The organism is Streptomyces sp. 11x1 (assembly GCF_032598905.1).
GTDB lineage: Bacteria > Actinomycetota > Actinomycetes > Streptomycetales > Streptomycetaceae > Streptomyces.
This window is the reverse complement of sequence record NZ_CP122458.1, coordinates 622,675-678,263: the sequence shown is the minus strand read 5'-3', so window position 1 is coordinate 678,263 and position 55,589 is coordinate 622,675. Positions and strand designations below refer to the sequence as shown.

Below are 55,589 nucleotides of genomic sequence, written 5' to 3'. Positions count from 1 at the left end.
GCTGTGGGGGAGGTCGGCATGAGTCCATCGGGAAGCAGGGGCACGTGCGTCCACCAGTATCCCCGCCGCACCCACCCGCAGCTCACGCGGGGGGTCCCGCCGCGGCCTCGGCCTGCCGGAGCTCCGCTGTCCCGGGGCGCCAGCGCAGTGCTTCTGTACCGCTGCGAACGGAAAACACGTTGGTCTGTCGTCGCTGTACTGCGACGATGCCGTTCTGAATTTCCCAGCGGAGGACGGTTGTTCGTTTTTGAGTGTGTGGGGTGCGGTGCCGCGCTGACCGCCCCACTGTCCCGGGTCACCCTGCCGGTTCACGCCCATCAGAAGTACGGGAACGGGATTCAGTTGCCGGTGCTCATGGAGTCGGGGACCTTCGCCGTGGAGGTGGAGCCCAGCGGCCCACCGTGGCGGTTGTGGGAGGAGGTCGACCCGGAGGAGGCGGCGGCCCGAGGCGTCCACGCGCCGGTCCCCGCCCTCTCCGACGGCCCGCCCGGCGCGGTCGTCATCGCCCCCGGAGACGCCCGCGGCACCCGGCTGATCCCAGAGAAGGCCGGCGGCTACTGCTGCGGTCTGGACGGGGCCGACGGGCCCAACATGGCCTGCGAGGCGTGCGGTCTGCCCGTGGCGAGCCGGATCGACGACTGCTCGCTCTGGCAGGCGGTGTGGCTCTCCCCGAACGCCGTGCGCCGCCGCCGCGTGGGCGACGCCCCGCCGCTGTCCTGGTCGGAGCTGATGGAGACGGCGCAGATCACGCGGCCGTTCGAGCCGATCGCCGCATGGGGTTCGATCTCGGGCACGCACCACTGGTGGTCGTGGAGCCCGGAGTGGGAGGCGGCGGCCGGCCGGGCGCTCGCACACCTGCTGGCGGCCTCGGAGGGCCGGCCCGTGACCGTCCCGGACGGCCTGACGGCGGAGGTCTTCCGACGCGCCCTCGACGCGTTCCTGCCGGCCGGCCCGATGCGGCCGCCCGCCGACCCGCCGACGCTGCGAGCCGTCCTCGCAGGGCCGGAGTGCCCCGCCCCCGACTCCGGCGCCGACTTCCTCCTCGTACCGGTCCATCCGCAGACGGGGGAGCTGTGGACACCCCCCGGCGGCCGGTGGGGCGCGGCCACGGCGGCACCCACCCAGTCATCCCCCCAGGCACCCACCCCGGTGACCCCGGCCGCCCGCCCGGTGCCGCTGCCGTTCGGGGTGTGGCGGTGGCTGGTCTTCCCTGAACCATCGCCGCCCCTCCTCCTATCGGGCGGAAAGCATGCCGACATCCTCGGCGACGATCCGCCCCCACCGCGTCCCAGCCATCCGTTCCGCATGGACCCGGGCGCCTTTCGGCACACCCTGGCCCGGTTGCCGGCCGCCCGCAGCCCGTGGCTCCGCGAGATCCTGGCCGACCTCGTACGCCACATGCAGGCCGGCATCTTCTAGCCGGTCGGCGGAGGCAGGGGCGGCATCCGGGTCTCAGCGCCGCGCCAGTGCCAGTACGCTCAAGCCGAACATCAGGACTCCCAGGGGCAGATGGACCGCCGGGACATGGGCGATGCCGACCACGACCTGCACCGAGGCGAGGGCGAGGAAGCCGGTCGCGTGCAGGACGGGCCGGGGCGACCCGCCGCCCGGCTTCCACGCCAGCACCGCCGCGAGCACGTAGAGCATCGACGCCCCGTACATCACCCGCGCGCCGACACTGTGCAGCGTCGCGCCGTACGTCGAGGTCAGCAGCAGTCCGGCGGAGATCGCCTGGAGGAAGATCGTCAGGGTCTGCAGCGCGATCGCGGTCCGCAGGAATGAGGAAGTGCGCTGGGTGTTCGCCGTCGCCGTCACCTGGGTGGCCATGTCGCGGTCTCCTTCACGCCCTCGGGCAGTGGATCGATAAGGTCTCATCAGTCCGACGACGTGGGCCGGCGATAGGTAAGGCGAGTTGGGCGAGGGGGCGGCGGTGGACGGATCGACGGGCGTGCGGGCGGTGGACGGGGAGCGGCGTCAACTACTCAATGTCGCCTACCGGTTGCTCGGTTCGGCGACGGAGGCCGAGGACGCCGTACAGGATGCCTACGCGCGCTGGTACGGGCTGCCGAGCCGCAGGCGTCAGGAGATCGAGTCACCCGGCGCGTGGCTGACGACCGTCACCGGCCGTATCTGCCTGGACCTGTTGCGCTCGGCGCGAGCCCGCCGTGAGCGCTACGTCGGCGTGTGGTTGCCCGAGCCGCTGCCGGACCGCACCGAGTGGGAGCACGCGGCCGGTGGCGTCCACGCCGCGGGCCCCGCCGACCCCGTCGGCCCCGCGCGGCCCGCTGATCCGGCCGACCAGATCGTGCTGGACGAATCGGTGGGCATGGCCTTCCTCGTCGTCCTGGAGTCCATGACGCCGGCCGAGCGGGTCGCGTTCGTGCTGCACGACGTCTTCCGGTATCCGTTCGCCGAGATCGCCGACGTTCTCGGGCGGAGCTCCGGGGCCTGCAAGCAACTGGCCGCCTCCGCCCGGCGACGGGCGGGCGCCGCACGTGCTCCGGAGCCGACGGCCGAGCGCGCGGAGGTCGTCAGACACGTCAAGCAGGCGTGGGAGAGCAAGGACATCGCCGCCCTCGTCGGCCTCCTCGACCCGGGCGCCGTGATGACCGCCGACGGCGGCGGCGTGGTCGGTGCCTTGCTGCACCCCGCCGAGGGCGGCGCGCGGATCGCCCAGTACATGGTCGCCATCGCCGACAGGGCGCCCGGACTCGAACTCCTGGAGCGGTCGGTCAACGGTGCGCCGGGCCTGGTGGCCCGGCGCGACGGCGTCGTCATGACCGTGGCCGCGTTCGACGTCACCGACGGCCACGTCACCCGCATCTGGGCGATCCGAAACCCCGAGAAGCTGCGCCCGTGGGCGACAACGAGCTAAAGCGTGTTTCGGAAGTCCCTTCTGCTCTGCGACGCCCGGCACGCTCCCCCAGTCTCGGCTTCGCTCGACCGGGAGGTACCCCCCACCGCCGCACCGGACGAAAGGCCGAGTACGCCCAGTACGAGGCCTTTCGCCCGGCACGCCGAGAGCACGCACCCGACGCCGCAGAGCCGTCCTTCGGGCGACGAAGGGACTTCCGAAACACGCTTTAGGGGCGCCGCTCGACCGGACCCGCCAAGCTCAGTCGAGGCAGAACTCGTTGCCCTCGATGTCCTGCATCACCAGGCAGGACTCGTTGTACTCGTCGGCGCGCAGAAGGTGAACACGTACCGCGCCGAGCGCGACCAGCCGTGCGCACTCGGCCTCGAGCGCGGCCACCCGCTCGTCCCCCACGAGCCCGGTGCCCACCCGCACATCGAGGTGCACCCGGTTCTTGACGACCTTTCCCTCGGGAACGCGCTGGAAGTACATCCGGGGCCCGACCCCGGAGGGATCCATGCACACGAACCCCGCACCCTGACGCTCGGGCGGCAGGGAACGGTCGTACTCGTCCCAGGAGGTGAACCCCTCCGGCGCCGGCGGTACGACGTACCCCAGCACCTCGCACCAGAAGCGAGCGACACGCTCGGGTTCCGCACAGTCGAAGGTGACCTGGACCGTCTTGATCGATGACATCGGCGCACCATAGCAAGGGCGTCGGACCGGCTGCCCGGGAAATATCGGCGGGCCCGGCGAAGTTGATCAGAGCATGACTCAAGGACCGGCCCCGCGCCCGCTGTCCGACGAGGCCCTCTCCGGTCTCCTCGGCACGCACCGGTTCGGCACGCTCGCCACCGTCAAGCGCGATGGCCGACCCCACCTGACCACCATGGTGTACAGCTGGGATCCCGAGGCCCGCCTCCTGCGGTTCTCGACGACCGTCGACCGGGTCAAGGCCAAGCACCTGCGGCACAATCCGCGCGCGACCCTGCACGTCCAGGGCGGCGACGTGTGGTCGTTCGCCGTGGCCGAGGGCGAGGCCGAGGTCTCGGAGGCCACCGCGGCTCCGGGTGACGCCGTGGGGAGGGAACTCCTCGGGCTCATCCCGAAGGAGGCGAAGCCCGAGGACGAGGACGCCTTCCTGGAACAGCTGGTCGCCGAACGCCGCGTGGTCGTCCGGCTGCGGGTGGACCGGCTCTACGGAACCGCGCTCGACATCCCCGGCCAGTAGCGGCCGCGCGTGCTCTCCGGCCGACGGCGGTCGTGTGCCGCTCACAGGCTCGTCCCATAACCTCGTGCAGGGACAAGCAGGTTGCCACCGGAATCCACCCAGGGAGGCGATGGTGTTCGGGAAGGGAACGCGGTTGCTCACCGGCGCCGTCGCCGTGGTCTGTGTGGTGATACTGGGCTCCAGCTCGCCCGGCGACGGCCTCTTCGCCCCATCGCAGCCCCTCGACCCCGTCAAGGACGTCGTACCGAACCGGGTGATGACCTGGAACATGTGCAACCCCTGCAAGGAGAGCAACGTCGACCGGGCGGCGGAGATCGCCAAGTACGCGCCGCAGGTCATCGGGCTGCAGGAAGCGTGCGCGCGTGACGTCGAGCGGATCCGGGAGTACCTGGAGAGCCTGCACGGGCTGGTCTACCACGTCGAGTACGGGACCGTGCTGCGGAACTGGAACCGTTGCGGGGGAGTGCCGTGGAGCCCGGGCGGCTACGGCCAGGCGATCCTCTCGGCGGCACCGATGACGGACCGCGTCGACGTGGAGTACCCCGACGGCGGATCCGAGGACCGGGGCTACATGGCGGTCACCACGAAGATCGACGGCCGGTCCGTCCGGGTCTTCAACACGCACCTCGCCCAACGGCAGCAGCCGGAGGTCCGGGCGCGGCAGGTCCGCGTGCTCGCCCCGGTCGTGGCCCGGTACGACCGTGCCGTTGTCGTCGGCGACTTCAACGCGGTGCCGGACACCCCCGAGCTCGCCCCGCTGTGGAAGCTGGCCACGGACACCGATCCCGAGTGCCGTCCCGCACTGGTCGGCGACTGCGAGGTGACCACCGACTGGCAGAGCAAGTTCGACTACGTCTTCCTGCGCGGCATCACCGCGCTCCGGCACGAGGTACGGCTCTCGGAGATCTCGGACCACCACCTGTTGCACACCGACCTGGACATCGGCTGAAGCCGCCGCCCCGACACCCTGCCCAGCCTCACGCTAGGGCGTCTGCCACGCGCGGGCGCGAAGGCGGCGCAGCATGCGGGCGTCCTCGAAACCGACCGAGCGGGCGGCCGCGTCGACCGTCGCACCGTGGCTGATGAGGTGCTCGGCGCGCTCCAGACGCAGGGTCTGCTGGTAGCGCAGCGGGGTGAGACCGGTGGCGCGGCCGAAGAGCCGGGTCAGGGTGCGTTCGCTGACGCCGACCGCCGTGGCCAGACCGGTCAGCGGGAGAGGCCGGTCGAAGCGGGTGTCGATGAGGTCCTGGACGCGGTGCACGGTGTCGTCGAGGTGGGACCGGTGCCGGAACATCGCGCTGGACTGCGGCTCGTTGCCGTTGCGGCGGGCGTAGACGACCATGTCGCGTGCGACCTGGGCGGCGACGGCGGGTCCGTGCCGTCCGGCGACGAGGTGCAGGGCCAGATCGATGCCGCTGGCGATGCCGGCCGAGGTGATCACCCGGTCGTCGGCGGTGAACAGGACGTCGCGGACGACGACCGCCCCGGGATGGCGCAGAGCCAACTCGTCCTGCACGTCGTGATGGGTGGTGCAGCGGCGGCCCTGGAGCAGACCGGCCCGGCCGAGCGCCTCCGCGCCGGCACAGACGCTGGCCACCGTGCCGCCGCGCGCGTGGTGGTCGGCCAGCGCCCTGAGGGAGGCGTCGGTGACGGCGGGCGAGTCGGCCAGGGTCACGGTCCGCCAGCCGGGCACGACGATCAGGTCCTCGGGTGCGAGGTCGGGCCAGTCGGTCCGGGCCGTGAGGGGCAGCCCCTGGGCCGAGGGGACCTGCGGCCGTTCGGCGACGTAGGTGAGGGTGTAGGGGTGCCCGAAGTCGGCCGCGGTGGAGAAGACCTGCGCGGGGCCGGCCAGGTCCAGCAGATGGACTCCGGGCACCAGGAAGAAGACGATCCGGCTCACGATGCGGTCATCATGCCGGAAGGTCCGCCGCGGCCTCCAGCTCGTCGACCGTCGCGATGGTGGCGAAGCGGCCGGCGAGGGCGTACTCCGTGCGGCGGACGACCTCGTCGGCGGGCAGGGTGCGGGGGTCGGCGAGCAGTTCGGCGACGGTCTGGTCGGCGGGGGCGTCGCGGTACGGGATCGGGTGGGTGGCGGTCGCGTCGACGACGAACGTGACCAGGTAGCCGAGGTCGCTCGCGAGGCGGGCGGTGGTCTCCACGCACTGCTCGGTGCGGATGCCGCAGACGGTGAGTTCCCGGACCCCGCGTTCGGTGAGGAGCTGCTGCAGGTTGGTGGTGCTGAAGGCGTTGTGGGAGGTCTTGTGGAGCAGTGGCTCCTCGCCCTCCCGGCGCTCCAGTCCCGCCTGCAGCCGGACGTGGCCGAGAGCCGGGTCGAAGACGTCGCCGCTCCCGGGTTCGGCGTGCAGGACCCACACCACCAGGTCCCCGGCCCGGCGGGCCAGTCGGACCAGCCGGTCCACCTTGTCGGCGACCTTCGGATCGGAGACGGCCTCCCACAGCGGGTCGGCGCGGAAGGACTCCTGGACATCGATGACGATCAGTGCTCGGGTCATGTCCCCAGCCTCGGCCGTACGGCCCCGGTCGCGACAGGCCGCATCGGGTCCCCGAGCGGACCGATCCGGTCAGCCGCCCTGTGCGGTCGCCCGGCGAACACAGACGATCACAAGTGATCCGCAGGCGCGGTGATGTGGGAATGCGTCGTTCAGTAGCGGAACTATGCGGGTGCTGCGAGCGGGCAGCTCGTACGTTCCTCATACCGGCGGAGAGGGCACTGCCCGAGCCGCGCAGCGAGCGACAGGAGATGCCGACATGGCCAATGTGGAGATTTCCCTGAAGGAGATCATGACCTCGATCGAGGGTTCCCTGGGGACCGCGCTCGTCGACTACACCAGCGGTATGGCGCTGGGCACGCTGGGGGGCGGAAAGGATCTCGACCTGACGGTCGCGGCGGCGGGGAACACGGACGTGATCCGCGCCAAGACCCGCACCATGGAACACCTCGGGCTGACGGGGGCGATCGAGGACATGCTCATCACCCTCGGCGGTCAGTACCACATCATCCAGCCGCTCAAGGGCCGCGGCGGCAACGGACTCTTCCTCTACCTCGTGCTCGACCGGACGAAGTCGAACCTGGCCATGGCCCGCCACCAGCTCAGGCGCATCGGGGCCGAACTCGACGTGTAGACAAACGCGTTCTCCATGGCCTCGCACGCCCATGAGTTGAAGATTTCTTCAAGTGGACATATCCAGATCGGGTCAATCCCGTGGGTGTGCGGGGCCGGATCCACGAGGATGGGGACGCAGTACGGCCTGCGGTGGCACACAGGCCGCCGTGCCCACGGAGTCCGTCGAAAGCGGCAGGGAGCGAGCGATTCTCATGCAGGTGCCCCTCTACCAGGCGAAGGCCGAGTTCTTCCGGATGCTCGGCCATCCGGTGCGCATCCGGGTCCTGGAACTGCTCCAAGGCGGCCCGCTGCCCGTACGCGACCTGCTGAGCGAGATCGAGATCGAGCCGTCCAGTCTCAGTCAGCAGCTGGGCGTCCTGCGCCGCTCCGGCATCGTCGTCTCCATCCGGGAGGGCTCCACCGTCAGCTACGCCCTCGCCGGCGGCGACGTGGCCGAACTGCTCCGCGCGGCCCGCCGGATCCTGACCGAACTGCTCGCAGGGCAGAGCGAGCTGCTCGCCGAACTCCAGCAGGCGGACCTCCCCTCGGCCCCGCCCCGGACCCGGTCGGCGGAGGCGTCCAAGCCTGTGCCGCAGACGGTGGCGCAGGCTGGTGCCAAGTAGGTACCATGTTGGGTATGCCATCACTGAACGTGTCCTTCACGGACGAGGAAATGGAAGGTGTGCGGGCGGCCGCGGCGGCCGAGGGCAAGAGCCTGAAGCAGTACATGCACGATCTCGGGGTCCGCGAGATGCACCGCAAGCGGTTCGTCGCCGGCGCCACCGCGTGGGCGGACCGGCTGCGCGGCGAGTTCGACGAGGCCTTCCCCGACGAGGTGCCGCCGTCCCAGCGCGATCAGGGAGTCACCGCCGCCTGATGAGCGAGACCCTGTACGTCGACGTCTCCTGGCTGCTGGACGTCCAGGAGGCCGCCCTCGGCGGCGAGGACGTGTCGGTCACGGACTACTCCGCTCTGGTGGCGGCCGTCGCCCGGCACAAGACCCGGATGCCCACCCTGGAGAAGTCGAACCCCGACGCCGCCTGGCGCGCGGCCGCGCTGCTGCACACCATCGCGCGCCTGGAGCCGCTGCCGCACCGCAACAGCCTCGTCGCCGCGTTCGTCGCCGCCCAGTACATGGAGCAGGCGGCACAGGGCATCGATCCGCCCTACGGCGCTCTGTCGGACCTGATCAGGAAGGTCCGCGAGAGCCGCCTGACCATCTACGAGGTCGCGGACGCGCTGCGTTCCTGGAGGATCTGACCCGGATACGGCGCCGCCATGACGTACGCGCTCGCGTGTTCCCGGCCGACGGTCTTCCGCGCGGTCGCTGTCCGGAACGGCGGGCAGCTCAGCGGATGCGCCGGTGGCAGCCAGCCCGTCGCCCACCTCGGTGTGCACGGCATCCGGGTACACCGTCCTCGGCATCTCCGGCGGACGGACGATGCGCGACCGGTTCGTCAGGAACAACGGCTGCACCGCCCAGAACACGCCCGAACCGGCGCGCGGCAGCCTGACGCACCGGGTCACCACCTACTCGGGGTGCGCGGCCGCACGCCCGGTCGCCGGGGCCGCGTTCGACGGAGGGCGCATCGCCGCCCGGGACATCGGCCTCGACGAAGTGAGCACGTGAACCCGCGGGCCGGCGCCGGTCGTGTTCAGGTCCGGGTGCAGGCGGTCCCGTTCAGGCTGAAGCCGGCCGGCGCGGCGAAGGTGCCGCCGTAGGTGCCCTGGAACCCGAAACTCTGTGCGGCACCGGGGGAGATGCTCGCGTTGTGTGTCAGGGCGCTCGCCGTGACCGGGCCCGAGGACGCGGAGAAGGAGGCGTTCCAGGCGCCGGTGACGCTCTGGCCGGAGGGCAGCGTGAAGGCCAGCCGCCAGTTGTCGACGGGCGCCGATCCGGTGTTGGTGACCGTGACGTTCGCGGTGAAGCCGCCCTGCCACACGGTGGTGGCGTACGACACCGCGCAGGCCGTGCCGCCGCCCGGGGTGCCGGGGCCGCTCCCGCCGGTCTCCACGGTCGAGGAGAAGGAGTTCACGGTCAGCCCGGTGCCGTTCTGCCAGGGTTCGAACCCGGCCTGGACGCTGGTCAGGTACCAGTTGTTCTGGGCCAGCCCCCGGGACACGGCCTGGCGGACGAAGTCCATGACGTCGAAGCTCCAGCTCGTGATCGCCGACGGGGCGACGAAGGACAGCACGTCGTTGGTGCCGTTGCCGCCCGACCACACCTGCCAGGAACGCCCGCCCACGGTCGCCGTGCCCACCTGGGAGCCGATGGGCTGGATCGGTCCCACCTTGTTGAACCAGATCATGATCTCGGTCCGGTTCACGCCGTCGGTACGGGGCGTCGGGTCCAGCCAGATGTCGTACGAGGCGTTGTAGACGGCGTCACCGACATAGCCGTACGAAATGCTGCTCGGCGCGCTGGAGATGCCCGAGAGCTGGGCGGGCAGACGGGTTCCCGGCGAACAGTTGGTGTAGTGGCAGCCGTTGAAGACGGAGGGGTACGACTTCGGGGCCCCGTTGGTGGGGACGGCACCGTCGGCCCGGGTGACCCGGAAGCCGGTGTCCGTGGTGGTGACGCACTGGGGCTGGCTCGTGCCCCAGCGGTTGTTCTGGACGACGTAGCGCCCCTGGATCACGCTCGATCCGAACTGCTCGCAGACGGTCGTGTCGGCCTGGGCCGAGGGCGTGACGGCGAAGAGCGCCGCGACGGTCGCGAGCGCGGTGACGAACGCGGCCAGTGCGCGGCGCGCGGTGCGCGGGAGACGGGGTGACGGTCGCATGGGGGACCTCTTCTCGGAGGTACGGCCGGGACATGGGTTGGCTCGGGCGCTCCTCGGCTCCCCCGTATGGGAGCGCTCCCATTTCCGTTCTGTTCCGGACTGTAGAGCGCAGGCATGCCCCTGACAACCCTGCTGCGACAGGTGGTCGCACGAGCGAGGGCCGTCGGCGCGGTGCCCCGGCGCCGGCAGGGACCCTGTCGGCGCCGGGACGTTCGGCCGTATCGTCAGGCCAGGCCGAACCGTTCGGCGTGCACCTGCCGTCGGGGGACCGCCAGTTCACGCAGGGCGCCGAGCACGGCCGCGGTCATCGAGGGCGGGCCGCAGACGTACACGTCGCGTTCGGTGATGTCGGGGACCAGAGCCCGCAGACTGCCCGGCTCGAACGGCGGTGTTCCCTCACCCCTGCGACCGGTCAGCAGGTGCAGTCGCCCGCCGCGGGCCGCGACCAGCGCCCGTACCTCGTCGACCAGCACGGCGTCCCTCTCGCTGCGCACCCGGTAGAGCACGACCACGTCACCGGTCGCCTCCTCCTCCAGCAGGGAACGGACGGGGGTGATTCCCACTCCGCCCGCGATCAGCAGGGCATCGGGCCGAGTCCGGTGCAGCGAGGTGAAGGCACCGTACGGCCCCTCGACGAACGCGCGGCTCCCCACCGGGAGTTCGCGCAGTCCGGCGCTGCCGCTGCCGACCGCCTTGGCGGTCAGTCGCAGCGTCCGGCCGTCGGGCGCCGCCGACAGCGAGAACGGATTGGCCAGCCACCAGTGGTTGTGTCCGGGGAACCGCCAGACGCAGAACTGGCCGGCCCGGGCCGGCAGTCGGTCGAGGTGGCGGCCGGTGACGTGCACCGACACCACGTCGTCCGATTCCGGTACGACCGCCGCGACCTGGAACCGGTGGTAGGCGTTGCGCCACACGGGCAGGACGAACCGGCCCGCGACCAGGGCGCCGAACGCGAACAGCCACAGGGCCCACCAGTAGGCCCACGCGAACGCGGAGGAGGCGAACGTCGTGGTCTCCAGCAACTGGTGGACGAACGCCAGCCCCAGCGCCACGTACAGCAGCAGATGCAGGCCGTGCCAGGTCTCGTACCGCAGCCGCCGGCGCACCGCACGGGCGGAGACCGCGGCGACCACGACCACGATCGCCGCGGCCAGCATCCCGAGCAGGGAGGCCGGCACCCCGGCCAGCGCGAAGAAGGTCTTCGCCATCGACGCGTCGTCGAGCCTCGCGTAGCCCAGCACCACCAGCACGGCGTGGGTGAGGAGCGTCCACAGCAGGGTGAAGCCGACCCACCGGTGCCACACCGTCAGCCGGTCCATGCCGATACGACGGTCGAGCCACGGCAACCGGGCGACGAGCAGCAGCTGGAACAGCATCAGCACGGCGGCGTGCAGACCGAAGAACTTGGCGACCGTGAGCACCCCGTTCTTGCCCGTGCCCGTGGTGATGAACAGGATCTCGACGATCGCCAGGTTGACCACGACGAACGTCCACAGCGCCCAACGCGCCGCGGTGACAGGAGCTATGGTGCCGTGCCGCACCCTCGTACTCGTCGTCTCCACCGCTTCCCCTTCGGTCCATGTGAGGTATTCCGCCCGCTCCCGACGAGTCGCGGGGACCGAGCGCTCGAAATCCGCCAAGCCCCCGTGGGCGGAGCAAGAATAGGGAACGTGGCAAGAAGTAGACCCCGCTGGGCCGAGACTGGTTCCTCCTCGTTACGGCAGCACGTGAGTTCGGCCGTCGCGGCGCCCCGCATCCTGCTCCGCGGCCCAGGTCCGCAGCAGAGTCCGGGCCTCTTTCCGTGACAACGGGCCGCGTGCGAGATGCAGATCCTGCAGATGGCGAGTGGCCGCACCGATCAGCGGGCCCGGGGGCAGTCCCAGCAGCTCCATGATCGCCTTGCTGTCCAGCGCCACCGGGACGTCGGGGAGCCTCCTGCACCTCTCGAACTCCGCAGCGGCACGCGCCGCTTGCTCGCGCTCCGCCGACTGCCGTCGATGCCACTCGTCGTAGGTGGCCGCCCACCGAGCGGTCCGGCCGGCCGACCGCCAGCCGCCCATGTCCTGTTCCCGGCCGAGCCCCAGCTCCTGGAACAGGTCGTGACGGCCCGCCTCTTCAGCGCCCTCCACCACGACATCGATCAGGGCGAGCGCGGCATTGACAACCAGCCCCATGCCCCGGCGGAGCGGGACGACATCCGCGTCCCGCATCCCGGCGGTCCCGCTCCTGAGCAGATCGAAACGTCCCACGACGGCGTTGAGCTCGTACGGCGTTCCCGCGGAGTAGGCGCACCACGGCAGCGCGCGTGACGCGGGCTGTGACCGCCTTCTCGTGGGCGCGTCGGGTGATGTCACTAAAACTCGGGGAAGAAGGTGCGGCAACCGATCGGAGGTTGTCGTGGAAGGTGCAGACCTGGAACTGGGTGAGTTGTTGGCCGCTGCGGAGGCGGCCCCGCCCGGCGATTCCGTCGAAGTGGTGGCGCACGATCTGCAGAAGCGGCTGGGCGCGGAGGGTGTGTCGTTTCTGTTCGTCGACCTCATGGGACAGCGGCTGGTACGGCTCCCCGCGCCCGCGGACGAGTGCGTGTACCGGACCGAGCCGATCGATCTGCACGGCAGCGTCTACGGCGACGTACTGCGGAGCCAGCGCCAGCACATGGATTCGGACGGACAGGGCGGACAGCGCGTCATCACGCCGGTCACCAACCGCGGCGACTGCATCGGCCTCCTGGAAGTGACCCTGCAGCACACCGCGGACACCGTGCTCCGGCAGGTTCGCGACGCGGCCCACGCGTTGGCCTACATCATCGTCACGGACCGCCGCTTCACCGATCTGTACCACCTGGGCAGACGGACCACCCGCACCAGTCTGGCCGCCGAGATCCAGCACCAACTGCTGCCCTCGTCCCCCTGCTGCGAGGCGGCCCAGTTCACCCTCGCGGCCGGGCTCGTCCCGGCCGACGACATCGGGGGCGACACCTACGACTACACGCTCGACCGAGACACCCTGCACCTGTCCATCACCGACGCCATGGGCCACGACACCCAGTCCGCCCTGCTCGCCACGTTGTTGGTCGGCGCGCTACGACAGGCGCGCCGCAGCGGCTGTGACGCCCTCGCCCAGGCCGAGCACGCCCACCAGGCCCTGTTGCGCCACAGCCGGGGCCTGGCCACCGGGCAGTTGCTCTGCGTCGAACTGGCGACAGGCCTGTGCGAACTGGTCAACGCCGGACACCCCTGGCCGCTGCGGCTGCGTGACGGCACCGTCGAAGAGGTCGCACTCGCCGTCAACCTGCCCTTCGGAGTGTCTGCCCCCGTCCCCTACCGCGTACAGGAACTGCGGCTGCGCCCCGGCGACCGCCTGGTCCTGCTCACCGACGGGATGCAGGACCGCGGCGCGGCGGCCGCCGATCTGGCCTCGGTCCTGAAGGACACCCACGATCTGCATCCGAGGGAAGTCGTCCGCAGCCTGACCGCCGCCGTGCTCGACGCCTGTCACGGCCACCTCAAGGACGACGCCACGGTCCTGGTGCTGGACTGGCACGGCAATCCCGAATGAGAGCCCCCCGTGCCCCAGTTGTGCCTTCACAAACAAGGAAAGATGGGGGATTGGTGAAGCATTGACAGGGCAAACGAGGGTGCAGGAGGTTGATGACAATGGTTCCCCTGCTTCTGGTTCTGCTTCTCGCCGTGATCCTCTTCGGTGCGGGTTTCGCCCTCGAAGTGCTGTGGTGGGTGGCTCTCGTCGTCCTGGTGCTGTGGCTGCTGGGCTTCGTGATGCGCTCCACCCACGCCGGTGGTGGCCGTGGCCGCTGGCACCGATGGTGACACGGGCGAGATGCCGACTGTCATGACCCGCACGCGAGACACGACCGGTGCAAGACCAACGCCCGAGTCGGCTCCCCGGCTCCGCGAAGGCCCCGGCACGCCGTCCGTGGAGTACCGCGTCCTGCGCCTGCGCCGCCGGCTGGAACGGCTGATAGGAGTCGCGGCGACCGAGGGCAACGCGCTCACCCCGCTGCGCAACGGGGACGAGATCTTCGCCGCGATGGTGGGCGCGATCCGTCGTGCCCGGCACACGGTGGACATGATGACGTTCGTGTACTGGAGGGGGGACATCGCCCGCGAGTTCGCCCAGGCGCTCGCGGAGCGGGCCCGCGCCGGGGTGCGGGTACGGCTCCTCCTGGACGGGTTCGGCAGCCGGCTGATCGAGACCGAGCAACTGGAGACGATGGAGCGGGCCGGTGTTCAGGTGGCCTGGTTCCGTAAGCCGCTGTATCTCTCACCGCTCAAACAGAACCACCGCTGCCACCGCAAGGTCCTCGTCGTCGACGAGGAGACGGCGTTCACAGGCGGGGTGGGCATCGCCCAGGAATGGTGCGGTGACGCGCGTGACGAGAACGAGTGGCGCGACACGCACGTCGAGGTCCGCGGGCCCGCGGTCGACGGCATAGCCGCGGCGTTCGCGCAGAACTGGGCCGAGTGCCACGACGAACTCTTCGACGAACGGGACCGGTTCATCGAGCACCGCCCGCAGGGCGAGGCGATCGTCCAGGTCGTGCGCGGCTCGGCCAGCCTCGGCTGGCAGGACATGCAGACCCTGATGCGCGTCATGCTGGAGTCCGCCGAGGAACGCTTCCGCCTGGCCACCGCCTACTTCTCGCCGGACGCGTACTTCGTGGATCTGCTGTGCGCCAGCGCCCGGCGCGGGGTGGAGGTGGAGATCCTCCTGCCGGGTCGGCACACCGACAAGCGGGTCTGCCAGTTGGCCGGTCAGCACTACTACGACGACCTGATCGCCTGCGGAGTGAGGATCCACCAGTACCGGCCGACGATGATGCACGCGAAGGTCGTCACCGTCGACCGCGTCGCCGCGCTGATCGGTTCGACCAACTTCAACCGCCGCTCCCTCGACCACGACGAGGAGCTCATGCTGGCCGTGCTCGACGAGGAGTTCACCCGTGCCCTCGACGCGCACTTCGAGGCGGACATCGCGTCGAGCGACGCCATCCTGCCCGGCCGGTGGAAGCGACGCTCCCTCCTGCAGAGGGCCCGGGAGACCGCGGTACAGCCCATCCGCCGCTTTCTCTGACCGTGACGACAGGCGACCGGGAAGCCGCGGGGTCGGGAGGCCGGGGTTCGGAGGGCGGGATCAGAGGTCCGGGTGTCTGCGTGCGTTCCGCTACGCCACCGCGCTCAGCGTGTCCGCGAGGCGTCGGCGGGACGCGCGGGACGCGGGTACGGCGGCCAGGGCCAGTGCCCCCAGCAGCGCCGCCGCACCGAAGGCGGACAACGCCAGGAGGGAGGGCCCCTGCGCGATGCCGGCCCCGATGCCGCTCGACCTGCCCTGCGCGTCGATCAGCCATCGTGCGAGGGGGAGCCCCAGGGCCAGGGCGACAGTGAGCGCGGCCAGGGCGGTGCAGCCCGTGGCGGTCACGGTGATAGCGGTGATCTGCCGCGGTGACAGCCCGGCCGCCTTGAGCGCCAGCAGGTCCCGTTCGCTCTCGCGCACCGTGCCGCCGATGACGGTCAGCAGCTCGACCAGACCGATCAGCGCGAGAACGCCCAGCAGGCCGATGACGACACCCCGCAGCGGCGAGAGGCCGTCGGCGGGGTTCGTCACGGCGTGCGCCTCCAACTGTCCTCGGCCCACCGCGCCGGTCAGATCGGCCGCGACCGCCTGCGGATCGGCGTCGGGGCGCAGCCGCAGCTGGTAGAGCGTGGAGCGGAGTGCGGGGTCGTTCTCCCGGAGCGTGTCCAGGGAGGTGGAGATGACGCGGCCGGCGTTGTCCGGTTCGATGCTGCGGCCCACGATGTGCAGGATCTGCGGCCGGCCGCCCACCGTCATGCGCACCCAGTCGCCCACGCGCACGTCCAGCAGGTCCAGCAGCCCCTGCCCGGCCACCGCCTCGTCGGGTCCCCGGGCGGTACGGCCCTCGGCGAGCGTGAAAGGGAAGGGGTCCGCGTCCGTGCCGAGGCCGCGCAGCGCGATCGTCGCCGTCTGGCCCGGCACCAGGGCGGCCACCTCGACCCCGGGGTGGACGGCGGTCACGTCCGGATGACGGGCCAGGAGAGCTTGCGTGGCGGCGGCGTTCGCACCGTCGTCGGCACGCACGGTCAGCGCGGCGGGCAGGCCCATCCGCTCCGGGTGGCCGTGGAAGCGGTCGATGGTCGTCCACGCGCTCATCGCCACCACGATCAGCGTCAACGGCAGCGCGAGCCGCCCGACGGTGGCCAGGGTGCGCGGACGGCGGGTGAACGCCTTGTGCCAGCCGAGCACCAGCGCGGGCGGCAGCCGCAGGGCGAGCGCCCGGCGTGCCGGCGCGGACAGCGGCCCGCCGGCCGGCAGGGCGGCACGGGGTACCGGTACCGGCGGGACCCGCCCCGCCCGCCAGGCCGCGAGGCCGGTGGTCGCGCCGATGAACAGCACCACCGCCACCGGCACCACGACGAGGGCCGTCGTGTGCCCCGGCAGGCCCTGCCACACATCGACCGCGTCCCCGAGCCGGCCCGGCAGCCGGGGCGCCAGCGCCTCGGTGAGCACCGCCGCGGCCACGGCCCCCAGCAAGGCGTAGGCGAGGTGCTGAAGCAGGAAGACACGCACCAGCTGGCCCGGGGTGAACCCGATCGCCTTCAGGATCGAGATGTCCCGCAGGTGCCCCCGGACCCGGGTGCCGATCGCCCCGTGCACGGCGAGTCCCGCGGCGACCAGCGCGCCCAGCCCGAAGAGCCCCAGCACCTGGCCGAGCAGCCGGTCGTCGCCCTGGGCCTCGGACCGGGCCTGCTGCCAGGAGGAGACCTCGCTGACGGCGCCGGCCCCGAGCAGGGTGACGGCCCGCTGGACGGCGTAGTCGGTGGCGTCCGGGTCGGTCAGCCGCAGCCCGATCACCTGGCCGTCGCCGGACCCGGGGCCGGAACGGGGCAGGACGGCGGGCGCCGCCCACACCACTCCGGGCCGCTCGCCCTTGCGGTAACCGGGCTCGGCGCTGTCGGCGACACCGAGGACGGTCAGTGTCCTGCCGTCGCCCGGCAGGGTGAGGACGTCCCCGGGACCGGCCAGCAGTGCCTGGGCGAGGCCGCTCTCCAGTACCACCCCGTCCGGCCTGTCGGGATCCAGCCAGCGTCCGGAGGTGAGCAGCGGGCGGCCGGTGACGGGCCGCTCGCCGGTGCCGCGCAGCTCGACCGAGGCGCGTGTGCCACGGGAGGCGAGCGTGGTGGCGGCGGTGGGGTAGGGGCCCGCGACGGCCTCTACCCCGTCCAGGTCCTCCAGCGCGGTGAGGTCGGAGGCCTCGGCGGAGGCGGCGGTGTGGATCCACACATGGGCGCCCCGGGACTGCGTGAAGACACGCTGCCAGGGGTTGGTGGCGTAGCCGAAGAGGGCCGCCGCCAGCAGCAGGGAGGTGACGATGCCGACGGTGGCGAGGACCAGGAACAGCGCCTCGCCGCGATGGGTCCGCAGGTCCGAGTGCGCCCAGCGCAACATGGCTCGCATCGGTCAGTCCTTCAGCTCCAGCACGGCGGGCACCCCCGCGCCGGGCGTCGGCGTGCCGTCCAGCTCGACGTCGTCGGCTATGCGGCCGTCGAAGAAGCTGATGACCCGGTCCGCCGCGCTCGCGAGCCGGGCGTCGTGCGTGACCAGGAGGATCGTCTGCCCCCGCCGGTGGAAACGGGACAGCACCCGCGTCACCTCACGGGTCCCCTTGCTGTCCAGGCTGCCCGCGGGCTCGTCGGCCAGCAGCAGCGGAGGATGGTTCACCAGGGCGCGGGCGAGCGCGACGCGCTGCTGCTCGCCGCCGGACAGTTCGCCCGGCATGCTGCGCTCCTTGCCCGTGAGCCCCAGCTCCGCCAGCAGCTCCTCGCGCTCGGTGCGCGCCTTCTTGGCGGAGACCCCGGCCAGCAGTGCCGGAAGTTCCACGTTGTCCGCGACGGACAGGTCGGAGACCAGGTTGAAGAACTGGAACACGATGCCGATCCGGCGCCGGCGCTCGACGGCCCAGCGCGCCTCGCCGTAGTCGTCCGTGCGCTCGCCGCCCAGCCAGATGCTGCCGCTGTCCGGCCGCTGCAGTCCGCCGAGCAGATGCAGCAGCGTCGACTTGCCCGCCCCGGAGGGGCCGGTGACGGCCACGAACTCGCCCTGCCGTACGCACAGGTCCACCCCGCGTACGGCATGGGCGGGCGCGCCCTGCCCGTGATGGGTCTTGACGAGGCCCTCGGCCCGCAGCACAGGGATGGGGGCGTCGCTCACCCGGGCTCCTCCAGCTCCTCCTGGCAGCGCTCCAGCCAGTCGAGGTCGGCCTGGAGGTGCAGCATGGCGCCCTCGATCAGCAGCCGGGAGACACGGTTGTCCCGGCCGTTCTCGGCTGTGGAGAGCTTCGACAGATTGCGCATGGTGTTCAGGTAGTGGCGCCGTTGTCTGTTGATCAGGGCGATCTGGTCGGCGAGACCGGTCCGCGGGGCGAGCGCGAGCTTCATGAAGAACTCGTCCCGGACTCGCGGCTCGTCCGCCGCCTCCTCGAACCAGGCGCGCAGCGCCTCCCGCCCGGCGTCGGTGAGGTGGTAGATCTTCTTGTTGGGCCGGCTCGACTGCTCGACCTCCTCGCCCTCGATCAGGCCCGACTTCTCGAGGCGGCCGAGGGTCACATAGATCTGGCCGACGTTCGGCTGAGGGTACGCGGCGCCCAGCAGTTGCTCAAGGTCCTGCTTGAGCTCGTAGCCATGGGCCGGGCCGCGCGCCAGCAGGGCCAGGAGGGGCAGGCGCACTCGAGCTGTCCTCCTCGCAGCCTCGTATTGTGTTCCAGGCCCTAGTATCGCCCATACCTAACAGGTATACATGGCCTCTGACTCCGGGCGAAGGTGCCCGGTGCCGGTGTACAGGGAGGAACCTATGCGGTGGATACGCGCCGCCGGTAGGGGCCTCCTCGTCCTCGCGGTCGTTCTGGCCGGTTACGGCGCCTCCGGCGCCCAGGCCGACGGCGGCCTCAGAGGCCGGGGTCCGCTGACCCTCGCCACCGCGGGCGACCTCACCGGCTATCTCGGCCCCCTCCTCCAGGGCTGGAACCGCGCTCACCCCGGGGAGAAGGTCACCCTCGTCGAGCTGCCGGACTCCGCCGACGAGACCCGCGCCCAGATGATCACCGATCTGCGGGCGGGCGAACGCGGCCGCTTCGACGTCCTCAACATCGACGTCACGTGGACCTCGGAGTTCGCGGCCGCCGACTGGATCCGCCCGCTGCCGAGGAACCGCTTCCCGCTCGGCAGCTTCCTCCCGCCGGTCGTGGACACGGCCACGTACGACGGCCGGCTCCACGCCGTCCCGTACGTCACCAACGCGGGTCTGCTCCTGTACCGCTCGGACGTCCTTGCGCGGGAGGGCCTGCCGCCGCCCCGCACCTGGGCCGAGCTGGAACGCTATGCGAAGACGATCGCGCCCCGGTATGGACTGGACGGCTACGCGGGCCAGTTCCTGCCCTACGAGGGCCTCACCGTCAACGCGGCCGAGGCCGTGTACTCGGCGGGCGGCACCATCCTCGGCGACGAGGGCCAACGCGTCACCGTCGGCTCGGCGGCCCGCGAGGGCATCGGCTTCCTCGCTCGCGGTGTGCGCGAGGGCTGGATCCCCCGGGAAGCGCTGGAGTACAAGGAGGAGGAGTCCCGGCAGGCGTTCCAGGACGGCCGGCTGCTCTTCTTGCGCAACTGGCCCTACGCCTACGTCAGCGCCTCCGCCCGGGGCTCCGCGGTCGCCGGGAAGGTCGGCGCCGTGCCGCTGCCGGGCCCCGATGGGCCCGGGACCAGTGTGCTCGGCGGCTCCAACCTGGCCGTCAGCGCCCACGCCGAGCACCCCGACACCGCCGCGCGCCTGATCGCGTACCTCACCGGCGAGCGCGTCCAGCGGCAGGTCCTCACCCGGGGCGCGCTGCCTCCCGTACGCGCGGAGCTGTACGAGGACCCGGAACTGGTGCGCAGGTTCCCGTACCTGCCGACGCTGCGCGCGAGCATCCTCACGGCCGCGCCACGTCCGAAGAGCCCGCGGTACGACCAGGTCAGCATGGTCGTCCAGGCGGTCGTGCACGACGCGATGGCCGGGCACCGGACGCCCGAGGAGACGGTGCGGCGGCTGACCCGCGAACTCGCCGCCATCTCCCAGGGCTAGTCCTCCGCGTACTTCCTGCGGGCTTCCCTAGTTACATGTTAAGTAACGCGGCGATCTCGCATGGCGCCTGGATGCCCCGATAAGTCCGCATTTAAAGCCCCAACTGCCCGGTAGCTTCCGTCAACTCGTTGACACCTGCGTGACATGCCTACCTAACATGCATGCATAACCGTCAGGTCGCACAGACAGGTCAACGGGTGAGCTCCAAGCACATCGACACACGTCGCTGGTGGCGCGACGCAGTGATCTACCAGGTGTACGTCCGCAGCTTCCTGGACAGCACGGGCGACGGCGTCGGCGATCTCGCCGGCGTCCGGGCCGGGCTGCCGTACCTGAGGAAGCTGGGCGTGGACGGGATCTGGCTGAGCCCCTTCTACCCGTCGCCGCAGCACGACCACGGCTACGACGTCGCCGACTACCGCGACGTCGACCCGCTCTTCGGTGACCTCGCCGAGTTCGACCTGCTGGTGGCGGACGCCCGGCGGCTGGGCATCAAGATCCTGCTCGACATCGTGCCCAACCACTGCTCCAGCGAGCACCCCTGGTTCCGCGAGGCGCTCGCCGCGCCGCCCGGCAGCCGGGCCCGGGGCCGCTTCCACTTCGCCGACGGGCGGGGACCGGACGGGGCAGAGCCGCCCAACAACTGGCACGCCATGTTCGGCGGACCCGCCTGGTCCCGCGTCACGGAGGCCGACGGCAGCGCCGGCCAGTGGTACCTGCACATGTTCACGCCCGAGCAGCCCGACTGGAACTGGCGCGACGCCGAGGTCGGCGCGTACTTCGACGGCGTCCTGCGCTTCTGGCTCGACCGGGGCGTCGACGGCTTCCGTATCGACGTCGCCGCGGGGCTGTTCAAGCACCCCGAGCTGCCCGACTCGCCGGACCCCGAGGCCGACGCCCGCACCCGTGACTCGGTCAACCCGCTCGCCTGGAACCAGCCCGAGGTCCACGACGTGTGGCGACACTGGCGCGCGGTGTGCGAGGAATACACCGCCCGAGACGGCCGTGAGCGGCTCCTGGTCGGCGAGGTCTCCGTCCCGACGGCACGCGAACACGCCCGCTACGTCCGCCCCGACGAACTGCACCAGGCCTTCTTCTTCGACCTGCTCAGCGCCTCCTGGGACGCCGACGCCTTCCGCAAGGTCATCACCGAGGCCATGCAGGACATCGCCGGCACCGGCTCGACCGTCACCTGGGTCCTGAACAACCACGACCAGGTCCGCACCGTCACCCGCTACGGCGAACCGGCCACCGAGGGCAGCGGTCTCGGCGCCGCCCGCGCCCGCGCGGCGGCCCTGCTGATGCTGGCGCTGCCCGGCGCGGCGTACATCTACCAGGGCGAGGAGCTGGGCCTGCCCGAGGTGGTCGACCTGCCCGACGACGTGCTCACCGACCCGATCTTCCGCCGCACCGGAAGCCGCGCCCGCATCCGCGACGGCTGCCGGGTCCCGCTGCCGTGGTCCGGGCAGGCCTCGCCCTTCGGCTTCACCTCCGGGGTGGAGGGCGCCAAGCCCTGGCTGCCGCAGCCCGAGTACTTCGCCGAGTACGCCACCGACCGGGCCCTCGCCGACACCCGCTCCTTCTGGCACCTGTACCGCGACGGACTGCAACTGCGCGCCGCCCTACCCCAGTTGGGCGAGGGCACGCTGCGCTGGCTGGACACCCCGCCCGGAGTCCTCGGCTTCGTCCGCGGCGACGGCCTGGTCTGCGCCGTCAACTTCGGTACGGCGCCCGAGCCGGCACCCGTCTCCGGCACCCCTCTGCTGTCCAGCGGCCCCTGCCCGGCCGGGGTCCTCCCCGGCGCCACGGCCGCCTGGTGGATCGGCGACGACACCGATTCCTGAACCCCCGCACCCCCCCCCCGGCCTCCCCCACCGGACCGACCCGTCCTGGCCGTCCGCTCCATCACCTTCCGCTTCACCACCTTCCGAAGGGACATCGACGATGATGCGACCACGTACCACCCTGCCCGCGAGCTGTACCGCCCTCGTCCTCACGCTGGCGCTCGGCGCGACCGCCTGCGGAGGCGGCGACCCCGTCTCGGCGGGCGGCGGTGACAAGCCGCTGAGCGGCCGGACCGTCTCCGTGGCCGGCGTCTGGTCCGGCGCCGAGCAGAAGAACTTCCAGAAGGTCCTGGACGCCTTCACCGAGAAGACCGGCGCCAGGACGCAGTTCGTGTCCACCGGCGACAACGTCTCCACCGTCGTCGGCAGCAAGATCGAGGGTGGCAACGCCCCCGACGTGGTGATGGTCCCGCAGGTCGGCGTGCTCCAGCAGTTCGCCGAGGCGGGCTGGCTCAAGCCGCTGTCCGCGACCGCCGCCAAGTCCGTCGACGCCGACTACGCCGAGGTCTGGAAGGACTACGGCAGCGTCGACGGCACCCTGTACGGCCTGTACTTCAAGGCGGCCCACAAGTCGACCGTCTGGTACAGCCCCGACGCCCTCGACCAGGCGGGCGTCCAGCCGCCGAAGTCGTACGAGGAGATGCTGAAGGCGGGGCGGACCGTCTCCGACTCGGGCCTCGCCGCGTTCTCCGTCGCCGGACAGGACGGCTGGACGCTCACCGACTGGTTCGAGAACGTCTACCTCTCCCAGGCCGGCCCCGAGAAGTACGACGCCCTCGCCGCGCACGAGCTGAAGTGGACCGACCGGAGCGTGGTCGACGCGCTCACCACCCTCGGTGACCTCTTCGAGGACAAGCAGCTCCTGGCCGGCGGACAGAAGGGCGCCCTCAACACCGACTTCCCCGGCTCCGTCGAGAAGGTGTTCGGCCCCGAGCCCGAGGCCGGCATGGTCTACGAGGGCGACTTCGTCGCCGGAATCGCGAAGGACCAGTTCGGCCGGAAGATCGGAGAGGACGCGAACTTCTTCCCCTTCCCGCCGGTCGGCGGGGGGAAGGCGCCCGTGGTCAGTGGCGGCGACGCTGCCGTCGTCCTGAAGGACGGCAAGAACACCGAGGCCGGCATGGCCCTCCTGGAATACCTGGCGACCCCCGAGGCCGCCGCCGTGTGGGCGGAGGCGGGTGGCTTCCTCTCCCCGAACAAGGGACTCGACCTCTCCTCCTACGGCGACGACGTCACCCGGACGACCGCCGAGTCCCTGATCTCGGCCGGGGATTCGGTCCGCTTCGACATGTCCGACCAGGCACCGGCCGCGTTCGGCGGCACGAAGGGCGCGGGGGAGTGGAAGATCCTCCAGGACTTCCTGCGCGACCCGTCCGACCCGCGGGCGACCGCGGCCCAGCTGGAGAACGCCGCGGCCAAGGCATACAAGGGCTGACCGGGATGACCGCCACACTCACGAAGGTGGCGCCCGCGCCCGCCGCCGGAAGCGCCGCCCCCCGGCGGCGCGCCCGGCGGCGGGGCCGGACCGTCGCCCTGCTCTTCGTCCTTCCCGCGCTGGTCCTGCTCGGCGCCCTCGTCCTCTACCCGGTGCTGTTCTCGGTCGGCCGCAGCTTCTTCGACGCCTCCGGCACCCGGTTCGTGGGCGGCGACAACTACACCGAGATGTTCCGCGACCCGGCCACCCTCAAGGCCGTGCGGAACACCACCGTGTGGGTCGTGGTGGCGCCCGCCCTGCTCACCGGGCTGGGGCTGATCCTCGCCGTACTGGTGGAGAAGGTCCGCTGGGCCACGGCGTTCAAGCTGCTGCTCTTCATGCCGATGGCCGTCTCCTTCCTTGCCGCCGGCATCATCTTCCGGCTCGCCTACGACGAGGACCCCGACAAGGGCGTCCTCAACGCGGCGGTCGTCGGCGTCCACGACGTCTTCCGGGACGCCTCCTCGTACCCCACGGCCCGCGCCCGTGACGGCCAGGGCCTCACGGAGGGCGCCGACGGCTCGTACCGCACGACCGCGACCGTCTCGCCGGGCGACACGGTCGCCCTCGGGCTGGTCGGCGTCGCGCAGAAGGACCTCGAAGGCGCCGAACCCGCCCACGCCGCGGCGGCCCGCGCGGCGGGCCCCGGCGAAGTGCGCGGCGTCGTCTACCTGGACTTCACCCCCGGCGGAGGCGGGAAGCAGGGCGCGGTGGACCGCCGGGAGAGCGGACTGCCGGCGATGACGGTCGAGGCGGAGCGGGAAGGGAGGACGGTCGCGAGCACGACCACGGCGGCCGACGGCTCCTTCCGCTTCCCCGGCCTGGAGGCCGGCGCCTACACCGTCACGCTCCCCGGCTCGAACTTCGCCCCGCCCTACGAGGGCATCTCCTGGCTCGGTCCGACGCTCGTCACCCCGGCCGTCATCGGCGCCTACCTGTGGATCTGGACCGGCTTCGCGATGGTGCTCATCGGCGCGGGCCTGTCCACCCTGCCCCGGGACACTCTGGAGGCGGCGCGGATGGACGGCGCCAACGAGTGGCAGGTGTTCCGCCGGATCACCGTGCCACTGCTGGCCCCCGTGCTGACCGTGGTCTTCGTGACCCTCGTCATCAACGTGATGAAGGTCTTCGACCTCGTCTACATCATCGCGCCGGGACCGGTGCAGGAGGACGCCACCGTGCTCGCCACCCAGATGTGGCTGGTGTCCTTCGGCGGCGGCAACGACCAGGGGCTCGGCAGCGCGCTCGGCGTCCTGCTCCTGCTGCTCGTCGTCCCCGCGATGGTCTTCAACGTCCGCCGCTTCAAAGGGAGTCAGCGATGAACGTCACCGCTCTCAGGCGGGCGCTCGGCAACAGTCTCGTCCAGGCCTTCCTCGTGGTCGTCGGCCTGATCTGGCTCACCCCGCTCGCCGGACTGCTGCTGTCCTCCCTGAGATCCACCGAGGACACGGCCAGGGGCGGCTGGTGGACGGCGCTCACCAGCCCCGGTCAGCTGTCCTTCGACAACTACTCCGCGCTGCTGGGCAACGCGGGCATCACCCAGGCGTTCTGGAACACGGTCCTGATCTCGGTGCCCACGACGGTCCTCGTCGTCGTCATCGCGGCCCTCGCCGGATACGCCTTCGCCTGGCTGGACTTCCCCGGCCGCGACCCGCTCTTCCTGCTCGTGGTCGCCCTGTTGGTGGTGCCGGTGCAGATCGGCCTGCTGCCGGTGGCCAAACTCTTCGGTCAGCTCGGGCTGTTCGGCACCATCCCGGGAGTCGTCCTCTTCCACGTCTCCTACGGTCTGCCGTTCGCGATCTTCCTGCTGCGGAACTACTTCGCCGAGATGCCGAAGGAGATGCTGGAGGCGGCCCGCATGGACGGTGGCGGGGAGTGGCGCATCTTCACCCGTCTCGTCCTGCCCGTGGGACGGCCGGCCCTCGCCAGTCTCGCCATCTTCCAGTTCCTGTGGGTGTGGAACGACATGCTGGTGGCCCTCCTGTTCGCCGACAGCTCGGCACAGCCGCTGACCGTGGAACTCCAGTCGCAGATAAGGCAGTTCGGCAGCAACATTGACGTACTGGCGCCGGGGGCCTTCCTGTCCCTGATCGTGCCGGTCGCCGTGTTCTTCGCCTTCCAACGGCACTTCGTCCAGGGGGTGATGGCGGGATCCGTGAAATGACACCGGTGGCCCGCCGAACGTCCCGCACACGCCGAACGTGACGTGCTCCCGACTTGCCCACCGGGAAAGTCGGGAGGTAACTTTCCGTATAGGAAAGACGAGTTGGCGTGGGAGGGGCGAGTGACGTGGGCATGCCGGTGGACGCCGAACAGGCGTGGAGGGATCTGCAACGCATCCGAGTGCCGCAGGAGCGGGTGTACGACGAGTTCGAGCACACCGTGTCCGGCGGGCGCCGCATGACCTACGGCACGGCCGCGCTCATGTGGGTGTTCCTCGCCGGAGTGGGCATGGACCTGCCCCAGTGGGGCGTCGGACTGTTCATGGCCGCCTATGCTGGCCTGTTGGGCCTGCTGGTCGTGATGAGCAGCCGCAGGAGCCGGATGCGACTGCACCACACCCGCTGCCCCGGGCGCATGTGGGCCGCGTTCGGTGCGGCGGCGGTGCTGGTCGGCGGGACGATCGTGCTGGCGGACCACCTGACCGAGTCGCTGGAGCCGATCTACGCCGGCCCCCTCCAGGCCACGGCCGCGGTGACCGTGTACGTGCTCTCCCTCGGTCCGGCCAACCGGTGGGCGGCCGACTCGGTGCGGCGCGGCGGCGAACCGGCGGCCGACGAGGAGGCGGGCCGATGAGCACCCCAGCCGGCTTCGACGAGCTGATCCACCCCGCGACCCGGCTGTCGGTGGTCGCGCTGCTCGCCGCCACCGAATGGGCGGACTTCGCGTTCGTCCGCGACAGCCTCTCGCTCAGCGACTCGGCGCTCTCCAAACAGCTGCACACCCTGGAGGAGGCCGGCTACCTGGAGCTGCAGAAGGAGGGCGGCGGCCGCAAGCGGCGCACCAGGGTCCGGCTGACCGACCGGGGCCGCACCGCCTTCGAGGGGCACGTCGCGGCGCTCCGGGCCATCGTCGAGGGCGCGGGTGCCCCGGTGACTTCCGAAGCGCCGTCAGGACAGCGACGCCACTCGGGGGCGGGCCGATGACGCAGGAGCACACAGCCGCCCGGCCGGTCGTCCACGCGCGCGACATGACGATGACGTACGGCGACACGGACGTCCTCCACGGCGTCGACCTGGACATCCACCGCGGCGAGGTCTTCGCGCTGCTCGGACCCAACGGCGCGGGGAAGACCACCACCGTCGAGATCCTGGAGGGCTTCAGGCGGCGTTCCGGCGGCGAGGTGAGCGTCCTCGGCGCGGACCCGGAGCGGGGCGACGACACGTGGCGCGGCCGGATCGGACTGGTCCTGCAGTCCTGGCGCGACCATGGCCGCTGGCGGGTCGCCGAGTTGCTGGGGCACTTCGCAGAGTACTACCCCGACCCGCGGGACCCGGCCGAACTGCTGGCCCTGGTCGGTCTCAGCGAGCAGGCCGGGCGGCAGGTGGACCGGCTGTCCGGCGGCCAGCGCCGGCGGCTGGACGTCGCGCTCGGCATCGTCGGCCGCCCCGAACTCCTCTTCCTTGACGAGCCGACGGCAGGATTCGACCCGGAGGCCCGGCACGAGTTCCACCTTCTGGTGGAACGGCTGGCCCGCGCCGAGGGTGTCACCGTCCTGCTCACCACCCACGACCTCGTGGAGGCCGAGCGGCTCGCCGACCGGATCGCCATGCTGGTGGGCGGCCGGATCCGGGCCTGTGGGACGCCCGCCGAACTGGCCCGGCGCGCCGCTGCCCGGGCGGAGGTCCGCTGGACGGCCGACGACGGGACCTCCCGCCGCGAACGCACCGCTGACCCCTCACGTCTGGTCTGGGAACTCCACCGGCACGCGAACGGCCCGATCGCCGACCTGGAGGTCCGCCGCCCGACGCTGGAGGACACGTATCTGCACATGGTGCGCCAGGAGGCCGACGGCACGCACGGGGGCCAGAACGAGCACAGGGATAGGGACGGGGACGGGGACGAGGATGCGGGCGCGGACGGAGAGGCGAGGGTCGCATGAGGACGACACCTATGACGAACAGCTTGCGCGCCGGGGTCCGGCGCGGTGGCATCGAACTGCGGCACTTCCTGCGCAACGGCAAGGAGTTGTTCAGCCACTTGACGAACGTCGTCGTTTCGCTGCTCGTCGCGGCCTTCCTCGACGACGACGTGCCCGGCACCCGGATCCCGATGACCCATCTGGTGCTGGCGGGCTTCGCCGCCTATCTGCTGTTCCAGGTGGGACTGATCAACCTCCCGCAGATACTCGTGACCGAACGGGAGGAGGGCGCCCTGCTGCGGCTGCGCGCCACGCCCGGCGGGATACCGGCCTACCTCGTCGCCAAGTGCCTGTTGGTGGTCGTCGTGGCCGTCGGCACTCTGGCGCTGCTCCTGGCGGCCGGAGCGCTGCTGGTGGACGGGCCGCTGCCGAGAGGGCCGGGCGACTGGCTGACGCTGCTGTGGGTCACCACGCTCGGGCTGCTCGCCGTCGTACCGCTGGGTGCGGCCATCGGCGCCGTACTGCCCAACCCCCGTGAGGCGCTGGCGCTGATCATGTTGCCGACGATGGGGCTCCTGCTCACCTCCGGAGTGGTCTTCCCGATCACCATGCTGCCCGTTCCGGTCCAGCAGGTGGCCGCGGTCTTTCCGCTCAAGTGGATGGCGCAGGGCCTGCGTTCGGCGCTGCTCCCCGACTCGGCCCGGACCGCGGAGGTGGCCGGCTCCTGGGAACTCCCCCTGGTCGCCCTGGTGCTGACCGCCTGGGCGGTGTTCGGGTTCCTTCTCGCGGTCCCCCTGCTGCGCCGCGCGGCCCGCCGCGAGTCCGGCTCACGCCTGTCCGTACGCCGCCGCCGCGCGGAACGGAGCGGCGCACAGGCCGCCTAGGAGACCGCTGAAGATCTTGCTCTGGCCGCCCGACTCACCCTGGATTGCCGGTAAATGTCAATCGCCATCAAATAGGGCAAGCCGGGCGCATTTTCAAGATCTTCAGGACGCTTCTAGGCCCTGTCGTCGAATTCCCGCCTGCCCCGCGACGCCCTGCACGCGACGCCGCGGGGCCGCCCTTCGGGCGACGACGGGAATGTGACGACAGGGCCTAGAAGGCGTGCGCTGCGGCGGGGACGCAAAGGCTGTATTGACATGCGCACGATAGATTCCTATGGTCTGGACCAAGCTTCTGCATTCGGAACGGCGTTCTCATTCCTGAACGGAAACGTCTGAACGGAAGAGGTCATCGGATGCCACGGACCACAACCGCCCTGCTCGGTGTACTCGCCCTGCTGGCAGGGCTGTTGAGCGCTCAGCTCACCGGCCCCGCCCCACGCGCGTCGGCCGCGCCGGCCGCCTTCGCCCATCCCGGTGTTCTGGTGAGCCGGGGTCAGCTCGACCACGCCCGGTCGAAGGTGCAGGCGGGTCAGCAGCCGTGGAAGGCCGCCTACGACGCCATGATGGCCAGCTCCTACGCCTCGTTGTCGCGTGTCGCGAAACCGCGGCCCGTCGTCGAGTGCGGTTCGTCTTCCAACCCCAACAACGGCTGCACCGACGAGCGCCAGGACGCCATCGCGGCCTACACGCAGGCGCTCGCCTGGTACTTCACCCGGGACGGCCGGTACGCCAGGAAGTCGATCGAGATCATGGACGCCTGGTCCGCGACGATCAGGGACCACACCAACAGCAACGCCCCGCTGCAGACGGGCTGGGCGGGTTCCACCTGGCCGCGCGCCGCCGAGATCATCAAGTACACCTACGACGGTGGCTGGCCGGGCGCGGGCCGGTTCGCGACCATGCTGCGCGACGTGTACCTCCCCGAGGTGATCAACGGCGCGTCCACCAAGAACGGCAACTGGGAACTGGTCATGACCGAGGCGGCGCTGGGCATCTCCGTGTTCATCGAGGACCGCGCCGCCTACGACAAGGCCGTCCGCACCTACCTCGCCCGCGTACCGGCGTACGTCTACCTGAACGGCGACGGTGACCTGCCCGAGCCGCCCGCCGGCAGCAGCATCGACACCAGTGCCGAGATCATCAAGTACTGGCAGGGCCAGAGCACCTTCACCGACGGCCTCGCCCAGGAGACCTGCCGCGACTTCGGGCACACCGGCTGGGGCATCGCCTCCCTCGCGAACATCGCCGAGACCAGCCGGATCCAGGGCCAGGACCTCTACCCCAGGATCCAGGACCGGCTGCGCCACGCCCTCGGCTTCCACACCTCCTACGAGAACGGCACCGCCGTACCCTCCTGGCTGTGCGGCGGCTCGGTCGCCAAGGGGCTCGGCCGCGTCACCGAGGTCGCCTTCAACGCCCTTCACCACCGCCTCGGCATCGGCATGTCCCATACCCAGAAGTACACCGAGGCGCGCAGGCCGTCGGGCACGGACAACTACTTCAACGCCTGGGCGACGCTCACTCACGCGGGCAACCCCAACTGAGCGCTGTGCGTCGGCGGTTGACGGTGGGTTGCCTCCTGCGGCGCCGGGTGGGGTGATCTACGCCTCACGAGCAACCCTCACGGCGTGCACGGCATCTTGATCGGTGACGGGCGCCGCCCCGACTCCTTGGGGCGGCGTCGATTTTCGCTCCCTATACACGACATGTATACGCAGAGTGTATAGAGCGCATCCACCGAAAGGGTTCCATGTACGGCAAGGCCTTCGCGCCCGAATACCAGGGCGCTCTGACCACCCTGTCCGTGAATTCCTCTCTCACCGAGGTACTGGCCGCCGGCACACGGCAGTTGAGAGAGGCCGAGCGCGCCGGGGAACACGGCGAGGCGGCACGCTCCGGGCTCGCCGTGGCCGAGGCGCACCGCAGGCTGGGGCAGATCGGGGAGGCCGACCGGGCGTGGAAGGCGAGCTACCGTGCGGCCAGAGCGGTGGGGGACCAGGGAGCGATGGCGTGGGCCCTGTGGAGCGGCGGCACGCTGGCCCGGCAACGCGGCTCGTTCGCCCTGGCCCGGCGGCTGCTCGGGCTGGCGGCCGAGATGGGCAAGCGGGGCGGGGACGTCGTCGTGCGCGGCTACTCCCTCGCGGGACTGGCCGAGACGGGCAGGATCCAGGGCGACTACGAGGCCGTCGCCCAGTTGCACGAACAGCTGCTGGCCGAGGCCCGTCGGCGGGGGGAGGCGCGGCACACGGTGTGGGCGCTGGAGGGCATCGCGCAGATCCACCGCCAGCGGGGGTCCTACGACAGTGCCTACGCGATGTTCGAAGAGGCGGCCGCGATAGCCGAGGGCGCCGACGACCGACGCGGGCATGCCTGGGCACTGCGCGGGCTCGCCGACATCGTCTCGGCACGGGACGGGGACGTCGAGCGGGCGCTCGCCCTGCTGTCGGAGGCGGAGGCCGTCTGCCGCGAGATGCGGCTCTCCAGCGCGCTGGCCTACAACCACAAGATGCGTGGCAACGTCCTCTACCGCGCGGGGCGTTACACCGAGGCGCGGGACACGTACGAGCTGGCGCTCGCGGAGTTCCGTGAGATGAGCGAGCCGCGTGGGGAAGCGCTGGCCAGGCTGGGGTTGGCCAAGTCCCTCGCCCGGCTCGGCCGGAGTCGCGTCGAGACCGCTGCCGAACTGGAGGATCTGGCAGGGGAGTTGGATCGGATCGGGCTACGGCACGCGCGGCAGATGGTGGCCCGGGCGCGAGAGGAACTCGGCCTGCGGGACCAGGCCGAAGTCGGTCCGGGCCGCCATGCCGAGCGCACCGCGCGCGGCCGGGCGGGTCTCGGCGACGAGGCGGCTCGTCGCGCGCGGGCAGCCGATCGCGGTGTGCGGGCGGAGGTCGCACGGTGACCCTGGTCTCCTCGGCGGTGCGGGTGCCGACGGACGTCCCCCTGGTGCTGGAACGCTGCCGCGAGCTGGTGCGCCCGGCGCTGGTGGAGGCCGTCGGTCGGATGCACCCCTGGGTGGGCGAGATGGCCGCGTACTCCTTCGGCTGGTGCGAGGTGGGTGGCGCTCCCGTCACCGCGCCCGGGGGCAAGGGGGTGCGGCAGGCACTGGCCGTGCTCGGGGCCGAGGCGGTGGGTGCCGCCGGGCGGACCGGGGTGCCCGCTGCGGTCGCGGTGGAGTTGGTGCACACCTTCTCGCTGCTGCACGACGACATCATGGACGGGGACGCGGCCCGCCGCCGTCGCCCCGCCGTGTGGAAGGCCTACGGCACGGGGCCCGCGGTGCTCGCGGGCGACGCCCTGTTCGCGCTGGCCGTCGAGACGCTCGCGGCCACCGAGGCGGGTGCCTCCGCGACTCGCGTACTGTCGGTGGCGCTCGGTGACCTGGTGCACGGGCAGGCGGAGGACCTGCTGTTCGCCGCGCGCCCCTGGACGGGGCCCGAACGGGTGCGGCCCGCGGAGTACCTGGCGATGGCCGAGCACAAGACCGGGGCGCTGCTCGGCGGTGCGGCCGCGCTCGGCGCGCAGCTCGGAGGTGGCCCGCCGCCCGTCGTCTCGGCGCTCGACCGGGTCGGCCGCCGTCTCGGCCTGGCGTTCCAGATCGTCGACGACGTGCTGGGCATCTGGGGCGACCCCGACGTCACCGGCAAACCCGTGCACGGCGATCTCCGGGAACGCAAGAAGACCTTCCCCGTACTCGCCGCGCTCGACTCCCCGTCCTCCGCGGCGCGCAGACTGGCCGTGCTGCTGCGGTCGGGGGGCGACCCGCGGGAGGCGGCCGAGCTCGTCGAGGCGGCGGGCGGCCGGACGGCGGCCCTGGACGAGGCACGGGCCCACATCGCCGCCGCGGAGGCCGCACTGGCCGACGTCTTGTCGGAGGGCGGGGCCGCGGACGAACTGCGGGCGCTGTCGGCGTACCTGGTACGACGCGACCTCTGAGGAGCGGGTCCCCGCTTCCGTCGGGCTTCCGTCGGTCCCCGGCCGGACAGGTGCGAACGCCTTCGCGTCGCATCCGTCCTGCCGGGGCACCCCGCTCAGCCACGCTGACCGCCGCGCCTTCTCCACATGTGACGGTTAACCGTGGGGATACGGGTACACGGGGCGGCATGACGCCGAGAGAAGACCACCTGCTGCCGCTGCCCGCCGTGCGGCAACTGCGCCGGATCCGCACCTTCTACGGGACGGCCGCCTTCCTGTGGGCGCTGTCCGCGCTCGCGGAAGGGGGGACGCGTCCCGGGAGCCGTCCCATGTGGGCGTCCGTGCTCCTTCTGGTGGTCTTCACCGGGCTGTTGTCCGTGACCTCCCTCTGGTTACGACGTCATCGGACCGCCGAGGCGGGCCAGACGGCGCGGCAGCGGGCCGCGGCCGGCGTCGGGGACGGTCCACAGGGTCTGACCCCTGACGCCCCATCGCTCCAGCAGCGCGTTGGCGGCGAGGAATCCGCTGGTGGCCGCCCGCTCCATGAGGGCGACCGGGAGACCGGTGCGGACCAGATCGCCGGCCACCACCAGAGCGGGGTCGCTGGTGCGCACCGTGGGCCGGTCGCCGTACCCGCCGACTGAGAACAGGGGGCAGTCGGCCCGCCACTCGTGCCGTTCGTCCAGCACCGTCGCCGCACGCGTCTCGGGGTACACCCGGTGCAACTGCTCCAGCAGGCGCTTCTGTTCGACGTCATGGGGCGTGCGGTCCGACAGGGCGTAGGCGTGCAGCTCCACGACGGAACCGCCGGTGCGGGTGGCCCAGCGCGCGGCCTCGCCCTCCCAGCGTTCGAGCACGCTGACGTTGTCGAGCGTGCCGTAGCCGGCGGTGCCCAGGAAGCCGGGACGCTCGGCGGCGACGGGGCGGTCCAGCCACAGACGGGAGACGAGGAAGGGCGGCGCGCTCCGTAGCGCCGCCACCCGCTCGCGCCAGGCGGCGTCCGCCAGCCGCGGGGAGCCTTGCACGAGGGAACGCAGGCCTCCCGTGTCCAGGGCCAGGACCACCGCGTCATAACGCCGTTCCTCCTGACCGGCGGCGACGAGGAAGCCGCCGTCGGGCGTGGGTTCGACCGCCTCGACCGGGGTCCCGGTGCGCAGGTCGGCGCCGTGGCCGCGCAGATAGGCGGCGAGGGGGTCCCACAGGGCGGCGGGGAAGGGCTCGTCGGGGACGTCGAACAGGAGTCCTTCCGCCGAGCCGAGGAAGTAGATGTGGAACATGAGGACCATCTCGGCCGCGGACAGTTCGCGCGGATCGGCGAAGAAACTGCGGGAGAACACCTCGAACGCGAGGTGCTGCGCGGCCTCGGGAAAGCGGATCGCGTCGAGGAAGTCGCGCGCGCTGACATCGTCGAGACGGGTGTGGACCTCGGGGACCCGCACGTCCAGGAGGGGCAGCGCGGCGACCGGGTTCATACGGAACAGGTCCCGGAGCCCGAAGGAGGGGCTCAGGGCGACGAATCCCAGCGCGCTCCACGGCGGGGTGCGCGGGACGCGGCGGAAACTGTCGTACATGCCGTCGGCGTGTCGCAGAGGGTAGTCCGGCAGGCCTCGCAGACGGGCGAGGCCGGGGTCGGTCCGCCGCAGCAGTCCGCGCAGGTTGTAGTACTGGCGGAAGAACGCGTGGAAGCCACGGCTCATGGTGACGGTGGTCCCGTCGGACAGCACGGTCGGCCGGCCGGCCAGGCGTCCGCCGAGGGTCGCTTCCCGTTCGTGCAGGGTGACCCGCACACCGCGTTCCGCGAGTGCCGTCGCGGCCGCCAGTCCGGCGATGCCGCCTCCGACGACCGCTGTCGTCGGAGGCCGGTCACCCATGCAGCGCGGGGCGCCGGGCACCGGGTTCATCCTGCGGATCCGGCGGTCCCTGCCGGGCCTCAGCGGGTCGTTCCCCCGCCGGGCCCTCATCGGCCGTCCTCCGCCGTGGCCGGCCGGCGGGCGACGATCGTGTGCGTGATGCCGGTCTGCCAGCCGGGCAGCGGCAGGGCCCGCACGGCTTCGAATCCGTGGGAGCGGACCCGGGCGGCGAAGCCGTCGGCGGTGTCGAACTCCACGACGCTGCGCCACAGATGGCGGTAGAGGCCGCCGTCGCCGAGGACGGTCGCGACAGGCAGGACCAGGCCGCGGCACACACCAGCCCACACGGCGCGGTCGACGGGCCGGCCGCTGAGTGTGTACTCGTGCACCGCCAGGCGGCCCCCGGGAGCCAGGACGTCGCGCACGGCCGACAGGACGGCGTCGGGATCGGTGACGTTCCGGAAGAGATAGGCGGCGAACACCGCGTCGAACGGCCCTTCCACACCGGCCTCGGCCAGCCGTTCGGCGGGCGCGTGCACGAAGCTCACTCCCTCGCGCCACTGCTTGCGGGCCGCGCGCTCCAGCATGCCCGCCGAGGCGTCCACGGCGGTGATCTCGGTCTCGGGGAGGACGGCGGCGAGCGCGGCGGTGGACGCGCCGGTCCCGCAGCCGAGGTCGAGGACGCGCAGACCGGCCCCCCGCGCGGGGAGTCCGAGGCGGCGCGCCGAGCGGCGCAACTGGCCGTGATAGCCGGGATTCGCGGACACCAGCGTGTCGTAGCTGCGCGAGGCGTGGTCGAACGCGGCGGCCAGGTCCTCGTCGCGGAGCAGCGTCATGGGATCTCCTCGGTCGGGTGCACGGAAGGTCGCGGTGCCGGTCATGGGCGACGGGGGGCGCGGTCGGGGAACGGCTCGCCGGAGAAAGGCAGTTCTGCCGGGGAGAGCCGTTCGGTGGAGAAGGGCTGTTCGGCGGGGGAGGGCGGCTCAATGGAGGCGGGGTGTTCGGCGGGGACATGGGGCAGCCAGGACAACTCCGCCGCGGAGCGGAGCATCGGCAGCACGGGGGTGCGCAGGCCGAGGGCGAGGTCCTCGTGAAGGCGGGTCTCCCCGTCCAGGAACCGCAGCAGCCGTTCCGCCGGAACCCGCGAGAACAGCCGGGTGAAGAACGCGGCGCCGTCGACGCGGCCGCTGTCCAGCGCCCTCAGCAGCACCGCGTCCATCGCGCGCGAACGGGCCGTGTGGGCCGGCGGAGGCACCGGGTTCCGGCCCGCGCGGAGCGCGGCGGCGATCGCTCGGGTCTGCCGCTGGATCGCGGAGAAGGTGTAGCCCGTGGAGGGCCGCGTGGCGCCTCCCGCCGTACCGATACGGAAGACCGAAGGGCCCGCCCGGCGGTCGAAACGGGCGTCGGTCATCGGGATGACCCCGCTCTCCGTCGCGACGACCTCGAAGCCGCGCAGCCCCAGCACGTCCTCGCTGTAGCGACGCAGCGCGGTGTCGTAGGCGTCGTTGGGCAGGACGGCTCGGGAGAACTCGGTGTACTCCACCAGGGCTCGGCGGCTGTCGGTGGGCAGGACATAGCCGAAGGCGAGTCCGCCCGGCGGCTGCGGTACCCGGAAGTCCATGAACTCCACCGTTTCGCTGTCGAACACCGGTCGTGGGGTGCGGACGAACCAGCCGCGGAAGTGCTGCAACAGGGTGGTGCGGGCGGGGGGCAGGCTCCCGAGGGGCCGGGAGTCGAAAACCCAGCGGACGCGGACGGTCAGAGAGGCGCCCTGGCCGGACCGGGCGCGGATCTCGGCTCCCTCGGGGATGCCCTCCACCGTCTCGACGGCTGCTTCCAGTCGCCGGACCTCGTCGCCGCGGGCCAGTTCGCGGGTGACGAGGTCCTCGAAGTCGTCGGAGCGGAGCATCTTGTAGGTCAGGGGCGCGATGTCGTGCTGGAGGACCCGGCCCTCGGGGGTGTGCGTCCGCAGCCGCCGCCAGACGGCGCCGAGAGCCGCGTCGTACGGGCCGGGCCCCTTCTCCCAGAAGCACCAGGTGCGGCCAGGGGGACGCAGCGGGCCGGGAGGCGCGTCCAGCAGGATCACCGACAGACGGGGTTCGCCGGGGGCGCGTCGTGACAGACGGTGGGCGAGGGACAGGCCGGCCGCCCCCGCGCCCACGATGGCCACATCGGCTTCCAGCATGTGCCGCTCCCTCCTCGTGGTGACCTTCCGTAAGCTTTCCGCCTCGGGAGCCGCCTCGGCGACAGGCTCGACGGACGGGGAGCGGTTCGCCTGGTCCCCGAACTCCAGATGGAACGCGTCGATTCCGCATCGATTTCGTGTCAACCGAGCCGCATCGATTCGCGAGTCACACCGAGGGGTCCAGGACGTCCAGGAGACCTTCCTCCCGCAGACGGTGACTCAGGCGCCGCAGCCCGCGCCGCGCATGGCTCTTGACGGTCCCCAGCGGCCAGCCGGTGACCTCGGCGATCTGCGTCTGCGTCAGGTCGTCGTAGAAGGCGAGGGTGAGCACCAGGCGCTGGGGGGCCGGGATCCGGGTGAACTCCCGGCCGATCAGGACCCGGTCGAGCACGGCGTCGGGCAGCGTGTCCGGGTTCACGGGCGCCTCGGTCAGGCGTGCCCCGGCCGCCGCCACGAGTTCGGCCCGTCGCGTCCGCGCCGCCAGGGCGTCGGCGATCTTGCGTCGGGTGATGCCGACGAGCCAGGCACCCAGGGGGCCGCGCTCCGGGGCGTACCCGGCGCGTCCGCGCCAGGCGGCGAGGAACACCGACTGCCGGACGTCCTCCGCCTCCCGGGCGTCGCCGAGGGAGCGCCGGGCCAGGGTGAACACCAGGGGGCCCCACCGGTGGTACGCGGCGGTCAGGCTGCCCTCGTCCCCGGCGACGAAACCGGCGGCCAGGTCCTCGCCCGCGGGGGAGTCGTCCGCCGGGGTCCGGGGCGGTACGTCGGCGTGGGTGTGCCTGGTGGCCTGCTGTGCAGTCATGGCAGTCATGGCGTCTGCTCCTTGTGCGGGCTGTGGTCCGTCGGGTCCCACGGGGTGACGGACGGACTGCGGGGCACCCGTCCCGTTCGAACCGGCTGGTGCGCCGGCTGCTGCGACTCCCCCACCCTGCGAGGGCGGACCGAAGGGAGACAACTTGCATCGCCTGTGCAGCGCTTTGCGCCGTACCGCATTGCTTCGCACCGCGTCGCTTCGCAGCGCTTCGCGTCCCTTCACGTCGCTTCGCCAGCGCGCCGCGCTGTCACGTGCGCCGGGCGCCCAGCGCGAAGCGGCCGCACTTTTCACTCCTTCGGCGCATCCGTGCGCGCCTCTGCCACGGAAGGCGTTGAAGCAGACACCGCTGTTGCCGGCGACGGAAGGAACCCTGATGGGCCCCAGCGACGCGAAGGATCACCCCGCGGCAGCGTCACCGCCCGGATCCGGTGAGGAGGAACCCTCACCCATGCCGGCGGACGCGTGCGGGCCACACGCCGTCGACCGCGACGTCCCCGGGGCCGTACGACGGGTGCTGGAGGGTCTGCTGGCGGAGCGCACCGAGCGGGCCGCCGCGCTCGACCCGGTCTTCGCGGGGGATCTGGCAGAGCGGGTCGCACGCTTCGCCCTGGACGGAGGCAAGCTCATGCGGCCGCGCTTCGTCTGGTGGGCCCTGCGCGCGTGCGGGGGAGGGGCCGCCGAGACGGAGGCCGCCCTGCGGATCGGTGCCGCGCTCGAACTCATCCAGACCTGCGCGCTGGTCCACGACGACGTCATGGACGGCTCCCGGCTGCGCCGAGGCCGGCTCGCCCTGCACGCCGACATCGCCGCGCAGTACGCCGACGTCACGGAGCCGGTCCACGGGACGCGTTTCGGAGAGGCCGCGGCCATCCTCGCCGGCGATCTGGCCCTGGCCTGGGCGGACGACATCGTGGCGGCGACCAGGGCGACACCGGCCGCCGAGCACGCCGTGCGCGAGCTGTGGAGCACCATGCGCACCGAGATGGTGGCCGGTCAGTACCTGGACATCCAGGGCCAGGCGACCTCCTCCAGGTCCCTGGCCCGAGCGATCCGCGCCGCCTGCCTGAAGAGCGCCCTGTACTCGGTCGAGCGCCCCCTGGCCCTCGGGGCGGCGCTGGCGGGCGCGGACGCCGCGCGGACCCGGGCCCTGTGCTCGGCCGGCCGCTGCGTCGGCATCGCCTTCCAGCTCCGGGACGACGTCGGCGACGTCTTCGGCGGTCCCCGGCACGTCGGCAAACCCACCGGGGGCGACATCCGGGCCGGCAAGCCCACCTACCTGGTCGCCGTGGCACAGGCCCGGGCCGAGGCGGCCGACGACCGCCACGCCCTCGCCGTACTGGGGCGGTCCCTCTGCCGGGCCGATCTGCCGGAGCACCGTCTCGCCGAGGTCCGCGACGTCCTGATCCGCACCGGCGCGCGCGACATCGTCGAGGCGAAGATCGAGCGCCTCGTCGCCCAGGGCCTGCGTCACCTGGAATCCGCCCCGCTGGAGGCGGAGGGCCGACTGCGTCTGCGGGACCTGTTGCACACCACGGCCGGCACCCCGTCACCGCCGCCTCCCTCCTCCGGCGCCCATGGCCCCCTGGACGGCGTGCCCGTCTCGCTGCTGCTGGGCGCCGTCGAAGGGGCCGCCCGATGACCAGGACCGTTCCCGGGCGCACGGACCACGTGGTGGTCGTCGGCGCCGGACTCTCCGGCCTGGCGGCCACCCTGCACCTGCTCGGAGCCGGCCGCCGGGTCACCCTCGTCGAGCGTGACCCGCTGCCCGGCGGTCGCGCCGGACGCCTGGAGCGCGGCGGCTATCGCATCGACACCGGCCCCACCGTGCTGACCATGCCCGAGCTCGCCGACGAGGCCTTCGCCGCGGTCGGCGCGACCCTGCGCGACCGCGTCGACCTCATCCCCCTGCACCCGGCCTACCGGGCCCTGTTCGCCGACGGCAGCGGCCTCGACGTCCACACCGACGCCGACGCCATGGAGGCGGAGGTCGAACGCTTCGCGGGCGCCGAGGAGGCCGCGGGCTACCGGCGGCTGCGCGGCTGGCTGGAGCGGCTGTACCGGGCGCAGATGAGACGCTTCATCGACACCAACTTCGACTCCCCCTTCCAGCTGCTCACCCCGGACCTCGCGCGGCTCGCCGCGCTCGGCGGCTTCGGACGGCTGGACGCCGGCATCGGCCGCCATCTGCGCGACGAACGCCTGCGCCGGGTCTTCTCCTTCCAGGCGCTCTACGCGGGCGTCCCGCCCGCGCGTGCCCTCGCCGCCTACGCCGTGATCGCCTACATGGACACCGTGGCCGGCGTGTACTTCCCCCGCGGCGGGATGCACGCCCTGCCGCGGGCCATGGCGGACGCCGCCGCCGAAGCGGGCGCGGACCTGCGGTTCGGGCGGGACGTCACCCGGCTGGAACGCTCCGGCGACCGCGTCACCGCCGTGGTCACCGCACATGAGCGCATCCCGTGCGACGCCGTCGTCCTCACCCCCGATCTGCCCGTCGCCTACGCCCTGCTGGGCCGCCCGCCGCGCCGCCCGCTGCGGATCAGACACGCGCCGTCGGCCGTCGTCCTGCACGCCGGCACCGACCGGACCTGGCCCCGACTAGCCCACCACACCCTGTCCTTCGGCACCGCGTGGCGACGCACCTTCGACGAACTCACCCGCACCGGAAGCCTGATGAGCGACCCGTCCCTGCTGATCACCCGCCCGACCGCCACCGACCCGACGCTCGCCCCGCCCGGCCACCACCTGCACTACATCCTCGCGCCCTGTCCCAACACCGACATCGGACCGGACGCCGCCGCGTGGGGCGACCTGGCTCCCCGCTACCGCGACAGCATCCTGCGGGAGCTGGAACGCCGCGGCCTCGACGGCCTCGCCGACGCCGTCGAGGAGCAGGCGCTCGTCACCCCGGCAGACTGGCACGCCCAGGGCCTCGCGGCGGGCACCCCCTTCTCGGCCGCCCACACCTTCGCGCAGACCGGCCCGTTCCGGCCGCGCAACCTCGTACGCGGCACCGCCAACGCCGTACTCGCCGGCTGCGGCACCACCCCCGGCGTGGGAGTGCCGACCGTCCTGCTGTCCGGCAAGCTCGCCGCCGCCCGCATCACCGGCCGACACGCGACCCCCGTCCACAGGCGTCGGCGCACCGCGTCGGCCGCACCGGAAGGAACCCCCTCATGACCGCCCGCGAACTCGACGCGGCGGGCATCACCGAGCCGGTGCTGCGCGACGCCTACGCCCGCTGCCGCCGCCTCAACGCCCGGCACGGCAGGACCTACTTCCTCGCCACCCGGCTGCTGCCCGTGGAACGCCGCCCCGCCGTGCACGCGCTCTACGGGTTCGCCCGCTGGGCCGATGACATCGTCGACTCCCTGGACACCGACGCGCCCGCGCACCGCCGCGCGGCGGACCTCGCGCTCCTCCACGAACGGCTGGAACGAGGACTGCGCGACGCCCACGCCCGAACGGCCGGCCACGCCCTGACCGACGGCGACGGCATCAGTGACGTCATCGGTGACGGCGTCGGCGACGGTGACGAGCCGGTCGTCCTCGCGCTCGCCGACACCGCCCGCCGGTACGCCATCGACCACCGGCACTTCAGCGACTTCATGGCCTCCATGCGCAGCGACCTGGAGGTCACCGACTACCCGACCTACGACGACCTGCGCACCTACATGCACGGCTCCGCCGCCGTGATCGGGCTGCAGATGCTGCCGATCCTCGGCACGGTGGTCCCGCGCGAGGAGGCCGCCCCGCACGCGGCCGCCCTCGGGGTGGCCTTCCAACTGACCAACTTCCTGCGGGACGTCGGCGAGGACCTCGACCGGGGCCGCCTCTACCTGCCCGCCGACCTGCTGAGCGCGCACGGAGCGGACCGGGAACTGCTGTCGTGGAGCCGCCGCACCGGCCGGCGCGACCGGCGGATCACCGAGGCACTGCGGGCCTTCGAGGACCTCACCCGTGGCGTCTACCGCGAGGCGGCCCCGGGCCTCGCCCTGCTCGACCCCGTCTCACGCCCCTGCATCCGCACCGCGTTCGTGCTGTACGGGGGCATCCTGGACGCCGTCGCCCGCGACGGCTACGCGGTGCTGCACCGCCGGGCCGTGGTCCCCCGCCGACGGCGCGCAGCGGTGGCCGTCGACGGACTCGTACGCCTGACGGCGGCACGGGCGGCGGCACGGGCGGCGCGCGCCGGGGCACGGCGGCCGGGACCGCGGCAGCCGGACACCGCGCCCGCCGCGCCCGCCGCCGGACATGAGCCGACCGCCGTCACTGCCCCGCCCCACCCGCTCCACGAGGAGGTCGCGTGAGCCCCCGACGCCCCGACCGCGGCCGCCGCCGGTATCCCCTGTCCCTGAACCGTGACCCGGTGCCCTGGGAACGTCAGCGGCCGACCTGGCGCGAGGCCCGCCCGGCCGTGATCGCCGAGGCCCTCAAACGCGCGCAGGCCCGCCCGTCGGGCAACTGGTACGTCGTCGGCGCGACCCGGGACATCCGGGACGACCGTCCGCTCGCCCGGACGATCGCGGGCCGGGAGATCGTCGTCTGGCGTGCCGCGGACGGCCGTCTGGTCGCCGGGCCCGGCGTCTGCCCCCATCTGGGTGCGCCGCTGAAGGACAGCCCGGTGCGCTGCGGCACCCTCCTGTGCCACTGGCACGGACTCGCCCTGTCCGGCGGCCCGTTCGCGGGCTGGGAGCCGCTGCCCGCGTACGACGACGGTGTGCTGGTCTGGGTACGCCTGGACGACGTGGGCGGCGGGTCGCCTCTCGACGCACCCGTGGTGCCGGTACGGCCGGACCGCGCGGCCGCGCTGTCGGCGGTCTACGTCGGCGTCGGCGTCTGCGAGCCGGAGGACGTGGTGGCCAACCGGCTGGATCCGTGGCACGGCGCCTGGTTCCACCCGTACTCCTTCGTCGACCTGACCGTCGTCGACGCGCCCGCCGGGGAGGAGGACGGGTTCACGGTCGACGTCTCCTTCAGGCTCACCGGGCGACTCGTCGTGCCGGTGCGGGCGGTGTTCACCGCGCCCGAGCCGCGCACGGTCGTCATGCGGATCACCGAGGGCGAGGGCGAGGGCTCGGTGGTGGAGACCCATGCGACACCGCTCGCTCCCGACGGCCGGGGTCGGCCCCGGACAGCCGTTGTGGAGGCCGTCGTGGCCGCCTCGGACCGGCCCGGTTTCGCCCTGGCCCGCAAGGCGGCGCCGCTGCTGCGACCGCTCGTACGGGCTGCCGCGGGCCGCCTGTGGCGCGACGACCTCGCCTACGCGGAGCGGCGCTGGCACCTGCGTTCCACGGGCCGCTTTCCCGGGTGAAGCGGAGCGGGTGAGGACGGGGGGCTGCCGCGATCGCGAACTCCGTGAGCGCATCCGTTCGGCCATGTTCGCCGGAAGACAGGCAGTGCGGGAGTCCGGTGATCCGCACGGCCCGTGGCTGACACGCGGGCCGTGGCCCATGCGGCCCGTGGCTCACGCAGGGGGTGGAAGGAGGCAAACCATGGCGCAACGTCCCACGCCCGGCACCCTCGCCCCCGCGCCCGAGCAGGTCGCCGAACTGCCCCGCCACGGGGTGACGACGGGCTTCCTCGCGCGCAGGCTCGGCGTGTCACCGACGACGCTGCGTTCCTGGGACCGGCGGTACGGCCTGGGGCCCGCCGTACGGGCCGAGGGCCGCCAGCGCCGCTGGTCGCCCGAGGACGTGGCGATGCTCCAGGAGATGTGCCGGCTGACGGCCACGGGAGTGCCTCCGGCGGAGGCCGCCCATGCCGCCATGGAGCGGGCGAGGGGGCAGGTCGGCGAGGTGCCCCGCTCGACCGTCGTGACCCCGGCCGCGCGGCCCGGGGACGTCGGCGTTCCCGCACCCGCTGCCCCGGCCGTCCGGGCGCGGCGTGGTCACCCCCCGGCCTCCGCCCTGCCCCTGGGCGACGTACGCCAGGAATGCCGGGGCCTGGCCCGTGCCGCCGTCCGGCTGGACTCGGCGGCTGTCCAGGAACAACTCCTGGCCGTCGTGGGCGCCTACGGGCTCGTCGTGGCGTGGGAAGAGGTGATGGCGCCCACTCTTCGGGCGGTCGGCCGCAAGTGGGAGTCCTCCGGCGACCGGTACGTGGAGGTCGAGCACCTGCTGTCCTGGCACATCTCCACCACACTGCGGCACATGTACCTCTCGACGCCGGGACCGGCGGGGCAGGCCGCGCCCGTCCTGTTGGCCTGTCTCCCCGACGAGCACCACACGCTGCCGATGGAGGCGCTCGCCGCCGCGCTGGCGGAGCGGCACGTCCCGGTGCTGATGCTCGGCGGAGCGGTCCCGGCCGAGGCACTGGACGCGGCCGTACGACGTGTCGCCCCGGCCGCGGTCGCCCTGTGGGCCCAGTCGCGGGCCACCGCCGGCCTGGCGCTGGCCCAGCACATCGCCGCGACCCGCTGGGGGATCCGCGGCGCGCGCAGACAGAGCCCCGTCCTTCTGTGCGGCCCCGGCTGGGGCCGCCGCACTCGGGAGGAACTGCCGCGGCCGTCCGGACTGCTGGACGCGGTGACCATGCTGGTGCCGCTCTCCGCGTCGACGCGACCGTAGGACGCGACCGTGACGGGCGCGGCCGGGAGGCCGGATGCCGAAAGGGCGCGCCCGAACACCGAGCGAGAGCGCCCGCCCGGAAGCAACGCGTCGGCCGCACATCAGCCACGCGTCGGCCGCTCATCAACCGCACATCAACCGTGCTTCAGTTCCCGGTCCCGTCGCGACGGCAGTACAGGAAGAGATGGGGCTCGGGCCCGGCGTCGGGGTGGTCCGGCGTGAACACGGCGCTGTGCCGGGACAGGACCGTCAGTCCCGCCGCCTCCACCATGCCGACGACGCCCTCCTCGGCGAAGCTGGTCGCGCGGACCGGCAGGCCCATGAAGAGCACCTCGACGTCCTCCACGTCCGCGGGCACGGTGGCCAGCACCAGATGCCCGCCCGGCCTGAGGGCGCGGGCCAGGCGCCGCGTCAGCGCCGTCTGCTCGGCGCGCGTCATCTGCAGCAGCGAGAAGAACACGCACACGCCGTCGAAGGAGTCCGCGTCGAGGGGGAGGTCCCGGATGTCGCCGTGCCGGAACTCGGCTTCGGGGACCTGACGGGCGGCGAGTTCCACCATGACGGGGGAGAGGTCGACGCCCAGCACCCAGTGGCCCGCCTCGACCAGCGCGGCCGCCGTGGGCCGGCCCGTGCCGCTGCCCACGTCCAGCGTCCGCGCCGCCGGCGGCAGCCGCTCGATCAGCCAGCCCAGCGCGGACAGATGGGCGGGAGCACGCGCGAACGCCTTCTCGTAGGAGGGACCCAGCGCGTCGAACAGCGCGGCGGCGGGCGGCCGTTGGTCCTCCTGCCTCACATCGACGTCCCTTCGCTCATCGACCCGTATGGTCGCACCCGCGGGACACGCACGCCACAACGGCCGCCCGGTGCGCGTGCGTCACGGCCGGCCGGGCAGGGGAGAATGAGGACCGTACTCGGAGGACCGTACTCGACGGTCCTCGACGGTCGAGCTTTACGGAGGAGCGGGGAAATGCAGGACGCGCGAGCGGGGCAGGTCGCCGGGCCCGAGGACCTCATCGACGTGGCCCGTCTGGTCACTGCGTACTACGCGCTGCGGCCGGACCCCGCCGAGCCCGGACAGCGGGTGGCCTTCGGCACCTCGGGACACCGCGGCTCGTCCCTCGCGGCGGCGTTCAACGAGGACCACATCGCGGCCACCAGCCAGGCCATCTGCGAGTACCGCGCCGCCCAGGGCACCGACGGCCCCCTCTTCCTCGGCGCCGACACCCACGCCCTGTCCGAGCCCGCGCGGATCACGGCCCTGGAGGTGTTCGCCGCCAACGACGTGACCGTCCTCATCGACCAGACCGACGGCTACACGCCCACCCCGGCGGTCTCGCTCGCCATCCTCACCCACAACCGCGGCCGTACGTCCGGTCTCGCCGACGGCGTGGTCGTCACGCCCTCGCACAACCCGCCCGCCGACGGAGGCTTCAAGTACAACCCGCCGAGCGGCGGTCCGGCCGGTTCGGAGGCGACCTCCTGGATCCAGGACCGCGCCAACGACATCATCGCGGCCGGCCTGAAGGACGTACGGCGGGTCCCCTACGCCCGCGCCCTGGCGGCCCCCGGCACCGGCCGGTACGACTTCCTCGGCGCCTACGTGGCGGACCTCCCCGAGGTGCTGGACCTGGAGGCGATCCGGTCCGCCGGCGTACGGATCGGCGCCGACCCGCTGGGTGGCGCCTCGGTCGCCTACTGGGGCCGCATCGCCGAACAGCACGGGCTCGACCTGACGGTGGTCAACCCGCTCACCGACCCCACCTGGCGCTTCATGACGCTGGACTGGGACGGCAAGATCCGGATGGACTGTTCCTCGCCGTACGCCATGGCCTCCCTCATCGAGCGGCGCGACCGGTTCGACATCGCCACCGGCAACGACGCCGACGCCGACCGGCACGGCATCGTCACGCCGGACGGGGGCCTGATGAACCCCAACCACTATCTGGCCGTGGCGATCTCGTACCTCTTCTCGCACCGGCAGCAGTGGCCCGCGGGCGCCGGCGTCGGCAAGACCCTGGTGTCGTCCGGCATGATCGACCGGGTCGCGGCGGACGTCGGCCGCCCACTGGTCGAAGTCCCGGTCGGCTTCAAGTGGTTCGTGGACGGACTGTCCGACGGCACGCTCGGCTTCGGCGGCGAGGAGTCGGCCGGCGCGTCCTTCCTGCGCCGCGACGGCTCGGTGTGGACCACGGACAAGGACGGCATCATCCTGGCGCTGCTCGCCTCCGAGATCACGGCCGTCACCGGCAAGACCCCCTCGCGGCACTACACCGAGCTGACCGACCGCTTCGGCGCCCCCGCCTACGCGCGCGTCGACGCCCCGGCGTCCCGCGAGGAGAAGGCGCTGCTGGCCAAGTTGTCCCCGCGCCAGGTCACCGCCGACACCCTCGCCGGTGACCCGGTGACATCGGTCCTCACCGAGGCCCCCGGCAACGGCGCCGCCCTCGGCGGCATCAAGGTCTCCACCGCCACCGCCTGGTTCGCTGCCCGTCCCTCGGGCACGGAGGACGTCTACAAGATCTACGGGGAGTCCTTCCTCGGCCCGGACCATCTGGCCCGGGTCCAGGAGGAGGCCCGGTCCGTGGTGCTCACGGCCCTGGGCGGCTGACGCCCGACCCTTCACGTGGCGTGAGGCCGGTGGCGGGCACCCGGGCATCCGCGGGATGCCCGCGTCCGCGACGGGTCAGTCCGAAGCGTCGCCCGCTACACCCACGGCCATATGTGTCACGTTCTCGGGGGGGGGAAGGAGCACCCCGGCCCCACCGACGACCGGGGCCGTAGGGGCCTCGTCGCTCTGGAGGACGTCCTGCGCACCGGGGAGGTCGGCACGGTCGTCCTCACCGCCGGCACCACCGGACCGGGTGCCGTCGACCCCGTCCACCTGGCCCTGCCCATCGCCGAACGCCATGGCGTCCGCGTCCACGTCGAGGCCGCGTACGGCGGGTTCTTCACCCTCCTCGCTGGCGCAGACGGCCCCGAGGGGCTTCCGACGAGCCCTGGCGGGGCATCGCCCGGGCCGACTCGCTCGTCGTCGACCGCACAAGCACGGACTCCAGCCCTACGGCTGCGGCGCCGCCCTCTTCCGCGACCCCGAGGTCGGCCGCTTCCACCTCCACGACTCGCCGTACACCTGCTTCACCTCCGCCTCCACCTCGGCGAGATCAGCCCGGAATGCTCACGCCTGCGCCTCCGCCGCCCTGTGGCTCACCGTCCAACTGCTCCCGCCCACTGAGTACCTGACACTCCACCAACAGCCCGAACCGGACATCGTCAGTCACTTCCCGAACGTCGAACCGGCCACTCCGACCGCTGTCGACTCCGCATCCGCGCGCATCCTCGCCGACGGGGCGCGCGTCCTGCGCAGTGTCCTGATGAAGCCGGAGTCCGTACATCACGTCGAGACCGCCGGAGAGCAAGCGGAAATCCGGACCGACCGAATAGGCAGGGTTACCCCGTGTCAAGAACAGAGCGGCTGATCTGAGCCTGTTTGGCATGTCCTCGACCGGCCTAGGTTCGCTGTGCGCCCCGCACATCGATCAGCCATGTCGGTCATGCCGTCAGAAGTACGCACTCCACTCCCGAGTGCGCCCTCCCACGATCTTCGAAGGAGCTACTTCGTGCGCAGTCTCAGACACGCGATACTTCCGCTGGCCGCGGCCACCGTGCTCGCGCTGATAGGTACGGCAACGACAGCCGAGGCGGCCCCCGCCCCGGCGCAGACCAGCACCCAGACCGAGCGCGCCGCCGGTGATCCCACCACCGCCGGGAGCGGTGCGACCAGTGCCGGGCGGATCGCGCGCCTGTCGAGCGGGGACCCGGTCGACTCGGCCCAGGACATCGCCGCGCTGGAGCACTACTGGACACCGGAACGGATGGCGAAGGCCGTCTCGCTCGACAGAACGCCCGCGCCCTCCGGCGCCGCCACCACGAAGGCCGGCCCCACCGGGAAACCGGGCATGATCCCGTCCGCCCCCGCTCGTACCGATCAGGCGGCCCCGCGCATCAACGAATCCGCCGCGGTGGGCAAGGTGTTCTTCACCAACCCCAGCAACGGTGGCACGTACGCGTGTTCTGCGAGCGCCCTCAACAGCGGTTCGAAACAGATGGTGGTCACGGCCGGGCACTGCGTCCACGGCGGCAGCGGCGGCACCTGGATGACGAACTGGGTCTACGTGCCGCGCTACCGCTCCGGCGCCCGTCCGTTCGGCACCTTCGCCGCCAAGCAGATGCGCACGTTCAACGCCTGGATCAACAGCAGCGACCTCAGGCGGGACGTGGCCATGGTGACCACGTGGCCCCTCAACGGCAACAAGATCGTCAATGTCACCGGCGGCCACGGGATGAGCTGGAACTTCTCGCGCACGCAGCCCGTCACCATCCTCGGCTACCCGGGGAACTTCGACAGCGGTGAGATCCAGTGGGCCTGCACGGGCACGACACGGGCGGCCAGTGACAACGGCATCGAGCTCCAGTGCAACTTCGGCGGCGGCTCCAGCGGAGGACCATGGCTGCGTGAGTTCAACGACTCCAACGGCCTCGGATCGGTCAACGGCGTGATGAGCACCGTCACCTCGACCGGCTGGAACGAGGCCGCCTACTTCGACGACGCGGTCAAGGCGATGTACGACGCCCAGGGCAACGTCACCTGAAGCACCTGAAGCACCTGACAGGAACAGGAGGCAGCCATGCGTCGTAGCGGTACGAGCCGTTGGGTGGCGGCCGCCGCCGTTGTCGCGGCCGTCGTGGTGGCGGTGGCCGCCTGGCGCACCGCGGCCACCGCCTCGGAGCCCGACGCACAGCCGGACTCCGGCACCACGGCTCACGAGACACGGGAGGAGCCGGAGAAGGTCCGGCAGTACTGGACGCCCGAGCGGATGAGGGAAGCCGACGGTGCGCCCATGCCGAAGCGCGACTGACGGGCGAGCACCCGCCGGGAGCACGGCACCCGGGGGCGTGGGAGATCCCACGCCCCCGGGTGCCGTGTCAGTCCGCCGCGGGGTACACCCGGGTCACCTTGCCGTCGGTGTCGGCCTCCAGGTAGCCGGACTGGTTGTACTCGTCGCTCAGGTACACGGCCATTCTGGCCGGGGTGCCGAAGATGTCGTTGGGTTGCCTGACCAGCAGATAACGATTCTCCGGCTCGGGTACGTTGAGCTTCTTCTCCGCCTCCTTCAGCAGGGCGGGAACCTTGTCCCAGTTGAAGTCGTCGAGGTCGACGGGCTGTTCGCCACCGGCGAGCGTGCCTTTGATGATGCCCTTCTCCACGCCCCGCCCCGGGCGGTAGGTGTAGGAGTCGTACTTCGTGTCACTGCCCTCGACCATGAGCTGGGCCGACACGTAGTCCGGGTAGACCGAGAAGTCCCCGTACCTGTCGCGGCCGGTCTCCTTCTCGAACGCCTTGATCGCCGTGCGGATGCCGTCCGGGGTCAGCATGCCGCCGGCTGCCACGTCGCCCGACTGCTGGGTGTCCTGGTCGTCGTCGGTCGGTGACGCGTCGTCGGACGGTGAGGCGGACGACTTCGACTTCGAGTCCGAGGTGGAGGTGGTCGGCCCGGCATTCGCGTTCGTGTCGCGGGCGTCGTCCAGGGGCAGCAGCCACCACAGCAGGACCAGGACACCGGCGAGCGACACTCCCGACAGGCTCAGCAGGACCGCGAGACGGGGCCCCTGTCGCCGTACCTCCTTCACGGGCGTGGTCGTCGACTGGTACGGCCCCGCGCCCGGCAGCGACTGGACCAGCGGCGCGTGGCCCAGCGGTGGCTGAACGGGCGGCGAGTGGTGTGGCGGTGACTGGACGGGTGGTGTGTGGACGGGTGGTGACTGGATTGGTGGTGACTGGACGGGCGGCGGACCGAAGCCCGCGGAGGTGACGCGTGTAGTGCCGGAAGCGCCCTGCCCGACCCCGGTGCCGGGAGTCGGCGGATTCAGCGGATACGACGTGGGTTCGTCCCACACGGGCGGGATCGCGGGCGTGGTGGCCGTCCCCGACTCGACCTCGGCGAGCCGCGTGTCCAGCACGGCTGCGGACGGCCGCGCCGCCGGATCGCGCACGAGCACGCTCATCAGGACGTCGCCCAGCGCGCCGGCGCGCACCGGGGGCGCCACGTCGTCGTTGAGGACCGCCGCGAGCGTCGCCAGGGTGGAGCCCCGGCGCAGCGGGTGGTGTCCCTCCACGGCGGCGTACAGCATCATCGCCAGTGACCACAGGTCGGAGGCGGCCCCGCCCTCGTGCCCCGATATGCGTTCCGGTGCCATGAAGTCGGGCGTGCCGATGACGGAGCCGGTGGCGGTGAGGCCGCTCGTCTCGCGGATCGCGGCGATACCGAAGTCGGTCAGGACGGGGCGCCCGTCGGGGCGCAGCAGGACGTTGGCCGGCTTGACGTCACGGTGCTGGATCCCGGCGTCGTGCGCGGCGGTCAGCGCGCCCAGCACCTGACGGCCGATCCGCGCGGCCTCGGCCGGCGGCATCGGGCCCTGGGCCAGCCGGTCGGCCAGCGAGCCGCCGCTGACCAGTTCCATCACGATCCACGGGTAGGTGCCGTCGCCGCCGTCGACGATGTGGTGGATGGTGACGACGTTCGGATGGTCGATGCGGGCCAGCGCCCTGGCCTCGCGCAGCACCCGTTCCCGTAGTGTCCGTGCGCCGTCCGGGTCGTACTCGGCGAGGTCCCGGTCGGGCGGGCGGACCTCCTTGACCGCCACGAGCCGGTGCAGCACCAGGTCCCGGGCCCGCCAGACCGTCCCCATCCCGCCCCCGCCGAGGCGGGTCTCCAACTCGAAGCGCCCGTCGACGACTCGTCTGACGGGGCCTCTGTCGTCCTCGTTCATGGGCGGGAGCATAGTTGCCGCGACCGACAGCCCTGTCGACCCCCGGGGTCCGGTCTCGCGGGAGACCCGGAGGTGACGCGGTCAGCGCGTGCCCGCCGTGTCTAGGCCCTGTCGTCACATTCCCGTCGTCGCCCGAAGGGCGGCCTGGCGGCGTCGTGGGGGTACCTCCCGGTCGAGCGCAGCCGAGACCGGGGGAGCGTGCTCTCGGCGTGCCGGGCACTGACCCGCGTACCGGACGTACTCGGGTCGGTGCCCGGTGCGTCGAGAGCGCGTGCATGGCGTCGCGGGGCAGGCGGGAATGTGACGACAGGGCCTAGCAGCGTGATCACCGTGGGCTCGACGAGGCCCGTGAGGGTGTCCGCTCCGATCCGCTCCGATGCCCGCGCGGGCTGCGGCGCCGTCGAAGAACAGGCTGAGCTGCCGGGCCGGCAGGTCGGGATCGTTCGCCCCGCCCCGCCCCGCTCGGCCTCGGCGCGGAAGAAGCCGGTCACGTTCTGCTTGACCTGCCGGGCGACACGGCTGGCGGGATGGTTCTGGTCCTTGAGCTCGATCTGGGCGGCCAGGTAGGGGCAGCCGTGGAACTCGGGCGTTCCCGACTGTGCTTCCATCTGCCGGAAGACGTGCAGGATCCGTTTCCGGGGCGGCCGGTCGTCCTGCGCCGCGGCAGGAGTGCCGCCACGTAGCGGGCGGTGCGCTGCTCCGGGCTCGCCGCCGGCTGGTCGTCCTTGCTCTCGAACAACTGGTACAAGGAGCGCTTCGACACGCCCGCCGCCCTGCACAGGGCCTCGACGCCGATGCCGACGCCCTCTCGGCAGGTGAGGGTGGCCCCCGCGCTGAGCAGCCGCTCCCGACCGGGGCGCTCCAGACCTGGACCAGCCGGGCGAACGGCCGGCATCCAGTCCGTGCCGGTGCTGCCCCAGCGGGGACTCGCCCCGGCCGGGGGCGGGCGAGCGCGACGAACTCCAGGACGACCGGGAGACGGTCGGGCAGCTCGCCGCCGATCTCCCAGCCGGCCACTCGCCGTCGGCCCGCAAGCGCCCGACGGCGACCTCATCGGGGCGAGGCCGCCTCCTGCGACTGCGCCGACGTTCCGGGAGGCGTCAGGTCGAAATCGACGGACACCACACCCTCCACGGCACGGACCAGCCGGGCCGCCACCGGGACCAACGAGGTGTCCCGGACCCGGCCGCCCAGTCGTACGACACCGTCCCGCACGTCCACCCGGACCGCGGAGTCCGGGGAGGGGAAGAGGTAGGCGACGACCTCACGTCGTACCTCCTCGGCGATCTCCTCGTCGGTGCGGAGGAACACCTTCAGCAGATCCGCGCGGCTGACGACGCCCTCCAGCACTCCGCCCGCGTCGACCACCGGAAGCCGCTTGACCCTGGCCCGGGCCATCGTGCGGGCCGCCTGGGCGAGCGTCTCCCCCGACCCGACCGTGAGGGCGGGGGAGGTCATCAGCTCCTCGGCGGTCACCGCACCGGCCTTCGCGAGATCCGCCAGGCGTCGCAGCTGGGTGTACCGGTCGGGGTCGCTGTCGCGGAACTCCTCTTTGGGCAGCAGGTCCGCCTCGGAGACGACACCGACCACCCGGCCCCCTGCCTCGACCACGGGCACGGCACTGATCCGCCTGTCCCGCATCAGCCGGACGATCTCCTTGAAGACCGTCCCACGACCGACTGTCACGACCGTCCGGGTCATGACGTCGCCGACGACGTGCGGTGTGCCGTGCATGATCTCTCCTTCGAGGTCCGTGCTGAGGAGGGCGGGCGGCGGCCTCAGCCGACGTTGCCGGCGCCGTAGGGGGCGTACAGGTCCAGCAACCGGGTCCGTGCCGCCTGCAGACGGTGGGCGAGCACCTCTCCGACCCACAGGCCGACGGCCCGGCCCATGGCCGGGTCCTCCTGGCACATGAGGCGCACGGCCGTGGCGTCGAACTCGTAGGCCCGCACGGGTGTCGTCGCCTCGGCGCCCAGGTGCCAGACGTGCGGGGGGAACAGCCAGGACCAGCCGACGAGTTCGTTGTGCCGGAGCGACTCGATGACGGCCGGCCGGCGGCCCGGCACCCGCATGTCGAGTTCGACGCTGCCCGTGCGGAGGATCCAGAACCGGTCGGCACGGCTCCCTTCCTCGAACAGCCGTGTCCCCTGCGGGAACGCCACCTCTCGGGCGACGCGCATCAGCCGCTGCCGGTGCTCGGCGGGCAGCGCCCGCAGCATGCTGGGCGTGGGTGTGGTGATCATGGCGTGCCTCCAGGCGGTCTACCGGAACTGCCATGCCCAGCCTGTGCCGCGCCGCCCCCACCCGCCATGGGCCGTCCGGTCCTCCACCCGGGCCGGTCGGCACGGGGGACGAGCCTTCCGGCACCCTGTGGCGGACCGGGCCCCGCTGTTCCATGGAGACATGGGAAGACCTGCCCGAGCGAGGGGGATGAGAACCGTGGGTACCTCACTGACTCCCGACTTCTGGAGGCTGTTCGCCGTCCTCCTGGCCGTGTCCGCGACGCTCACGTTCGTGGTGAGCGCCCTGCTCGACGCGCTGTACGTGCGGCGGCTGCGGCGCCGGCGGGACCGGCAGCCCACCGCCCGCACGGACGGGACCCCGGACGGGCCGTCCCCCACCTCGGCGCACCGCACACCGGACCGCCCACCAGCGGCCCCCGCGCACCGCACACCCGATCGCCCGCCCGTGGCCCCGGCGGACCGCACCCCGCCCCCGCCCCGGCGGACGCCGGCGCACCACTGAGGGTGAGCCCCGCCGTCCGGGGACACGGCGACCGGGCAGCGACCGTGGGCGGTCAAGGCGGTCCGGAGGACCCCTCTCCGGGCCGTCGCGCTGCGGCAGGCGCCGGCCCGCGAACCGGCCGCACACCGTCAGGACCGTACTCTTCGCCCCCTGGAGGACCGAGAAATGCGTATGGTCGTCGCCCTCGGCGGCAACGCCCTGCTGCACCGGGGCGATCGCCCCGACGCGGCCGTCCAGCAGGCGAACGTGGACCGGGTCGCCACCGCCCTCGCGGCTCTGGCCCGCGAACACGAACTCGTGGTCACCCACGGCAACGGCCCCCAGATCGGGCTGCTCGCGAGGGAGAGCGAGTCCGATGCTGCGCTGAGCGCGCCCTACCCGATGCACCTCCTCGGGGCCCAGACCCAGGGCATGATCGGCTCCCTGCTGGCCCGCGCCCTGCACAACGCCATGCCGCGCCGCCGGATCGCCACCCTGGTGACCCACACCCTCGTCCGGCGTGACGACCCGGCCTTCGACCGGCCCGCCAAGTCGGTGGGCCAGGTGTATCCGCGGGACGTCGCCCGCCGCCTCGCCCGCGAGCACGGCTGGCACATGACGCCGGCCGGCGACGGCCGACGGCGCGTCGTCCCCTCCCCGAGCCCCGAACGCGTCCTGGAGACCGACACGGTGCGTGAACTCCTCGCCACCGGCACGCTGGTGATCTGCGGAGGCGGCGGTGGCGTACCGGTCACCGCCGACCGTGTCACCGGTGCGCTCAGCGGCGTCGAGGCGGTGGTGGACAAGGACCTCACCGCCGCCCTGCTCGCCGAGGAACTGAAGGCGGACTTCCTGCTGATCCTCACGGACGTGCCCTACGTCTACGACGGCTACGGCACACCGGAGCAGCGTCCCCTCCTCGACGCCACCCCCGACCAACTGCGCGGGCGCCGCTTCCCCGACGGTTCCATGGGCCCGAAGGCCGAGGCCGCGGCCCGGTTCGTCAGCCGCACCGGAGGGCTGGCCGCCATCGGCGCCCTGGACGCGGCCTACCAGATCGTCCACGGCCTCTCGGGCACGCTGATCCGCCCCGGGCTGCCCACGGAGTGAGCACACGCCCGGCCGCTGGGCCCCGGGCCGCCCGGCACCGGGGAAAGGGCCCAACGGCTCGGTCGCGCGCGCCCCTCGGCACTCCCCGCGCCCGGCGTCGAGCGACCAGCATCCGAGGGGCAGGCAGGTGCGACCGACCGACCGAGGAGAGGACCGGCGATGACCGCGACCACGACCGTGGGCAGCCGAACGAGCGACGCCTGGCGGGACTTCGCCGGGACACACTGGCGCGAACAGGTCGACGTACGTGACTTCATCCAGGCCAACTACACGCCGTACGAGGGCGACGCCGGCTTCCTGAGCGGCCCGACGGACCGTACCCGCGCCGTCTGGGAGAAGATCGTCGCGCTCTTCCCCGAGGAGCGGAGCCGGGGCGTCCTCGACATCGACACCGCGACCCCTTCGACGATCACCTCGCACGCGCCCGGGTACATCGACCGTGACCGCGAACTGATCGTCGGCCTGCAGACGGACGCGCCGCTCAAGCGCGCGATCATGCCGAACGGCGGGCTGCGGATGGTGGAGAACGGCCTGCGGGCCTACGGCTACGAGCCGGACCCGTTCGTCACCCGGGTCTTCGGCACCTACCGCAAGACCCGCAACGACGGCGTCTTCGACGCCTACACCCCCGAGATGCGCGCCGCCCGCAGGGCGGGCATCATCACCGGGCTCCCGGACTCCTACGGACGGGGCCGGATCATCGGCGACTACCGTCGCGTGGCGCTGTACGGCACGGACCGGCTGACCGAGGCCAAGAAGGCCGAGCGGGCCCTGCTGGACGCCCGGCCCTCCACCGCCGACGTCATCCGGGACCGGGAGGAACTCGCCGAGCAGATCCGGGCGTTGGGCGCGCTGACCCGTATGGCCGCCGGCTACGGCTGCGACGTCTCCCGCCCCGCCGCCACCGCCCACGAGGCCGTGCAGTGGCTCTACCTCGGCTACCTGGCCGCCGTGAAGGAACAGAACGGCGCCGCGATGTCGCTGGGCCGCACCTCGACCTTCCTCGACGTCTACCTCCAGCGGGACCTGACGGACGGAGTGCTCGACGAGACTCGCGCACAGGAGCTGATCGACGACTTCGTCATCAAGCTGCGGATCGTACGGTTCCTGCGCACCCCCGAGTACGACGCCCTCTTCTCCGGCGACCCCACCTGGGTGACGGAGTCCAT

Annotated in this window: 55 protein-coding genes and 2 pseudogenes (2 of these 57 only partly in view); 36 read left to right on the top strand and 21 right to left on the bottom strand. The window is 72.2% G+C overall.

From position 1 onward, the window contains the following. A protein-coding gene (locus tag P8T65_RS03400; protein ID WP_316723912.1) for a hypothetical protein crosses the window boundary here: on the bottom strand, positions 1 to 20 show its start. It extends 1,174 nt beyond the left edge of the window; the window shows 20 of its 1,194 coding nt (coding positions 1-20); it begins with the start codon at positions 18 to 20; its stop codon lies off the left edge, out of view. 217 nt (positions 21 to 237) lie between these two features. On the opposite strand from P8T65_RS03400, the gene P8T65_RS03395 reads away from it, so the two are divergent. Next, complete coding sequence (locus tag P8T65_RS03395) at positions 238 to 1,419, top strand: hypothetical protein (RefSeq protein ID WP_316723911.1); 1,182 nt, start codon at positions 238 to 240, stop codon at positions 1,417 to 1,419. Positions 1,420 to 1,452: 33 nt separating this feature from the next. Here the strand turns inward: P8T65_RS03395 and P8T65_RS03390 are convergent, their stop codons facing one another. After that, the gene (locus P8T65_RS03390; protein ID WP_316723910.1) at positions 1,453 to 1,827 is read right to left on the bottom strand and encodes a hypothetical protein; all 375 of its coding nucleotides are present in this window, start codon (positions 1,825 to 1,827) and stop codon (positions 1,453 to 1,455) included. Between the two features lie 103 nt (positions 1,828 to 1,930). Here P8T65_RS03390 and sigJ point away from each other — a divergent pair, with 103 nt between their 5' ends. Beyond that, positions 1,931 to 2,875, top strand: coding sequence for an RNA polymerase sigma factor SigJ (gene sigJ, locus P8T65_RS03385; RefSeq protein WP_316723909.1), 945 nt, complete (start codon positions 1,931 to 1,933; stop codon positions 2,873 to 2,875). A gap of 240 nt (positions 2,876 to 3,115) precedes the next feature. Here the strand turns inward: sigJ and P8T65_RS03380 are convergent, their stop codons facing one another. Next, the gene (locus tag P8T65_RS03380) at positions 3,116 to 3,550 is read right to left on the bottom strand and encodes a VOC family protein (protein WP_316723908.1); all 435 of its coding nucleotides are present in this window, start codon (positions 3,548 to 3,550) and stop codon (positions 3,116 to 3,118) included. 73 nt (positions 3,551 to 3,623) lie between these two features. Here P8T65_RS03380 and P8T65_RS03375 point away from each other — a divergent pair, with 73 nt between their 5' ends. Further along, entirely contained in the window at positions 3,624 to 4,085 is a 462-nt protein-coding gene (locus P8T65_RS03375) for a TIGR03618 family F420-dependent PPOX class oxidoreductase (protein WP_316723907.1), read from the top strand. A gap of 109 nt (positions 4,086 to 4,194) precedes the next feature. Continuing rightward, positions 4,195 to 5,034, top strand: a complete 840-nt coding sequence (locus P8T65_RS03370; RefSeq protein ID WP_316723906.1) for an endonuclease/exonuclease/phosphatase family protein — start codon at positions 4,195 to 4,197, stop codon at positions 5,032 to 5,034. 33 nt (positions 5,035 to 5,067) lie between these two features. On the opposite strand, the gene P8T65_RS03365 is transcribed toward P8T65_RS03370, so the two are convergent. Beyond that, positions 5,068 to 5,985 (bottom strand): DJ-1/PfpI family protein, encoded by a 918-nt coding sequence (locus P8T65_RS03365; protein WP_316723905.1) that lies wholly within the window; start codon positions 5,983 to 5,985, stop codon positions 5,068 to 5,070. Positions 5,986 to 5,995: 10 nt separating this feature from the next. After that, a complete protein-coding gene (locus P8T65_RS03360) occupies positions 5,996 to 6,598 on the bottom strand; it encodes an isochorismatase family protein (RefSeq protein ID WP_316723904.1) in 603 nt (200 codons plus the stop codon). A 256-nt stretch (positions 6,599 to 6,854) separates the two neighbouring features. Between P8T65_RS03360 and P8T65_RS03355 the strand changes: the two genes are divergently transcribed. The 5 genes and pseudogenes from P8T65_RS03355 to P8T65_RS03335 all read left to right on the top strand — a co-directional run. After that, complete coding sequence (locus P8T65_RS03355) at positions 6,855 to 7,229, top strand: hypothetical protein (RefSeq protein ID WP_230223414.1); 375 nt, start codon at positions 6,855 to 6,857, stop codon at positions 7,227 to 7,229. A 193-nt stretch (positions 7,230 to 7,422) separates the two neighbouring features. Beyond that, a complete protein-coding gene (locus P8T65_RS03350; RefSeq protein WP_316723903.1) occupies positions 7,423 to 7,833 on the top strand; it encodes a metalloregulator ArsR/SmtB family transcription factor in 411 nt (136 codons plus the stop codon). Positions 7,834 to 7,847: 14 nt separating this feature from the next. After that, positions 7,848 to 8,087, top strand: coding sequence for a hypothetical protein (locus tag P8T65_RS03345; protein WP_045561349.1), 240 nt, complete (start codon positions 7,848 to 7,850; stop codon positions 8,085 to 8,087). Further along, a complete protein-coding gene (locus tag P8T65_RS03340; protein ID WP_316723902.1) occupies positions 8,087 to 8,470 on the top strand; it encodes a toxin Doc in 384 nt (127 codons plus the stop codon). The genes P8T65_RS03345 and P8T65_RS03340 overlap by 1 nt, the downstream gene beginning before the upstream one ends. Positions 8,471 to 8,476: 6 nt before the next feature. After that, positions 8,477 to 8,840 (top strand): annotated as a pseudogene (locus P8T65_RS03335) (hydrolase); the annotation flags it as partial. 25 nt (positions 8,841 to 8,865) lie between these two features. On the opposite strand, the gene P8T65_RS03330 reads toward P8T65_RS03335, so the two are convergent. The 3 genes from P8T65_RS03330 to P8T65_RS03320 form a co-directional block, all read right to left on the bottom strand. Then, entirely contained in the window at positions 8,866 to 9,993 is a 1,128-nt protein-coding gene (locus tag P8T65_RS03330; protein ID WP_316723901.1) for a GH12 family glycosyl hydrolase domain-containing protein, read from the bottom strand. A 224-nt stretch (positions 9,994 to 10,217) separates the two neighbouring features. Next, the gene (locus P8T65_RS03325; protein WP_399098254.1) at positions 10,218 to 11,555 is read right to left on the bottom strand and encodes a ferric reductase-like transmembrane domain-containing protein; all 1,338 of its coding nucleotides are present in this window, start codon (positions 11,553 to 11,555) and stop codon (positions 10,218 to 10,220) included. Between the two features lie 153 nt (positions 11,556 to 11,708). Continuing rightward, the gene (locus tag P8T65_RS03320) at positions 11,709 to 12,242 is read right to left on the bottom strand and encodes a hypothetical protein (protein WP_316723900.1); all 534 of its coding nucleotides are present in this window, start codon (positions 12,240 to 12,242) and stop codon (positions 11,709 to 11,711) included. A 148-nt stretch (positions 12,243 to 12,390) separates the two neighbouring features. Here P8T65_RS03320 and P8T65_RS03315 point away from each other — a divergent pair, with 148 nt between their 5' ends. The 3 genes from P8T65_RS03315 to P8T65_RS03305 all read left to right on the top strand — a co-directional run bounded on the left by P8T65_RS03315 (position 12,391) and on the right by P8T65_RS03305 (position 15,084). After that, entirely contained in the window at positions 12,391 to 13,551 is a 1,161-nt protein-coding gene (locus P8T65_RS03315; protein ID WP_316723899.1) for a PP2C family protein-serine/threonine phosphatase, read from the top strand. A gap of 98 nt (positions 13,552 to 13,649) precedes the next feature. After that, positions 13,650 to 13,820, top strand: a complete 171-nt coding sequence (locus P8T65_RS03310; protein WP_316731462.1) for a hydrophobic protein — start codon at positions 13,650 to 13,652, stop codon at positions 13,818 to 13,820. Between the two features lie 22 nt (positions 13,821 to 13,842). Further along, positions 13,843 to 15,084, top strand: a complete 1,242-nt coding sequence (locus P8T65_RS03305) for a phospholipase D-like domain-containing protein (protein ID WP_316723898.1) — start codon at positions 13,843 to 13,845, stop codon at positions 15,082 to 15,084. Positions 15,085 to 15,174: 90 nt separating this feature from the next. Here P8T65_RS03305 and P8T65_RS03300 read toward each other — a convergent pair whose 3' ends face one another. The 3 genes from P8T65_RS03300 to P8T65_RS03290 are packed head-to-tail and all read right to left on the bottom strand — an operon-like array spanning position 15,175 to position 18,752. After that, positions 15,175 to 17,484, bottom strand: a complete 2,310-nt coding sequence (locus P8T65_RS03300; protein ID WP_316723897.1) for an FtsX-like permease family protein — start codon at positions 17,482 to 17,484, stop codon at positions 15,175 to 15,177. A gap of 3 nt (positions 17,485 to 17,487) precedes the next feature. Continuing rightward, entirely contained in the window at positions 17,488 to 18,237 is a 750-nt protein-coding gene (locus P8T65_RS03295) for an ABC transporter ATP-binding protein (protein ID WP_316723896.1), read from the bottom strand. Next, a complete protein-coding gene (locus P8T65_RS03290) occupies positions 18,234 to 18,752 on the bottom strand; it encodes a PadR family transcriptional regulator (RefSeq protein WP_184903048.1) in 519 nt (172 codons plus the stop codon). Before P8T65_RS03290 ends, P8T65_RS03295 begins: the two co-directional genes overlap by 4 nt. A gap of 124 nt (positions 18,753 to 18,876) precedes the next feature. Here P8T65_RS03290 and P8T65_RS03285 point away from each other — a divergent pair, with 124 nt between their 5' ends. The 12 genes from P8T65_RS03285 (at position 18,877) to P8T65_RS03230 (ending at position 32,361) form a co-directional block, all read left to right on the top strand. Further along, on the top strand, positions 18,877 to 20,142 hold the full coding sequence (locus P8T65_RS03285) for an ABC transporter substrate-binding protein (protein WP_316723895.1): 1,266 nt from the start codon (positions 18,877 to 18,879) through the stop codon (positions 20,140 to 20,142). Positions 20,143 to 20,339: 197 nt separating this feature from the next. Next, a complete protein-coding gene (locus tag P8T65_RS03280; protein WP_399098249.1) occupies positions 20,340 to 21,986 on the top strand; it encodes an alpha-amylase family glycosyl hydrolase in 1,647 nt (548 codons plus the stop codon). Positions 21,987 to 22,086: 100 nt separating this feature from the next. After that, positions 22,087 to 23,421: an ABC transporter substrate-binding protein gene (locus P8T65_RS03275; protein WP_316723893.1), complete on the top strand. Its 1,335-nt coding sequence runs from the start codon at positions 22,087 to 22,089 to the stop codon at positions 23,419 to 23,421. 5 nt (positions 23,422 to 23,426) lie between these two features. Further along, positions 23,427 to 24,782 (top strand): ABC transporter permease subunit, encoded by a 1,356-nt coding sequence (locus P8T65_RS03270; protein ID WP_316723892.1) that lies wholly within the window; start codon positions 23,427 to 23,429, stop codon positions 24,780 to 24,782. After that, positions 24,779 to 25,624, top strand: a complete 846-nt coding sequence (locus P8T65_RS03265) for a carbohydrate ABC transporter permease (protein WP_184903056.1) — start codon at positions 24,779 to 24,781, stop codon at positions 25,622 to 25,624. The genes P8T65_RS03270 and P8T65_RS03265 overlap by 4 nt, the downstream gene beginning before the upstream one ends. A 107-nt stretch (positions 25,625 to 25,731) precedes the next feature. Beyond that, positions 25,732 to 26,256: a hypothetical protein gene (locus P8T65_RS03260; protein ID WP_316723891.1), complete on the top strand. Its 525-nt coding sequence runs from the start codon at positions 25,732 to 25,734 to the stop codon at positions 26,254 to 26,256. Continuing rightward, positions 26,253 to 26,606, top strand: coding sequence for a transcriptional regulator (locus tag P8T65_RS03255; protein WP_230223437.1), 354 nt, complete (start codon positions 26,253 to 26,255; stop codon positions 26,604 to 26,606). Before P8T65_RS03260 ends, P8T65_RS03255 begins: the two co-directional genes overlap by 4 nt. Next, positions 26,603 to 27,562 (top strand): ABC transporter ATP-binding protein, encoded by a 960-nt coding sequence (locus P8T65_RS03250; RefSeq protein ID WP_316723890.1) that lies wholly within the window; start codon positions 26,603 to 26,605, stop codon positions 27,560 to 27,562. The genes P8T65_RS03255 and P8T65_RS03250 overlap by 4 nt, the downstream gene beginning before the upstream one ends. 11 nt (positions 27,563 to 27,573) lie before the next feature. Further along, the gene (locus P8T65_RS03245) at positions 27,574 to 28,425 is read left to right on the top strand and encodes an ABC transporter permease (protein WP_316723889.1); all 852 of its coding nucleotides are present in this window, start codon (positions 27,574 to 27,576) and stop codon (positions 28,423 to 28,425) included. A gap of 353 nt (positions 28,426 to 28,778) precedes the next feature. Next, positions 28,779 to 29,969: an alginate lyase family protein gene (locus P8T65_RS03240; protein ID WP_316723888.1), complete on the top strand. Its 1,191-nt coding sequence runs from the start codon at positions 28,779 to 28,781 to the stop codon at positions 29,967 to 29,969. A gap of 206 nt (positions 29,970 to 30,175) precedes the next feature. After that, complete coding sequence (locus P8T65_RS03235; RefSeq protein WP_316723887.1) at positions 30,176 to 31,327, top strand: tetratricopeptide repeat protein; 1,152 nt, start codon at positions 30,176 to 30,178, stop codon at positions 31,325 to 31,327. Further along, positions 31,324 to 32,361 carry a polyprenyl synthetase family protein gene (locus tag P8T65_RS03230; protein ID WP_316723886.1) on the top strand — a complete coding sequence of 346 codons (1,038 nt, stop codon included), beginning with the start codon at positions 31,324 to 31,326 and terminating at the stop codon, positions 32,359 to 32,361. The genes P8T65_RS03235 and P8T65_RS03230 overlap by 4 nt, the downstream gene beginning before the upstream one ends. Positions 32,362 to 32,732: 371 nt before the next feature. Here P8T65_RS03230 and P8T65_RS03225 read toward each other — a convergent pair whose 3' ends face one another. The 4 genes from P8T65_RS03225 to P8T65_RS03210 form a co-directional block, all read right to left on the bottom strand. Continuing rightward, the gene (locus tag P8T65_RS03225) at positions 32,733 to 34,301 is read right to left on the bottom strand and encodes an FAD-dependent oxidoreductase (protein WP_399098244.1); all 1,569 of its coding nucleotides are present in this window, start codon (positions 34,299 to 34,301) and stop codon (positions 32,733 to 32,735) included. Further along, a complete protein-coding gene (locus tag P8T65_RS03220) occupies positions 34,298 to 35,026 on the bottom strand; it encodes a methyltransferase domain-containing protein (protein ID WP_316723885.1) in 729 nt (242 codons plus the stop codon). The genes P8T65_RS03225 and P8T65_RS03220 overlap by 4 nt, the downstream gene beginning before the upstream one ends. A gap of 41 nt (positions 35,027 to 35,067) precedes the next feature. Beyond that, positions 35,068 to 36,375 carry a lycopene cyclase family protein gene (locus P8T65_RS03215; protein WP_316723884.1) on the bottom strand — a complete coding sequence of 436 codons (1,308 nt, stop codon included), beginning with the start codon at positions 36,373 to 36,375 and terminating at the stop codon, positions 35,068 to 35,070. A 166-nt stretch (positions 36,376 to 36,541) separates the two neighbouring features. Beyond that, positions 36,542 to 37,177: a sigma-70 family RNA polymerase sigma factor gene (locus P8T65_RS03210; RefSeq protein WP_316731460.1), complete on the bottom strand. Its 636-nt coding sequence runs from the start codon at positions 37,175 to 37,177 to the stop codon at positions 36,542 to 36,544. A 385-nt stretch (positions 37,178 to 37,562) separates the two neighbouring features. Here P8T65_RS03210 and P8T65_RS03205 point away from each other — a divergent pair, with 385 nt between their 5' ends. The 5 genes from P8T65_RS03205 to P8T65_RS03185 all read left to right on the top strand — a co-directional run bounded on the left by P8T65_RS03205 (position 37,563) and on the right by P8T65_RS03185 (position 43,758). Beyond that, positions 37,563 to 38,828, top strand: a complete 1,266-nt coding sequence (locus P8T65_RS03205; RefSeq protein WP_399098242.1) for a polyprenyl synthetase family protein — start codon at positions 37,563 to 37,565, stop codon at positions 38,826 to 38,828. Beyond that, the gene (crtI, locus tag P8T65_RS03200) at positions 38,825 to 40,369 is read left to right on the top strand and encodes a phytoene desaturase family protein (RefSeq protein ID WP_316723882.1); all 1,545 of its coding nucleotides are present in this window, start codon (positions 38,825 to 38,827) and stop codon (positions 40,367 to 40,369) included. The genes P8T65_RS03205 and crtI overlap by 4 nt, the downstream gene beginning before the upstream one ends. Beyond that, on the top strand, positions 40,366 to 41,499 hold the full coding sequence (locus P8T65_RS03195) for a phytoene/squalene synthase family protein (protein ID WP_316723881.1): 1,134 nt from the start codon (positions 40,366 to 40,368) through the stop codon (positions 41,497 to 41,499). The genes crtI and P8T65_RS03195 overlap by 4 nt, the downstream gene beginning before the upstream one ends. After that, positions 41,496 to 42,503, top strand: a complete 1,008-nt coding sequence (locus P8T65_RS03190; RefSeq protein WP_316723880.1) for a DUF5914 domain-containing protein — start codon at positions 41,496 to 41,498, stop codon at positions 42,501 to 42,503. The genes P8T65_RS03195 and P8T65_RS03190 overlap by 4 nt, the downstream gene beginning before the upstream one ends. A gap of 181 nt (positions 42,504 to 42,684) precedes the next feature. Further along, positions 42,685 to 43,758 (top strand): MerR family transcriptional regulator, encoded by a 1,074-nt coding sequence (locus tag P8T65_RS03185; protein ID WP_316723879.1) that lies wholly within the window; start codon positions 42,685 to 42,687, stop codon positions 43,756 to 43,758. Between the two features lie 145 nt (positions 43,759 to 43,903). Here the strand turns inward: P8T65_RS03185 and P8T65_RS03180 are convergent, their stop codons facing one another. Then, positions 43,904 to 44,551, bottom strand: a complete 648-nt coding sequence (locus tag P8T65_RS03180) for a methyltransferase domain-containing protein (protein WP_316723878.1) — start codon at positions 44,549 to 44,551, stop codon at positions 43,904 to 43,906. A 174-nt stretch (positions 44,552 to 44,725) separates the two neighbouring features. Here P8T65_RS03180 and pgm point away from each other — a divergent pair, with 174 nt between their 5' ends. Then, entirely contained in the window at positions 44,726 to 46,366 is a 1,641-nt protein-coding gene (gene pgm / locus P8T65_RS03175; RefSeq protein ID WP_316723877.1) for a phosphoglucomutase (alpha-D-glucose-1,6-bisphosphate-dependent), read from the top strand. Between the two features lie 75 nt (positions 46,367 to 46,441). Here pgm and P8T65_RS47165 read toward each other — a convergent pair whose 3' ends face one another. Next, positions 46,442 to 46,666 (bottom strand): hypothetical protein, encoded by a 225-nt coding sequence (locus tag P8T65_RS47165; protein ID WP_399103421.1) that lies wholly within the window; start codon positions 46,664 to 46,666, stop codon positions 46,442 to 46,444. On the opposite strand from P8T65_RS47165, the gene P8T65_RS47160 reads away from it, so the two are divergent. The 3 genes from P8T65_RS47160 to P8T65_RS03160 all read left to right on the top strand — a co-directional run bounded on the left by P8T65_RS47160 (position 46,565) and on the right by P8T65_RS03160 (position 48,674). Next, positions 46,565 to 46,990, top strand: coding sequence for a pyridoxal-dependent decarboxylase (locus P8T65_RS47160; RefSeq protein WP_399102957.1), 426 nt, complete (start codon positions 46,565 to 46,567; stop codon positions 46,988 to 46,990). The two genes, P8T65_RS47165 and P8T65_RS47160, sit on opposite strands and share 102 nt — an antisense overlap. A 385-nt stretch (positions 46,991 to 47,375) precedes the next feature. After that, the gene (locus P8T65_RS03165; protein WP_316723876.1) at positions 47,376 to 48,407 is read left to right on the top strand and encodes a trypsin-like peptidase domain-containing protein; all 1,032 of its coding nucleotides are present in this window, start codon (positions 47,376 to 47,378) and stop codon (positions 48,405 to 48,407) included. 36 nt (positions 48,408 to 48,443) lie between these two features. Then, positions 48,444 to 48,674, top strand: coding sequence for a hypothetical protein (locus tag P8T65_RS03160; protein WP_316723875.1), 231 nt, complete (start codon positions 48,444 to 48,446; stop codon positions 48,672 to 48,674). 67 nt (positions 48,675 to 48,741) lie between these two features. On the opposite strand, the gene P8T65_RS03155 is transcribed toward P8T65_RS03160, so the two are convergent. The 4 genes and pseudogenes from P8T65_RS03155 to P8T65_RS03140 form a co-directional block, all read right to left on the bottom strand. Further along, on the bottom strand, positions 48,742 to 50,586 hold the full coding sequence (locus P8T65_RS03155) for a protein kinase domain-containing protein (RefSeq protein ID WP_316723874.1): 1,845 nt from the start codon (positions 50,584 to 50,586) through the stop codon (positions 48,742 to 48,744). Between the two features lie 314 nt (positions 50,587 to 50,900). After that, positions 50,901 to 51,481, bottom strand: a pseudogene (locus P8T65_RS03150) (TetR/AcrR family transcriptional regulator); the annotation flags it as partial. A 155-nt stretch (positions 51,482 to 51,636) separates the two neighbouring features. Further along, on the bottom strand, positions 51,637 to 52,320 hold the full coding sequence (locus P8T65_RS03145) for a CBS domain-containing protein (RefSeq protein ID WP_316723873.1): 684 nt from the start codon (positions 52,318 to 52,320) through the stop codon (positions 51,637 to 51,639). 44 nt (positions 52,321 to 52,364) lie between these two features. After that, positions 52,365 to 52,829 carry a cyclic nucleotide-binding domain-containing protein gene (locus P8T65_RS03140; protein WP_184903096.1) on the bottom strand — a complete coding sequence of 155 codons (465 nt, stop codon included), beginning with the start codon at positions 52,827 to 52,829 and terminating at the stop codon, positions 52,365 to 52,367. A gap of 196 nt (positions 52,830 to 53,025) precedes the next feature. Here P8T65_RS03140 and P8T65_RS03135 point away from each other — a divergent pair, with 196 nt between their 5' ends. The 3 genes from P8T65_RS03135 to pflB all read left to right on the top strand — a co-directional run. Next, positions 53,026 to 53,331: a hypothetical protein gene (locus P8T65_RS03135; RefSeq protein WP_316723872.1), complete on the top strand. Its 306-nt coding sequence runs from the start codon at positions 53,026 to 53,028 to the stop codon at positions 53,329 to 53,331. A gap of 165 nt (positions 53,332 to 53,496) precedes the next feature. Next, positions 53,497 to 54,420: a carbamate kinase gene (locus tag P8T65_RS03130; RefSeq protein WP_316723871.1), complete on the top strand. Its 924-nt coding sequence runs from the start codon at positions 53,497 to 53,499 to the stop codon at positions 54,418 to 54,420. Between the two features lie 159 nt (positions 54,421 to 54,579). Further along, positions 54,580 to 55,589: the start of a formate C-acetyltransferase gene (gene pflB / locus P8T65_RS03125; protein WP_316723870.1), read on the top strand. 1,249 nt of this gene lie beyond the right edge of the window; only the first 1,010 of its 2,259 coding nucleotides appear in the window; the start codon lies at positions 54,580 to 54,582; the stop codon falls past the right edge of the window.

Coding starts and splice junctions, on each gene's coding strand:
- P8T65_RS03390 (WP_316723910.1), bottom strand. CDS start 1,827: ATGGCCACCCAGGTGACGGCGACGGCGAACACCCAGCGCACTTCCTCA.
- P8T65_RS03380 (WP_316723908.1), bottom strand. CDS start 3,550: ATGTCATCGATCAAGACGGTCCAGGTCACCTTCGACTGTGCGGAACCC.
- P8T65_RS03375 (WP_316723907.1), top strand. CDS start 3,624: ATGACTCAAGGACCGGCCCCGCGCCCGCTGTCCGACGAGGCCCTCTCC.
- P8T65_RS03370 (WP_316723906.1), top strand. CDS start 4,195: ATGGTGTTCGGGAAGGGAACGCGGTTGCTCACCGGCGCCGTCGCCGTG.
- P8T65_RS03360 (WP_316723904.1), bottom strand. CDS start 6,598: ATGACCCGAGCACTGATCGTCATCGATGTCCAGGAGTCCTTCCGCGCC.
- P8T65_RS03355 (WP_230223414.1), top strand. CDS start 6,855: ATGGCCAATGTGGAGATTTCCCTGAAGGAGATCATGACCTCGATCGAG.
- P8T65_RS03350 (WP_316723903.1), top strand. CDS start 7,423: ATGCAGGTGCCCCTCTACCAGGCGAAGGCCGAGTTCTTCCGGATGCTC.
- P8T65_RS03345 (WP_045561349.1), top strand. CDS start 7,848: ATGCCATCACTGAACGTGTCCTTCACGGACGAGGAAATGGAAGGTGTG.
- P8T65_RS03340 (WP_316723902.1), top strand. CDS start 8,087: ATGAGCGAGACCCTGTACGTCGACGTCTCCTGGCTGCTGGACGTCCAG.
- P8T65_RS03330 (WP_316723901.1), bottom strand. CDS start 9,993: ATGCGACCGTCACCCCGTCTCCCGCGCACCGCGCGCCGCGCACTGGCC.
- P8T65_RS03310 (WP_316731462.1), top strand. CDS start 13,650: ATGGTTCCCCTGCTTCTGGTTCTGCTTCTCGCCGTGATCCTCTTCGGT.
- P8T65_RS03305 (WP_316723898.1), top strand. CDS start 13,843: ATGACCCGCACGCGAGACACGACCGGTGCAAGACCAACGCCCGAGTCG.
- P8T65_RS03300 (WP_316723897.1), bottom strand. CDS start 17,484: ATGCGAGCCATGTTGCGCTGGGCGCACTCGGACCTGCGGACCCATCGC.
- P8T65_RS03285 (WP_316723895.1), top strand. CDS start 18,877: ATGCGGTGGATACGCGCCGCCGGTAGGGGCCTCCTCGTCCTCGCGGTC.
- P8T65_RS03275 (WP_316723893.1), top strand. CDS start 22,087: ATGATGCGACCACGTACCACCCTGCCCGCGAGCTGTACCGCCCTCGTC.
- P8T65_RS03270 (WP_316723892.1), top strand. CDS start 23,427: ATGACCGCCACACTCACGAAGGTGGCGCCCGCGCCCGCCGCCGGAAGC.
- P8T65_RS03265 (WP_184903056.1), top strand. CDS start 24,779: ATGAACGTCACCGCTCTCAGGCGGGCGCTCGGCAACAGTCTCGTCCAG.
- P8T65_RS03255 (WP_230223437.1), top strand. CDS start 26,253: ATGAGCACCCCAGCCGGCTTCGACGAGCTGATCCACCCCGCGACCCGG.
- P8T65_RS03250 (WP_316723890.1), top strand. CDS start 26,603: ATGACGCAGGAGCACACAGCCGCCCGGCCGGTCGTCCACGCGCGCGAC.
- P8T65_RS03245 (WP_316723889.1), top strand. CDS start 27,574: ATGACGAACAGCTTGCGCGCCGGGGTCCGGCGCGGTGGCATCGAACTG.
- P8T65_RS03240 (WP_316723888.1), top strand. CDS start 28,779: ATGCCACGGACCACAACCGCCCTGCTCGGTGTACTCGCCCTGCTGGCA.
- P8T65_RS03235 (WP_316723887.1), top strand. CDS start 30,176: ATGTACGGCAAGGCCTTCGCGCCCGAATACCAGGGCGCTCTGACCACC.
- P8T65_RS03225 (WP_399098244.1), bottom strand. CDS start 34,301: ATGAGGGCCCGGCGGGGGAACGACCCGCTGAGGCCCGGCAGGGACCGC.
- P8T65_RS03220 (WP_316723885.1), bottom strand. CDS start 35,026: ATGACGCTGCTCCGCGACGAGGACCTGGCCGCCGCGTTCGACCACGCC.
- P8T65_RS03215 (WP_316723884.1), bottom strand. CDS start 36,375: ATGCTGGAAGCCGATGTGGCCATCGTGGGCGCGGGGGCGGCCGGCCTG.
- P8T65_RS03210 (WP_316731460.1), bottom strand. CDS start 37,177: ATGACTGCACAGCAGGCCACCAGGCACACCCACGCCGACGTACCGCCC.
- P8T65_RS03205 (WP_399098242.1), top strand. CDS start 37,563: ATGGGCCCCAGCGACGCGAAGGATCACCCCGCGGCAGCGTCACCGCCC.
- crtI (WP_316723882.1), top strand. CDS start 38,825: ATGACCAGGACCGTTCCCGGGCGCACGGACCACGTGGTGGTCGTCGGC.
- P8T65_RS03195 (WP_316723881.1), top strand. CDS start 40,366: ATGACCGCCCGCGAACTCGACGCGGCGGGCATCACCGAGCCGGTGCTG.
- P8T65_RS03185 (WP_316723879.1), top strand. CDS start 42,685: ATGGCGCAACGTCCCACGCCCGGCACCCTCGCCCCCGCGCCCGAGCAG.
- pgm (WP_316723877.1), top strand. CDS start 44,726: ATGCAGGACGCGCGAGCGGGGCAGGTCGCCGGGCCCGAGGACCTCATC.
- P8T65_RS47165 (WP_399103421.1), bottom strand. CDS start 46,666: ATGGCGTTCGGCGATGGGCAGGGCCAGGTGGACGGGGTCGACGGCACC.
- P8T65_RS03160 (WP_316723875.1), top strand. CDS start 48,444: ATGCGTCGTAGCGGTACGAGCCGTTGGGTGGCGGCCGCCGCCGTTGTC.
- P8T65_RS03155 (WP_316723874.1), bottom strand. CDS start 50,586: ATGAACGAGGACGACAGAGGCCCCGTCAGACGAGTCGTCGACGGGCGC.
- P8T65_RS03145 (WP_316723873.1), bottom strand. CDS start 52,320: ATGCACGGCACACCGCACGTCGTCGGCGACGTCATGACCCGGACGGTC.
- P8T65_RS03140 (WP_184903096.1), bottom strand. CDS start 52,829: ATGATCACCACACCCACGCCCAGCATGCTGCGGGCGCTGCCCGCCGAG.
- P8T65_RS03130 (WP_316723871.1), top strand. CDS start 53,497: ATGCGTATGGTCGTCGCCCTCGGCGGCAACGCCCTGCTGCACCGGGGC.